Source organism: Oscillatoria salina IIICB1 (assembly GCF_020144665.1).
Lineage (GTDB): Bacteria > Cyanobacteriota > Cyanobacteriia > Cyanobacteriales > SIO1D9 > IIICB1.
This window is the reverse complement of record NZ_JAAHBQ010000036.1, coordinates 1-57,671: the sequence shown is the minus strand read 5'-3', so window position 1 is coordinate 57,671 and position 57,671 is coordinate 1. Positions and strand designations below refer to the sequence as shown.

Genomic DNA, 57,671 nt, shown 5'->3' with positions numbered 1-57,671 from the left:
CAGCATTATTAGAAATAGATAAAGGTCAACAAGTTCCTGCGGTTAGAGAGAAATTACCCTTAACAGAAAATTTAATTAATTTTAACTCAACTGCGGGAGAAAAGTTACTTTTTGAAAGCGAAGCAAGAGCAGATTATTTACCTTTAAGTATTCATTTTGTTACCCAAACTAATCAAGCTTTTTGTGGTGTTGCGAGTATGGTGATGGTTTTGAATGCACTTGATATTCCCGCTCCAGAAGCCCCGGAATACAAGCCTTATGACATTTTTACCCAAAAAAACTTTTTCAACAAGCAGACGGATAAAATAATTAGTGCTAAGAAGGTTTCTCGTCAGGGGCTGACCCTTGCAGAATTGGCAGGTTTGTTAGCAACTTATCCGGTAAAAACAGAAGTACATCATGGTGGAGATTTGACACTAGATGAATTTCGTTCGCTAATTGTTAATAATTTGGGACAAACTGATAACTTTGTAATTGTGAATTATTTACGCAAAGCTATCGGTCAAGAAACAGGTGGACATATTTCCCCGATCGCGGCGTATGATAAAGATACCGATCGTCTCTTGATTTTAGATGTGTCTCGCTACAAGTACCCCCCAGTTTGGGTAGAAACTGAAGAACTTTGGTTAGCAACACGGACGCTAGACTCAGTATCAAATAAGACACGGGGTTTAGTTTTGGTTAGCGATCGCTAGTCTGGTAGAATCTGTCCGTAGTTATCTTAGCTCAAGTTCTGTTTTACCGAGTTGTCAAACTACTAATATGAAAGGCTTGTGTTCATATCATTCCAGTGATATAAACTCTTATATCTGACCAATTTAGTCTGCAAAAAAGTGCTTTTTCCTCTCAATTAGTTTTGGCGATCGCTAGTCTGGTAAAGTATTTTTTCGGAAATTTTAGCTAAATTTTAGCTCTAGAGTGCAAAGATTACTAATTTATGTCTAAATTCTCAGCAAATTCTCAGCTTTTACTTAGATTAGCTTAAGCTACTGCTACCAATATGTAGCTATGAAATGCTTTGGTTTGAAGCCATAATACCAGTTTAACCTTTTGCTCCCTCTTTATCGTTCCCTCTACTCTGGAGGGGACGAAACCACCTTCTCAGTTGAAGGATAATGAACATGAAATGGTTATTAGTTAAGACTACAATAGCATTAATCGTGTCTTTCGCGTTCGGAGCGATCGCACCAGCAAATGCTTATCAACCTCCCGATAATATTGGTACTCCAATAAGTACCGATAACGGTGGAACTCGCACTACTTGTACTTCTAAACCAATTTTCGATCGCCGAGACGAGATTTAACTATTTTAGTTTACTCTAGCAGACTTTAATTGCTTCTAACATAAGATAATCTCAGGAGTTGAAATCCTAATTCCTAACGACCAATCACCCATCTTCATTCTAATTGAACATATTTTTCTAAATCGCTAATTTCTGGGTCGGGAAACTCAGTTATAATTCTCCAAACAATAGTATAACCTCCATCGGCGCGTTGACGCACTGGTCGAAAAGCAATAATAATATCGCTACTGGGTGTTTCTAAAATTTCTCTAGCGTTACGACGATTTTCACGAGGAATTGGTTCACCTGTAATTACTGGTTCTGGTAGTTGATATTGAATTAAACGCAATAAATAGGTATGATTTAGTTTGGCAGGTAATTCAGAGAAAACGGGTAATTCTAAAGGTGGAACTTCACCTAAACCGAGTTTGTGAAAGAAAAAGCGTCTCTGGTCTGCTTGAATTGTTGCTAGTTGTTGGGGTGGACGATAGATAAAGAAACATTCTCTTTCTTCTGGGGTGAGAATTGCTCTTTTTGCTAACAACGTCGCGACATTATCCAAGGGAATATCACCCAAGCTTACCATAAAACCGTAGTTCAAGCTAGGCATGGGGATAGCAAAATTTTCCTTGTCAACTTCGAGAGTTAAACGAGGTAAAAAATCTTCTGTTAAGGGTTTGAGGGGTGGAAAAACGGAAATATCTGTAAATGAAGGTAAAACGCGATCGCCGACTCGATCGATTTTGCTGCGGTATACTGTTTCTGGAAGTATTGGTGAAATTCCTGTATTCGGTTCCGTCAGGAATTCGTCATAGAGTAAGATTTCTAGAGGTGAAACTTCGTAAGTTGATTGTAACCTTTCTCGGTTAGCTAAAGGATCGTTGAAACGGGCTGAGGGAGGGAAGAGTTGGGTTGCGGTTAAGGTTTCTTGTCTGACAGCTTCTAGTCGAACGATCGCTTCTGCCGGGGGCGTAATCAAAGGTATAATTATTTCTGGTGCATCAGCGATCGCTTCTTTTGCTGGTAAACCAATTACAGGTGGTTCTGGTTCGGGAAATTCTGGGACAACTGGAGTTACAATATTTCCCGGTAGTGTGGGTATCAAACGGTCTAAAAAGGGAATTAAGGGCTGTAAAGTTAAAGTGGAATTGTAGAGAGTGCAATAAACTTGTTGTTGAGTCTCGTTTAAAGAAGATACTTGCACATTAGTATTAGGATTATTATCGCAGAGAAACTGAGGCAGGCGATATTGCTGACGCAAAAAGCGTTCCACATCGATAATATGGAAAGTTAAAGCGATTCTTGCTGATTTTACCTGATTCGGGTCGGGTTGCGCTAGCGATCGCTCGACTCTTTCGATTAAGTTTAACTGTTCTTGCAATAATTGCTGCGCTGGAGTCCAAAAATCTGCTTGGGCAGTTAAGGATGGCGATCGTGTTTCCAATGCTAAACTTACACTGGGAAGTAGTCCCCAGATGCACAGAGAAACCGATACGATTAATCGAGGGTAGCGCATACCATAGCTTCGCTAGACATAAGTTGAGTTTACCACTGTTTGGTGTTTATTTGTTTTATTTTCTCGCAAAGTCGCAGAGTCGCAAAGGATGAGACGCAAAGTTATTTTCTCATTTTTCCTTTGACTATCTTGGGAGTTGTTTTTTCGCGCAAAGTCGCAAAGTCGCAAAGGATGAGACGCAAAGTTATTTTCTCATTTTTCCTTTGACTATCTTGGGAGTTTATTTAGTTTATTTTCGCGCAAAAATGCCAAGACGCAAAGGATGAGACGCAAAGTTATTTTCTCATTTTTCCTTTGACTATCTTGGGAGTTTATTTAGTTTATTTTCTCGCAAAAATGCCAAGACGCAAAGAATGAGACACAAAGTTATTTTCTCGTTTTTCCTTCGACTATCTTGGGAGTTGTTTTTTCGCGCAAAGTCGCAAAGTCGCAAAGGATGAGACGCAAAGTTATTTTCTCATTTTTCCTTTGACTATCTTGGGAGTTTATTTAGTTTATTTTCTCGCAAAAATGCCAAGACGCAAAGAATGAGACGCAAAGTTATTTTCTCATTTTTCCTTTGACTATCTTGGGAGTTTATTTAGTTTATTTTCTCGCAAAAATGCCAAGACGCAAAGGATGAGACGCAAAGAAATTTTCTCATTTTTCCTTTGGCTAGATCTAGTATACTTTTGATACTTTCTTGAGTCAATAGCTTTTATCCATCATTTACTACCAAAGCATTTTGCTAATATGGAACTGAACAAATAAAATTGTAACTATGACTCAACAAAAAATCTCAGATTATTTTAATTTTCTCGCACCTAACGATATTCGTTTAAAAGGTTCGCGGATTGGAATTGAAACTATTCTTTATGAATATTTGGAACGCGGAAAATCTCCTGAAGAAATCGCCCAAATTTATCCTTCATTAAGCTTGGAACAAGTTTATGCGACAATTCTTTATTACTTGCAAAATCAACAAACTATTAGCGATTACTTAAAAACTTGGCTAGAACACGGTCAAAAAATGAGAGAACAACAGCGACTTAATCCTCCACCTGTTTCCGAGAAGTTTAAACAATTAAAACGTAAATTAAAAGCGCAAATAAAAAATAATGACGCTTAATTATCTTATTGATGAAAATGTCAATCCTCTCTATGCTAATCAAATTAGAAACCGGGAACCTAATATATTAATTAAAGTGGTAGGAGAAAAGGACACACCCCCTAAAAGTACCCTTGACCCAGAAATACTCTGCTGGTGTGAAGAAAATAACTTTGCACTTGTCACAAATAATCGTACCTCTATGCCTGTTCATCTAGCCGATCGTATCACAGCTAGTCGTAATATTCCAGGGATTTTTATTCTCAATTCTAATCTAAGTATTGACGAAAATTTGGCAGAATTAATCTTAGTAGCCCTGGCTTCTGAAGATAATGAATATCAGGATTGCATTATTTATTTGCCCTTAAATTAGTATAAATGATTAGCTCATTTCCAAACAACTAAATATTACTTGCTTGGGCTAATTTTCCATTCATCGTTTTCTTTGACTAATTTTGTGGTTTCGGTTTCGGTAGTTCCGTTGGCAAATTCAATTGTATAAGTGACTTCTGCTACTTCTCCAACTACATCCTCGTTGAGAATTTTAATCGATTTTATGCCTCCTTTTTCTTGAATTTCTCTTACACCTTGGGTTAAACCAGTTTTGAGTTTATCAATACCCATTGTTTTCACAACTGTCGAGGAAAACATATTTGCAGCGTTTTCTACTTTTCCGGCTTCTAAAGAACGGTAAAATTGCTTAACGGTTCCTGCGGGACCAGTGTTGAAACAGCCATAGACAAGCACAGAAGTACCTGCTATAATTGCGGTTAAAACAAATTTTCTTCTTTTCATCACAAACCTACCTTTCTAGTTGGAAAAAATAAACTTGTTTGAGATACTGACTAGATAACAAACGACTGGGTAACAGATATTCTCCCTGACGCATCGGAAGTTGCAATTTGTCAAATTTGCCGTCTGTGAGATCGATCCCTGCGGTTAAATATGCTCTCCAAATTAATTCGGTGCAATATAATTTATCTGGGGTAGTTAAATCGAATTCTGCATCGAAAGCTAAATTTTCTTGTGCATAACTTGTCGCAATTTCGGCGGCTAGTTGGGAAATGGTTGCTTCTGATACTTGTAAACGATAAATTGCAACAACCGAAGCGTTATCTTTGGCTAAGAATGCTTCTAAGGAATCAATTTTTACTGTCCCGTCGTCAAAGGTTTCTCCAGTAGATGCGTGAATAACAAAAGGACGATCGCCGATAATTTTAACTAAGCCAACATGAGAAAATGGAGAACCAGCGTCGGCTGAAGTTACTGCTTGGGAAAGTAAGCTATTTCCCCCGCGAAAAATTATGTCTCCTGTCTGGAATAATTGGTAATCTACAGTTTTGATGTAGTCGGGAGACTTGTGTTTGTTAGCGGGGAAAGCAACAGATAGCAAAATTCCACTACTGAGGAGGGATAAACAAGCAGCAGCGAGATAGGCTAAATTAAATCTTAGCTTTTGCTGTCTGCTCACTTGCCTCCGTTGGCACCGAAAAGTTATATTTCTATTATGCTCGATCGAAAAATATTGGCAATAGCTCTCTTTTTAGTTAAAAATGGTTGGTAGGTAGTTGGAGTCACTAATTTACTCCTAATATTCCTTCTATCCCAATTCCTAATCACCAATCCCCAGTCCCCAATCCCTCTATTTTATGCCCGATCTACTTACCGATAAGAAAAATTTACTTTCTGATTTGATTGCACGTTATCAAGACCGTGTAGACTTTTTAGCAATTCGCTTGGAAGAATCCGAGGGAACGAATATCTTGTTACGAGGAGATAAAATCGAAACCCTCAGTGAAGGGATTTCTCTGGGCGGACAGGTAAGGGCTTGTTATAAAGGAGGTTGGGGTTTTGCTACTTTTAACCAACTTAATAATTTAACTCAACGAGTGGAAGAAGCGATCGCGGCTGCGAGAATAGTTGGTGATGAGGAAACTTTACTTGCGCCTGTGCCTGCGGTGCAAGGGGTTTTTCGTGTACCATTGACGGGTACAGATCCGCGCAATGTACCTTTGGCTGAGAAAAAAGCATTATGCGATCGCTACAATCAAATTTTACGCGGCTACAGCGAGATTGTGACCACAACTTCGGTGCGTTACGGTGATGTTAACCAAAGAATCATCCTCGCTACCTCTGATGGTATCTTAATCGAACAAGCTTGGGCAGATTTGGAAATGCGCTTCGCAGCCACCGCACGTAACGGCGAAATTGTGCAAACTGGAAGAGAAACCACAGGTTCGCGCAAAGCTTACGAGGATCTTACCCAACTGGAAGAACAGGTGCAAAGTGCTGCTCAACGTGCCGTGGATGCCCTCGCTTTGCCCCCTGTAAAGGGTAATACTTACACAGTCGTCATCGATCCCATTCTCACAGGTTTGTTCGTTCACGAGGCATTTGGACACCTCTCAGAAGCAGATATGGCATACGAAAATCCCGACTTATTAGAAGTAATGAGTATGGGACGCAGATTTGGTCCAGAAATGTTACAAATCTTTGACGGCGCAGCACCTCCAGGACATCGCGGCAGTTACTTGTATGATGATGAAGGTACGCCCGCGACAACCACGCAATTAATCAAAGATGGGATGTTAGTCGGACGCTTGCATTCTCGCGAAACTGCGGGAAAATTAGGAGAAACCCCCACAGGTAACGCTCGTTGCTTAGATTACCATTATCCCCCCATCGTCCGCATGACGAATACCTGGATCGAGCGAGGTAACACCCCAGTCGCAGATTTATTTCAGGATATCAAAGAAGGAGTTTACGCCCGTAACTGGTTAGGGGGAATGACAAACGGCGAAATGTTCACCTTTAGCGCCGGAGAAGCTTGGATGATTCGCAATGGTAAAATAGCCGAACCAGTCAGAGATGTCACCCTTTCCGGTAACGTCTTCAAAACCTTGGCAAATATTGAAGGAATCGGCGATGATTTTTATTGGGACGAGTCCGGCGGTTGCGGTAAAGGCGGACAAAGTGGTTTACCTGTAGGATGTGGTGGACCTTCTTTACGCATTCGTAATGTTGTTGTTGGTGGCGAAAGTTCGTAAGTAGTGCGGGCAAAATGCCCGCTAGATAATTAAATTAATCTTGCCTGTAATATAATTAATTAACCAAATTTGAGATTTTTATTAAAAAAGATTTAACTTTTCAAACAAATCTCTACGATCGCGACTTCTATCTCTGGACAGAAACTACCGCAAATTTGTTACGAGAAAATAAATTTCATCAGGTAGATTTAGATAATCTGATTGAAGAAATTGCCAGCATGGTAAAAAGAGAAAAAAGAGAATTAAAAAGTCGCTTAATTGTTTTATTAATGCACTTACTGAAGTGGAAATATCAATCAGAAAAAAGAAGCCCAAGCTGGAGTAGTACAATTAGCGAACAGCGAATCTGTCTAGAATTATTACTTGAAGATAGTCCTAGTCTCAAGCCATTTTTAGCGGAAGTATTGTCTAATTGTTATCGAAAAGCTCGTCACCTTACTGCGAAGAAAACTAATTTACATTTAGATACTTTTCCGGAAGGATGTCCTTTTTCTGAGTCGAAAATACTTGAATTAGATTATTTACCAGAATGACTATAGGAATTAGTTCGACTACTATAAATATCATTAATAATTTTTGAGGTTATTACCTGCCGAGATTTTATCCTTGAGCATAATCATTGTCAGTAAATGTATGTATAATATATATACACTCTCATTAGTCACAGATATTAATATGGGTACAGAACAACAACTACGGTCTGAGACGGTCAATTTAAGAATTCACCCCAAAATACGTTCAATAATTGACGCTGCTGCACAAGTTTGCGGTAAAACTCGCACTTCGTTTGTGATTGATGCTGCTTACCACGCGGCTACAGAAACTTTATTAGAGCAAAAAACTTTTTACCTTACTGATGAACAGTGGGAAGCATTCAACGAAATTCTTGACCGTCCCACAAAATTCAATGAGAAATTAGCTCAGTTACTAAAGGAAAAAGCGCCTTGGGAATAAGGTATAAGCAACCAGAACCAATCAACGAAAAACACAACGTAGAAAACTTTAATTGTGAAAATCAAGTTTTGAATGATTGGCTGAAAAACCAAGCGCTGAAAGGGGAAAAAATCGGGGTTCTCGAACTTATGTTGTTTGTACTGAAGACAATAAAGTTATCGCTTATTATTGTTTAGCGTCGGGGAGTTTGGAGCGTTTTCAAGCACCTGGTAAAGTAAGAAGAAATATGCCAAATCCAATCCCCGTAATAATTTTAGGTCGTCTAGCTGTAGATATTAATCATCGAAATAAAGGTTTAGGAAAAGGTCTAGTAAAAGATGCGATTAAGCGCAGTATAGAAGCAGCCAAAATTATTGGAATTAAAGCTCTTTTGGTTCAGGCGATTGATGAAAATGCTCAAAGTTTTTATCTGGAAAAATGTGGATTTATGACCTCGCCAGTTAATCCATTCACTTTGATGATAACTATTAAAGATGCCGAACGAGAATTACTCTGAATTATCTAAGAAAATGTAGTGCAATCGCCAGCTTGACAACCTGAAATTGTGTAGAGACGTTGCAGGTAACGTCTCTACAGGAACTCTAACTATCCAACTAATTCAGTTGCTCTCTTGACCATATTCTCAGCAGTAATTCCATTAATTTCCATGACTTCTGTTGCCGAAGCAGCAGTGTCTCCACGCTTCCACGCAAAGGTATCTCGCTTGCTATTACTGCGTAACATAATTGGTTCTAACATCGCACTGGAACCGCCAGTAACCCCAATTAAAGCATCGCCGCCAAACATTGTTTCAAAGCCAGCATCATCTAAGAAACCGCCGTCTTTTTCTGAGCAAGTTTCCCAAGCAGTATCGCTAGGACGATATAAGCGACGAGGACTAATTACGGAAACAATTTTTGAGCCAATTCCTTGAGCTTTTAATTGTGCTGCTGCTTCGTAAACCGGAATTAAAGTCATGTCGCCAATAACGGCAAAAACAACAGTTTTCTCACCAGCATTTTCCTCTAAAACAAATGCGCCATCAACTAACGCTTGACGGGTTTGCTCAAAGGTAGAACGAATGGTTAAAGGTGACTTGGAAGCAGTAATTGTAATCCCCTTATTTTTCTTAGTTAACGCCCATTCATAACAAGCTTGAATGCTATTAGCATCGCAAGGAAATAACGGGAAAACATTACCATTTCGCATCATCGCAGCGAAATAGTTTTCAATTTCCGGACGTTGGTGCGTCCAACCGTTACGCCCTTGTTCTAAAGCCCCGGCAGTAAATAAAGTAATTGTTGCGGGAGTTGTCCGGCGTAATTCTGCCATTGCTTGGGTTACTGTTTGCCAAATTGGTAATCCGTTGATGGCAAAAGATTCGTAGGAACACCACAAAGTTCGTGCGCCAAATAAAGCTAAACCTGCTGCTAACCCGGCACAAGCATCTTCACTTAATGGTTCGTAAACTTGTCCTTGAGGTTGTTGGTAATAAATTTCGTCGGGGGTAGGGTGAACGATTTTTAAGGCGATATTGACGTTATTAATTCCCGATGCGGCATTACCGTCAGCGTTGGTAAGAATAAAGTTGGGGTCTTGTTTTCCCACATGAGCAATTACTGTACCCATTGCGGTTGTTGCAACTTGTTTTTCGCCACCAACAGGGTATTCTGTTAATGGTAATTCGCCTAAATCAGAGAGAGGTAATTCTTTCTCGGTGACGACGGTTTTGGCAGCAGGTCCACCATTAGAACGAACGAAATTAGTGCGAATTAATTCCCAAGCTTCAGCAGGTAAGGCACGGTCTTTTAAAGCTTTAACAATGTAGTCTTTTTCGACAGTATCGCCAGCATAAAGATTGTGTGCTTGTGCGCCTCGTTTGTGTACGCCTGCACCTTTGAGTTGTTTGATAATTAAAACGGTGAGTTTGCCGTCCATTGCAGATTTAGCTGCTTTGTCGGTGGCTTCTAAGACGGCTTGGACGAATTCCAGGCGCTTGTCGAAAGAAAACAGGGTACTATCGACGTAATCGCTGGCTTGGTTGGAGTCGTCGTAAACTTTGGCATCGACGAGAATAATTTCGCGGAAGCCGTTTCCTGCCCAATATTCAATCATTTCGTCGTTGGTTTTGGTGGAAACCATGCTGTGATGTTCTTGGGAGTAGCCGTTCCAAACTAAGATGGGCAGGAAGTTGGTAACTTGGGGGTAAGCGGTGTTGAAGTGACCAAAGCTACTCATGACGTAGGGTTCGCCGATACCGCCGTCGCCGATAGTTACGGGGAAAAGTTGGTCAGGATGCAGTTTTGCGCCCGCCATGGCGAAGTGTTGTCCTTGTCCGAGGGGTCCGGCGGGGTTGAGGAGTCCGGGAATTTGTCCGGAGAGGTGTCCGAGGAGTCCGTGCATTTCGCGGAAACGATCGCGCATATCTTGGACGGTTTTGATTCCCATGTCTTCTAGGGAACGATCCAAGAACATATTACTGTAAAATCCTGGGGCGTGATGTCCGACTTCGGTGATAATATTTTTGTAACCTAACATGACTAAAGAGGCGATCGCGTCAGCAATACTCGCAAAGCCTCCTGGGTGTCCTGATGCTTTGGATGCGGTCACTTGTAAAGTTAAGTAACGCAGGGCATCTGCGGCTAACAAGGTTTGGTATACTGCGGCTTTGTCCTTGGGAGCAGAAATCGCTTTTTGGTCGGAGGCGATCGCCGCTTCTTTTCCATATTGGTCAAAATAAGGTAAGTCTTCGCCAAAATATTGAATGCCTTGACAAAATGCTGGAATTGCGCTAGCAACTGTCATTTAATTAAATACCTCTGATGTTCGTTAGGAGTTAAATAAATCTTACAATTTTACAGGTTGATGCAGGTATGTTGTAGGCAAATTTAGCTGTTTTTGGGAAGATCGATTTCTAATTAGTTAGATTAAAAATAGAAATAAGGTTAATTTTGGCAACAATTTTAGCTATTGAGACTTTTGTAGTCTAATGTAGTCTATTTTTGCTAAAATAACTTAGCTCAGTTTGTCTGGAAACCGAGGTAGATCGAAATAAAAGTTTGAGCTTGGTACGATCCTGAACGCATTTATCTGGCTCACCGTTACCAACAAGCTTTCCTGAAAACTCGCTTTTTTGTGCGAGATCTTCCCTCTGAGTTTGAAACCCAATTGGTTTGGATGATGAGCGATACTCGCTGCGTTGCATCTGCTTCGCGATCGCGTCACTATTATTGGTGATTGCTAGCAGGATGCTCCTGAAAAAATTTATCTACTTTAATTCAAGTAAAGCTGAATAATCTCCAGCCTAAAAATGTCTTTATCGATGAAAGAAATCGGTCAAATAATTAATAATAATTTTGAGCAAATATTTGCTCAATGGAAAAAGAATGTGCGTCAAAATGAGCAAATAAATAGCTCGAGAAAATTGTCAGCTACAGCTCTAGAAGATTCATTTCCCGAAGTATTAAATGCCATAATTTCAGCTTTAGATCGTGACATTTTAGTTTCAGAAAATGAACTTGACGAACTCAATAATGCTAGCTTTAAACACGGAAAAGTTCGCGCCGAACAAGGATTTAATGCAGCAGAAATAACGAGAGAATATCGAATTTTACGCCAGACAATTTTTCGAGTTTTATCAGAAGAATTATTGAAATTAACATCCGAACAATTAATTTATACTTTTCGCGTCATTGATGCTGTAATTGACGAAGCAAGCGCTCAATGTTTCGATCATTTTGTTACCGAGCGTACTGAAAAACTGGAACAGTTGCAATCAGAAATGACTAAAACAAATGAAGAATTAAAGCGTATGGTGCAACTGGATAAAAATAATTTTTCTCAGTTTACTCACGAACTAAAAACACCACTTAACTCGATTATGGGCTACTCGCAATTGCTGTTGCGTCAGCAAAAGAGTCAGGAAAATTCGGAAGCAAATCAAACTATCGATATGCTTAATCGAGTATTGCGTTCCAGCAAACAATTATTACAGTTAATTAATGATGGGCTGGAAATTTTGCGTCACGACGCTGGTAACATTCAACTGCAACTAATTGAAGTTGATGTAAGAACAATTGTCGATCGCGCAGTAGAAACAATTTTACCTTTAGTTACAGAAAAAGATTTGCAATTGATTGTCGATGGCGATCGCGCTCCGGTGACAGTCACTACCGATCCCTCTCGCTTAGAGCAAATTCTCACGAACTTGCTCAGTAATGCCATTCGCTACACTTATTCAGGCACAATAACGGTTTTTTGTCAAGCTTCACAAGACAAGACTTGGACTTTAACCGTAGCCGACACGGGTATTGGGATTGCACCAGAAGAGCAAGCAACGATTTTTGAACCATTTGCTCGCACTACTGCGGGTGCGAATCAAGACGGAAGTACAGGTTTAGGTTTAGCGATCGTCGCTCAATTAGTAAAATTATTACAGGGAGAAATTAATCTAGTATCGGAAGTAGGAAATGGTTCTACTTTTACGCTTGTTTTCCCTTTAGAAATAACACCTAGTCAGTCATAATCTCAAGTCAAATTTTCTGAAAAAAATCGCCAAATCTTTACTACGAACCTGAGAAAAAGATTAAACTAATACCAATTTGCTTTATCTACGCTACATTAAATTGTGTAGAGACGTTGCATTTTAGTCTCTACAGGTTTGCGTCTGTAGCATTAGTTTATGTAAATGGTATAAATAAATGGGTACAGTGGAGAAAAATAATGGCATCAGCATCGCCAGAAATTCAACAACGAGCAACACAATTGCGACAACAACTACAAAAGGCAAGTTATGCCTATTATGTGCTTGACGAGCCGATAATGGAAGATGCTGTCTACGATCGCCTCTATCGGGAACTAGAAGAGTTAGAAACTCAGTATCCGGAATTAATTGTACCAGATAGTCCAACTCAGCGCGTTGGTGACATCCCTGCCGATAAGTTTATTTCTGTTCGTCACAATATCCCTCTCTACAGTTTAGAAAATGCTTTTAATCTCGCCGAATTCACAAAATGGCAGGAACGTTGGCAGCGTCATTTAGCTTCAATACCAGATAATTTTGAGTATGTTTGTGAGCTAAAAATTGACGGTTCAGCGCTCGCTTTAACTTATGAAAATGGCTTATTAGTACGTGGTGTAACTCGCGGAAATGGCGTAACTGGCGAAGATATTACCCAAAATATCCGCACGATTCAAACAATACCTTTACGCTTAAATTTAGACAATCCACCAGCGCGAGTTGAAGTGCGGGGCGAGGCTTTTTTACCTATCGATATTTTTGAAAAAATTAATCAAGCAAGAGCCACAGCCGGAGAAGCTTTATTTGCTAATCCTCGCAATGCCGCAGCCGGAACTTTGCGACAGTTAGACCCCAAAATTGTCAGCGAACGAAAGTTAGCTTTTTTTGCTTATACTTTGTACATTGCTGATGCGGAAAAATCACAACCAGACAATCTGCAAGTACCCGGAATTTCCTCAGACGAATTCTTCAATCCGACTACACAATGGGAGTCTCTAGAATTACTGCAAGAAATGGGCTTTAAAGTTAACCCCCATCGTCAAGTTTTTCAGTCATTAGAAGCAGTAGCAGATTATTACAATTCTTGGGATAACGCGAGACAGAATTTACCTTATCTTACTGATGGCGTAGTCGTGAAGCTTAACTCTCACGAATTAAAAGAAAAATTAGGCTTTACGCAAAAATTTCCTCGTTGGGCGATCGCCTTGAAATATCCCGCCGAAGAAGCTCCAACTCAAGTAGAAAATATTACTGTGAATGTGGGGCGAACTGGCGCAGTTACGCCACTGGCGCTTCTCCAACCAGTAGAATTAGCAGGGACAACTGTCCAAAGAGCTACACTTCATAATAAAGATTTTATCGAACAATTAGATGTGCGAATTGGCGATACAGTAATTATTCGCAAAGCTGGAGAAATTATCCCGGAAATTGTCCGAGTTTTACCAGAATTGCGTCCCGAAAATAGTCAAACTTTCCAAATGCCGCACAATTGTCCGGAATGCAATCAACCTTTAGTTAAACCGGAAAATGAAGCCGCAACTCGCTGTATAAATGCTTCTTGTCCAGCTATTTTAAGAGGTAGTTTAGTACATTGGGCTAGTCGCGATGCTTTAGATATTCGCGGTTTGGGCGAAAAAATTGTCCGGCAATTAGTTGAGGCTAATTTAGTTAATTCTGTTGCCGATCTTTACGATTTAACAGTCGAGCAAATCGCTTCCTTAGAGAGAATGGGAACCAAATCTGCTCAGAAATTAGTTAACGCGATCGCGGAATCTAAAAAACAACCTTATTCTCGCGTGCTTTATGGTTTAGGTATTCGTTATGTGGGTAAAGTTAATGCTGAATTACTGGCAAATTATTTTACCACAATTGCGCAATTAGCACAAGCCCAAACAGCAAATTTAGCAGCTATAAATGGTATTGGTTCGGAAATTGCTCAAGCCGTTTCTGAGTGGTTCCAAATTCCGGCTAATCAAACCTTAATTGAACGTTTGCAAGCTGCTGACTTACAATTGGCAAAATCAAGCGATCGAGAAACTTCTCGCCAGACACAATCCCTAGCAGGAAAAACCTTTGTTGTCACGGGAACTTTACCAAACTTAAAACGTGCTGAAGCCGAAGATTTGATTAAACAAGCAGGGGGAAAAATTAGTAGTTCAGTAAGCAGCAAAACCGATTACTTAGTCGTAGGAGAAAATCCCGGTTCTAAGCTGGAAAAAGCGCAGAAATTAAAGATTACCCAACTCAGTGAAGCAGAGTTACGCAAAATGATTGAATAATCACGAGCAAAACCGATCTACCTGTTATACCCCAAATAAAAAATCTCAATCTAATTTGCTTGGAGTCACCTGAAAACCTAGACAAAAAGAACCATTGATGTTAAAAAGAATAATCGAGTAACCAAAACTAATGTTTGACAAATGAGATGAAAAAATTAATTAAAGGTCTGCGGGAATTCCAAACTAGCTATTTCTCTACCCACCAAGAACTATTTGAGCAACTTTCTCATGGACAAAAACCAAGAGTATTATTTGTTACTTGTTCTGACTCTAGAGTTGACCCAAATTTAATTACTAACGCCCAAGTTGGCGAAATATTTGTTATCCGCAATGCTGGTAATATGATTCCGCCTTACGGAGCAACAAATGGCGGCGAAGGTGCAGCAGTTGAATATGCAGTCCAAGCTTTAGGTATCCAAGATATTATTGTTTGCGGTCACTCTCACTGCGGTGCAATGAAAGGACTGCTAAAAATGGATCAATTAAAGGAAGAAATGCCTTTAGTTTATGACTGGTTAAAGCAAGCGGAAGCTACTAGAAGGCTAGTTAAAGAAAATTATTCTACTCTCGAAGGTGAAGCTTTATTAGAAATAACTATTGCGGAAAATGTCTTGACGCAAATTGAAAATCTGCGTACTTATCCGATGATTCACTCAAAAATTCGCCAAGGAAATCTTTCTCTCCATGCTTGGGTTTATAGCATTGAAGCTGGGAGAGTTTTTGCTTACGATGCAGTGCGTCACGAATATGTTTCTCCCGTAGGTCCCCCACAACCACGAGATCCCGAAGAATTACTACCACCTACTCCGGGACATCCTGCTAGTTGGTTATCTCCCGAACAAGCAGAGCGAATTTATCGCGGTTCTGTCAGATAAGATCGTTTTTAGGGATCTGGGTAGTCATTTTTGTGCAAAAAAGCTCAAATTTATCCAAAAATTTAACTAGGTATTTCCTAAGACGAAATCGGGAAGGAATAAACGCGATCGCCTAAGCCAATAAAAGCGCGATCGCCAGAAAAATTAAGCCTAACACTATTACCAAGCTTCCCAAACCTGGCTTAGACAAATCCTTAGAAAAGCTACAGTTAAGACAAGTCCACTGAGTTGCAGACTCCTGAACTATCGTGTGTCTTCCGCAGCGAGGACATTCAACAACAGAGTGATTTTGGTGAGACATAGAAAACTCCTTTGACATTTTTGATTTAAGTTCGATGAACTGCCGCACCCTGAAATTTCATGCTATGAATGTAGCTTATTTAACAGATATTTTGCTTACTTTTCTAACAAACTGAAAAAAGCATTTGTCCCCCCTTTGTAAGTGGAATTAGGGGGGGTTTAGACAAAACTGTAGCTCGAAACAGCGAAATTGCAATTAATTAATACCTAACTCTTTGGGAGTTTTTCTCTGTTTGCTCTTCAGCAGCATCGTCCCGAAAGTACCGAAAGCTAATAAACTTAAGACAGAAGTTGGTTCGGGAACTGTTTCGGAATTCTCAACAGAACGTACTGAAAAATTATCGAAAGCTAATCCTACGTTACTTCCTGGCTTTGTCCCGACAAAATTAAAGCGAATAGCACTAATGTCAGCATTATCACGATCAAAAGACCATAACCAAGGTTTTCCATCCAAATTGACATTTTTACCTCCTATTGGACTAAGAACAAAATCAATTACTGATAAATCTTGACCAAGAGCTTCAATTCTCCATTTTTCTGTTCCATATATTGAACCATCAATGTCCCAAATTTCTCCCGATGCTCCTGATGTGGGAGAATCGTAAGAGATTAAAAGATTTAAGTTTTTTTTATTTTTTGTACGATGAAGTTCACCCCCTCTTAAAAAGAACTTTCCTAATCGTGATTCAAATGAAGGTGCAGCTACATCTGGTTGACCATTGTTAACACCCCCTAAAAAGCCGGATTTTTTATCTTTATTACTATAACCAACGGCTTCCAAAATTGGCGATTTACCGAGGTCAGCAATGCCATCAAGATTAGCATCAATACCAAAAGTAACGCCTAAAGATGAAAACTGATCGGTAATTTTCAGGTCATCTAAAGCCGTACTACCATCAGGTAATATGCCATCAATTGCCTCAAAATCGATGAATTGTGCTGAAGCGGATGATGCAACCATTAGTATTAAAGACAAGCTTGTGGAGAAAGTTGCTAGTTGTTTCATTGTTTGACCCTGGATTGATTGATTGTTCATGGTAGTTGTCCGATTGAGTTGATTTGTAGAGTTGAAAATGAAGTTAGGTATGGCAACAGTTAGAAGGGAAATTGGAATTAATTAATTCCTAACTTTTCAGAAGTTTTTCCCTGTTTACGCTTCAGCAGCATCGTCCCGAAAGTACCAAAAGCTAATAAACTTAAGACAGAAGTTGGTTCGGGAACTGTTTCGGAATTCTCAACAGAACGTACTGAAAAATTATCGAAAGCTAATCCTGTATGTTTAGCATCTCTTGAACCTATAGCATTAAAACGAATGGCGTTAATATCAGCAACATCTCGCTCAAAAAACCAAAACCAAGGTTTTCCATCCAAATTAACGTCTTTACCTCCTATTGGACTATCAACAAAATCAATAACTGATAAATCTTGTCCAAGTGCTTCAATTCTCCATTGTTCGTGCTTAAAATCATCTGAACCATCAATATCCCAAATTTCACCAGAGGCTCCTGATGTGGGAGAATCGTATGTGATGAGAAGACTTAACTGTTTTTTATTTTTCGTTTTCCCAACTTCTCCTGCTCTCAAAAAGAACTTGCCTAATCGTGATTCCAAAGAAGGTGCAACCGTATCCTTTTTACCAATACTGCCGTTGGAAAAGGCGTATATTTTATCTTTATTACTATAACCAACGGCTTCCAAAATTGGCGATTTACCGAGGTCAGCAATGCCATCAAGATTAGCATCAATACCAAAAGTAACGCCTAAAGATGAAAACTGATCGGTAATTTTCAGGTCATCTAAAGCCTCACTACCATCAGGTAATATGCCATCAATTGCCTCAAAATCGATGAATTGTGCTGAAGCGGATGATGCAACCATTAGTATTAAAGACAAGCTTGTGGAGAAAGTTGCTAGTTGTTTCATTGTTTGACCCTGGATTGATTGATTGTTCATGGTAGTTGTCCGATTGAGTTGATTTGTAGAGTTGAAAATGAAGTTAGGTATGGCAACAGTTAGAAGGGAAATTGCAATTAATTAATACCTAACTCTTTGGGAGTTTTTCTCTGTTTGCGCTTCAGCAGCATCGTCCCGAAAATTCCAAAAGTTAATAAACTTAAGACAGAAGTTGGTTCGGGAACTTTTTCGGAATTCTCAACAGAATATACTGAAAAATTATCGAAAGCTAATCCAGCAACGTTCTTTTTCGTACCAACAAAATTAAAGCGAATAGCATTAATGTCAGCAACATCTCGATCGAAAGACCATAACCAAGGTTTAGCATCAAGAGTAAGTGTTGTTCCTAACGGACTAAGAATTGAGTCAATAACTGATAAATCTTGACCAAGTGCTTCAATTCTCCATTGTTCTGTTCCACGTATTCCACCATCAATGTCCCAAATTTCTCCTGATGCTCCTGATGTGGGAGAATTGTAAGTGATTAAAAGGTTTTGCTCTTTGATAGTCTTCTTGGGTGTATCGGTTCTCAAAAAGAAACTTCCTAATCGTGATTCAAATGAAGGTGCAGCTACATCTAATTTACTGAGATGACCGTTTGCAAAGCCAGATTTAGGATCTTTCTTACTATAACCAACGGCTTCCAAAACTGGCGATTTACCGGGGTCATTAATACCATCAAGGTTAGCATCAATACCAAAAGTAATACCTAAAGATGAAAACTGATCGGTAATTTTCATGTCGTCTAAAGCCTCACTACCATCAGGTAATATCCCATCAATTCCCTCAAAATTGATAAATTTTTCTAGGTCTGATGACGACAACTGGTTATCACTTTTTATATCATCTAAATTGAGACTACCGTCAGATAATTGCTCGTTAATTGTCTCGAAATCGATGGATTGTGCTGAAGCAGATGATGCAACCATTAGGATTAAAGACAAGCTTGTGGAGAAAGTTGCTAGTTGTTTCATTGTTTGACCCTGGATTGATTGATTTTTCATGGTAGTTGTCAGGCTAACTTTTTGGTGAGATTTAAATCGAAGAAAATAAGGATGTTTGGTGTTAGAAAAATATCTCGAAGTGGCTATGAACCGAATAATTGGCGAGATTCTTGCTGGACTTGACCCGCGATCGCCGCTTCTTGTAAACACATAAAAGCGTCTAAGTCTTCTCTTCCATACTTGGTTCTCTGTAGCAACTGTCTCAGTTGTTGTTCTGTTTCCAGAGTTAGATAGCCAGTGGCTAAAGCTTGTTTGACCAATTCGCGAATCAAAATCATGGTAAATACCTACTCTCAGTGGTGAGGCGATGAGTAAATTTACGCAACCCTCTACTTAGCACTCGTTTTTGAGGGGTGACTTTTGTGCAAAAGCTCGATCTTTTTACATAACTTTACAGTTGGCGATCGCGAAATGTAGGGGTAGCCCCCCGTGGCTACCCTCTCCCCTGCCTAGGCTTTATAAACTTTCGTAAACTTTTAGTAAATTGGCACAAAATCCAGCCTGGAAAACCGAGAACTTAATAGAGGTCAGCAACGCAATTGAGATTGAACTGAGGTGAAGGGTGTATATTCCCAATGATATGAGCGAACTAGACCAATACTTAAAAGAGCTAGCTTTAGAAGTCCAGAGGTACTCTCCAGGAAGCAGAAAGCGCCGCAAAGCCTTGGATAAACTAATTAGGGTTATGCAACGCCCTCGCGTACTTCCCTGTCTTTATCCAGGTCGTTTTAAAGGTTTTTATGAGGAAATTCTCAGCGAAGCTAAACAACAACTTTTTCTCTATATTTGTCAAAACATTAACAATTATAATCCTGAAAAAGGGGAAGTATTACAGTGGATAAAACCTTACTTTAAAAGATTTTTTATTCAAGCAAGCCGCGAATTCATGCCAATTGCACATCAGCGGATAGAACCAGCACAAATTAAAAGGTTAAGTATAGATGAATTAGAAATAAATGATTCTCTAGAAGTAAACGAACAACAAAATTATTTTTTTTCCGAAGAAGTCAAACATTTTGTTGAAGAAGATTCAGAGGGTATTTTTCGAGAAACGCATATCCGTTCTCATCCAGGAGCTAATTTTCAATCTATTTTTCTCAGGCGAACAGACGGTTATTCCTGGGAAGAAATAAGCTCTAGTTTGTCAATTAGTGTGTCCACTCTAAGTCGGTTTTATCAGCGTTGCTTAAAAAAATTCGCTCCTTTATTTCAAGAACACTTTCAATAGATACAGTTCCCACCAGAACCAGAAAAATGATGAAATACCAAACAGATTATTCATTAAACAAAGAAAATTATCCGCTCGTCGTACCAATTACAATCAAAGACCACGAGCAAGCCCAAAAGTTTCGTAGCTTTCACTCACAACCGCAAAAAAGAAAAGAAGTTTATCTCAATACTTTAGCGGTATTAGCAGTAAATTTCCATCTCAAATGTTTAGGGATTGAGACAAATTTAGCTGCTAGCGATAGTTGGCATCCAGCAATGCAAACCCTAGGAAATATTGCTGATTTAGAGGTAAAAGATATTGGTAAATTAGAGTGTCGTTTTGTCCTACCTGAAGCGGAATTTTGCGAAATACCACTCGAAGTATGCTCAGATCGAATTGGCTATATAGCAGTGCAGATGAATCAAGCTTTAACTGAAGCTACTATCGTTGGCTTTGTTGCCAAAGTGACTACAGCTAAGCTACTACTTAGTCAGTTTAAACCGCTAGATGAATTAATTGACAAATTGCCACCCGTAGTACATTTAAGCGACTGGATAGAAGATATATTTACTGCTAGTTGGCAAACAATTGAAGAACTTTGTCAGCCACAATTAAACCAACTAGCCTTTAATTTTCGTAGTCCAGGAGTGTTGAATAAAAAATTAGTCAACAATAGTCCTGATGGCATTAAGCGAGGTAAAGTTTTAGAGTTAGAAAATGCTGGCGAACGAATTGCTTTATTAGTGGGATTAGAATCAAAAGCAATACCAGAAATGGCAATTTGGGTACAGATATCTCCTACTGGTGAAAATACTTATTTACCAGATAACTTGCAGCTATGTATACTGGATAGCAAAGGAGAAGAAGTCATGAAAAGTCAAGCTAGAAGTAGTAAGAGCATTAAGTTTAAGTTTACTGCTGAAACAGGAGAAATTTTTAGCGTCCAAGTAAACTTAGGTGATGCGATCTTGACCGAAGAGTTTATAGTTTAGACTTAATTTGAACCTAATTTGAACTTAATCTGAACCTAAAAAGAGACTTGCGGAATGAAAAAAAATGAGTTTAGGATTTAGATGGTTGGTAATTATTTTAAATTCGTCCGTAATTCTCAGTTTTCCTAGTAAAGAGTTAAGGTGGCGATGATGGGTAAGTTAGTCGTATTAACATTAGAAGGTAATCTCGAAGAGCAAGGCTTTCGAGTGCATCTAGAAATTGGGGTTGAAGGAATGCGCCCCGATCTAGAAATGACAAAGGAGTTACCTGCAAATCCGGAATTAGCCACCCACTTAGAAGAACATTGGTTAGAAAAATATCGCCCTTTGGGAGCGCCTTATCGCATTAAACCAACGGAAATTATTAATGAAGGGGCGATAAATTTGAGAGAGTGTCAAGAGTCAGCAAAACAATTGGAAGCCGAGTTTAAGGATTGGTTAGAAGCTGAGAGTTTTCGAGAAATAGATCGAGAATTACGTTCTGAGTTAAGTCGGGAAGAGGAAATTCGGGTATTAATTCGGACTGAGGATCGTCAATTACAAAAGCTTCCTTGGCATCTCTGGGATTTTGTGAAGAGTTATGGAAAAGCAGAGGTTGGTTTAAGTCCGCCGGAATACAGACGCACCGATCGTTTTCAGCAAATAACAGGTAAATTACGAATTAGAATTTTAGCAATTCTCGGTCACCAGGAAGGAATTGATACTCAAAAAGACCGACAATTATTGAAGAAGTTGCCGAATGCAGAAGTAACATTTTTAGTGGAACCAAGTTATTTGGAAATAAACGATCGCCTTTGGGAACAAGATTGGGATATTATCTTTTTTGCTGGGCATAGCTTGACTGAGGGAGATGAAGGTCGAATTTATATCAATCCCGATGAATTTATTACCACAGATGAATTGTGGATAGGCTTAAAAAAAGCTGTAGAAAGAGGGTTGCAGTTAGCGATTTTCAACTCTTGCGACGGATTAGGGCTAGCACAACGGATTGGCGATCGCCAGATCCCCCTGACGATTGTCATGCGGGAACTCGTCCCCGATCGCGTCGCTCAAGAGTTTCTGAAGTATTTCCTCACCGCCTTTGCGAGTGGAGAATCATTTTATCTGGCGGTGCGATCGGCACGCGATCGGCTTCGAGCCTTGGAGCGCGAGTTTCCCTGCGCCAGTTGGTTGCCCGTTATTTGCCAAAATCCCGCTACTTTGCCCCCTACTTGGGAAGAGTTGAGTAGTATCAGTGAGGAAAATTCGCTACTTAGCCTGCCGCATAGAAAACATACAGTAACTAAGAAAAATGATCGTCGAAAAAACAGATCCAGATGGCGTAAACTTCGAGTAGCAATTATTGCTAGCTTAATCATTACAAGCTTGATTATGTGGGGAAGATGGCAAGGAAAGTTACAAACTTTGGAACTTATTGCTTACGACCATCTCATGCAACAGCGACCTATTAAAGAACCAGACGATCGAATTTTAGTTGTCCGCGTGACTAAAGAAGATCTCAAACTTCTACAACAACCTCCAGAATCTACAGGACAAGGCGCAAGAAGTTTATCCGATAAAAATTTAGAACGCCTTTTAGTAAAATTACAACAGTATCAGCCCAGAGTTATTGGTTTAAATATTCACCGGGAAGGAAGTATAGATCCTTTATATAAAAATCTCAAATCTATCTTCCAAAAAGGTTCCTTCATTGCATTATGTAGTGGTGAAACTGAAAAAGATGGAGCCAAATATGCTCCTACTGATGTTCCTTCAGAAAGGATTGGTTTTGGCGATGTTGTACATAATCCACGCGATCAAGTCGTTCGTCGTCATCTATTGTTAATGACATTACCAGATCCAAAACCCTGTAAAGCGCAACAAGAAGTTGAAGCTTTTAGCCTCAAGGTAGCACTTAGCTACCTGAAAGCCGAAAATATTCAAAGAAATGATCGAAAAGAAGATAAGTTTATTAAAATAGGCAATTATATTTTCGCTCCTTTAAAACTTCATAGAGGTGGATATCATCGCTCAAATACAAATTCAGGTAAAACACTCGAACCGGATGTAGACAAAGGTATTCAAGTAATGCTTAACTATCGTCCTTATCACAATTATCTTCAGGATATTGCTAAAGTCAAATCCGTTACAGATGTTTTCAATAACCAACTCTCTCTTGAGGATGTAAAAAACAAAATTGTTTTAATTGGTAGAGATGGAAGCAGCAATAATACTTTTAAGACACCTTATAAAAATGAATTACCTTTACCTAACTTATTTCTTCAAGCTCAAATGGTAAGTCATCTTATTAGCATAGTTGAAGGCGAATTACCTTTAATTTGGACTTGGAATTTGCCAGGAGATTTCCTTTGGATTTGGAGTTGGTCTTTGATCGTAAGTTTTATTGTTTTAAAAGTTAATTTACTCGAACAGAAAAATACCAAATCAATAGTACATTTAGTTTTCTTTGGTAGTATAAGTTTAGTTATGCTATATAGCTCGTGCTGGTTTTTCTTGAGTTATTATGGAGGTTGGATACCATTAGTTCCTACAGTTATAGCTATGCTACTAACTGGTATATCTGTCAAAGGATACATGACATTAAAATAGAAAAAATAATTAATTTATCTTCACTAAATTAGACTATGAAATTTATTAAACGTCATTTACAAATTACTTTGATTGCTAGTTTATTAGGCTCTAATTATTTACCAGAACAAATAAGCTTAGTTCACACTCAATACAGGATTAAAGCGAGAACTAATAACTTTGTTGCTCAAGCCCAAGAAAACGATAGCATTGGCTTAGATTTCGTACCTCGCGATCTCACTGCTAAAGACGATGCACCCGGAGATAGAACAACAAAACCAGACTACGGCGAGGAGAAATGTTCACCTGTAGAAAAACCTCTCACCGCTTTAGTACCTGGCTTTAAAAATGATTCTTTGCGTGCATTAACATCTCAAGAAAATCCTATCTTTTGGTTTTATGTTCCTTATAATGCTTCAGGTCTTTCGGTAGAATTTCAATTAGTAGACTATCAAGATGAAGAAGTTTATCGCGAACAGTTTTCCTTAACTGGGACTCCAGGTATTATTAGAATTTCGCTACCACCAACAGTAGGTCTTTTACAGCTTAATCAAGATTATTTTTGGTCTTTAACTGTTATTTGCAATTCGCAACAAGAAAATATTTATGTAACTGGTAAGTATCAAAGAGTTATTCCTAACTTTGATGATATATCTTCACTTACAGGAACACCAGAAGAGCGATTAATAATTTATGCGAAAGATGGTTTATGGCATGAAAGTTTAACTACAATATTGACAGAAATCATGCCTCTCGATCCTCAAAAAGGTAAAGCAATATTAACTGAATTTTTGAAAGATCCAGATATTGACTTAGAAGAATTAGCAGAAGAAAAATTAACTGAATGTTGTAGCTAAGATAGTCATTAATAGTCATTGTTTTTGACAAATACAAATTAGTAACCTACCATAATAAATGATGCCCAGTTGCGAGGATGACGTATTTCAAAATTATCACTTTCGATCATGGTTATTTGTGTTTGCCTTAGTGCTTGTGCTATATTTAACTCTTTTTTTACTAAATTGCTGTAAAACTCATCTACAAAATCAGTAGTTTCTTCTTGTTTTACATTCCAGAGAGTTGCTATGGTTGCGTTTGCACCAAACCTGATTGCCGTTCCTGCAATACCTAAAACTGCTCGCTTGTCACCGGATGCCGTTTCACAAGCACTAAAAAAAAGTAGGTTTATCAACTTACTTTGGTCTCTAGTTTGAAGTAAATTACTGAATTCATTGATATTGATAGAGTATTCGTTGAATTCTTGAGAATCATCATCAGTAATAATATATGTCTCTTTGGGATCGGAACTAAATTGACCATGTGTAATTATATGAACTAGATCGTAAACTGAAGATCGAAATTTTTCTCGAAGAGCTTTTTTCGTAAATTTACCATTATCTAAAATGTCATAGTTGGATAGATTTTCTTTAATTTTATTTATTTGTTGTGGAACTTCTTCTTCCAAAGAATCATAATTTTGTCTTTGTTTTATAGCTCCGACAATCAAAGCTTTTAATTGATTATTCGTAAACTGTTTATGTTTGAGAAACTGAATACTAGAAGTTAAAACAGAAGCGTAATTTTCTACTAAATATTGATGTCCATCGTAAAGACTTGCCATTGGTATACGGCTCAAAGAAGAATCAAGTATAAAAACTAAAGTTTCTATTCCTGCTCTTTTTAATTCTTGCTCAACTCCTTGTAAAGAAATATCGTATAACTCTTTAACTTTTCTTTTAATTTCATTTATAGCCAAAGTATTTTTTAGGACATTATCAATCTCGCTAATTAATTTTTGAACTGCTGAACTATCTTTATTAGAAGAACTATAAACTAGCTTGTTATCATTAGGTAGTTGAAGTATAGTTACTAAATGGTCTGGCAAAATTACTGAATATACTATTGCCGTTTTTGGAGCTTTGTTTAAAAATAGTTTCGTTCGCTCCATTAACTGTGCTACTGGCTCATCTTCTCTATCTTTACGTTCTAATTGTACGGTTTCAATATCTGTTAAATTACATTTTAAGAAATTCTCTAATTCTGCTAATTGGAGTGACTCTATATAATAAATAGACTTTTGAAGGTTTTCCTGGTCGGGATTTAGGTCGTCTTTTGGTAATAATAAAGCAATTAATTCTCGGTAAAAAGTATTTAGAGAATTTTGGAGAGTAAATCTTTCTTCTGATTGAAGAATGAGAAAATTTTGACGAGACAGTTCTAGGTTTTTAACAGCAACTTCGTAAGCAGCAACAGCACTCTCAATCTCTCCTTGATTTCGCAACAACCTTCCCAACTGCCACTCCCACTGGTATGCTAGCTCTGGTGCTTGAATTTCTTCAGTTAGTCTAATAGCGTCTTGGGTTTTCTCTAAAGCTTGTTCCCATTGTTTTTGTTCTTCATATAGCTTACCAAGAGTACCAAGAGCGTATGCTGTGGTTCGCACGTCGGCTAAAGTTCTCGCTTCTTCGATAGCTTGCAATAAAAGTTGTTCGATTAATTCTGGTTGTGAATAGTTTTCGAGATTAATCAGACTTTTAGCTAGGTTGATACGAGTAAAAATTGCTGATTTACTAATAGATAAATTATTTATTTCTGCGAAAATATCTGGTATTTGCTCAATTTGTCTGTGAATAGAAGTTGTTGCTTCTTGCCGAACTAATTCATCTTTTATCTTAGCTAACTGTGGCTGGAAATCAATCAAAAGACTTAGTTGATTAATTTGGGCTTGGAGAAGCGTAAGCAGTAAATTAGTAGTATTTTCTGCCTTTTCGTAATATTCGATAGCTTGTTTAATTAATTCCCATTGTTTGTTTGGATTATTACTTTGCGTTACTGCACGCTGAAATGCGTCTTTAGCGCGTTGATACATCGCCGTATAAGTATTACCTAAGTCGAGTGAAACTTCGGCTTTAAGTTGTGGCGAATTGCTTATTTCTATAGTTGCTAAACTATTTCGTAATAAACACTCAGATATTTTTAAGTAATCTGTCGATTCTTCTTCCTTTAACTGGCAAATATTTGTTGGTAAAATACTTTCAATTTCGTTAACATTACCGACTACACGCACAATATTACCTAAATTTCGTAACCAAGCCCCTCGAACCAAATTAGCTTCTATCTCTTCTGGTTTAATTGTAGTGAGTTGTTTGAAAGCTTCGCGATACAAACCTAATTCTTGTAAAGCAACAGTTTGATGAATTTTCGTCCGAATTTTACCTTCTTTATCCTCAATATTTTCGTAGTTGTCTATAGCTTTTTGCCAACTTGTAATAGCTTCGCTGGCTTTTCCAATTGCTAGTTGAAGTTTGCCTTGGACTTCCCAGGCTCGTGCTAATAAGGCTAAATTATTTTTAGTATCTTGCTGTAAAATAGTCAAACTTTCATTAATTGCTGCTTGGGCTAACTGCCATTCTCCTTGTTGCTGGTAAACTAAGGAAAGATTAGTTAAAGCAATAGCTTGCAGTTGACGATTATTTTCTAATTCATTTGTGGCTTGTTGCAATAATTCTGCTGCTCGCTGATATTCACCCAGGTTATAGTTGATTTCTGCTTGTTTAATTAAAATAGTAGTAGAAGACGAATTTTGTGAAACTGTTTCTTGAGCGATTACTGGCAAGAAAGCAGCTAGCACAAAAAGGCTTAAAAGTAAAGATAAATAAGCTACTTTTTTAGATAACCAAGAAGCTAACTGAGATTTTATTAGCCTCAAAAAGGATAGAATTCGACGGAAAAATAAATGCCGTTTTCTTGCCATGTTCTTTCAGTAGAATCTAACTCTATAAGCGGAATACCCCAGTCTAAACGAGCGCTAAAACGATCGGACTGAATTAATTGTAATCCTAAACCGATCGCGGCTAACGTGCTAGGGTCGGGATTATTGTCTGCGCCGTTATTCCAACCTGTACCAATTTCGAGAAAAGGTATTAGTTGGATTGCTGTTTCCCACTCGGAAATTCTCACTATTGGGAAACGTATTTCTGCGGACAAAAATGCACCATTGTCGGTTAATAAAGCATCTTGACGATAACCGCGAATACTGTTAAAACCTCCTAATGCAAATTGTTCTAAAGAAAGTAATTCTTGGGCGGCAAATTGCACGTCAGCGCGAACTACCATTGTGGTAGCTAAAGGTGGATTGCCATTATTTTCTCCTAATAAATAAACTAATTGTCCTTGTCCTCGCCAAGCAAAAAATTGACTGTCGGGGGCATTATCATTAATTGTGGCATCAAAAGCATCAATGCCGACGGTAAACTGCGATCGCACTCCATAAACATAACGAGATCCCTGTTGTCGCCAATCCTGGAAAAAGCGCAGGGCGGAGACTCGAATGCGTCCTTCGTCATCTGCCCCAGGAGAGAGAGGAAAAGGAATATCTAACAGCGAGGTTTCACTTTCTTGACGCGAAGCAGTAATCCCAACAGCAAATTCTTCGGTTGGCGATCGCCAAATTGGTTGACGGAAACTTAACTGATAATAACGCGATTCGGCATCAATATCTAAATCATCGAAAGGTGGTTCAATTACATCGCTAGAAGTTGTTCCGTAGCCAAAACTTAACGTACCGTCGCGAGGATTTACGGGTAAAGTATAGCTAACATCAAAGTTATCGCTACCATCGGTATTATTGTAACTAAAAAAGAGGGTATCGCCAAAACCTAACAAGTTTTCTTCGACTAAACCGCCACCACGACGGAAACTCCCGACACTGGGGGCGCGTCCATTATTTATTGAGGCAAAAGTATTAAAAGTATCTGCTTCTTCAATCCGAATATCTAAAATACTTTTACCTGGTTCTATATCTTGAGAAAGTTCCGCCGAAATATTACTAATTCGCGAGTCCAATTGTAATAGTTGCAAAGCTTGAATTAAGCGATTTTTATTAAGAGGAGTAGCCGTACCCAGACGCAGGCGATCGCGGATATAACTTGAGTTTAATCTTTCTGTCCCTTGAATGCGAATATCTGAGATACTTCCTTCGACTATTTGGATAGTAACTTCTCCTCTTCCTCCGGAAAGCCTTTGTTGCAAAGGAATATAAGCACCAGAAGTTAGATAATCATTGTCCAGATAAAGTTGCGTAATGCGCGATCGCGCTTCGAGTAATTCCGCAAAAGAAATTTCCCGGTTAGTATATTCTGTTACTTGGTTTCTTAACTCTTCATCGCTAAAAACTGTGTTCCCTTCAAAATTAAATTGCGTAACCGTAATTTTGTCTAATATTGTTGGTAAAGATTCGGGCAATTGTTCCGATGGTGTGGGAACTTCTAAAGGAGTTTCTGGAGGTTGCTGAGGTTCAATCTCATCAGGGAAATCAGGTATTTCTGGAGTAGGTGGACGCAAGTCTGATGGGTTCGGAGTTTGAGCAAAAATTTCTGGAAAATTAGGTACTGACAACCGAGTTTTGTTATTCAATAATTCATCTAGACTTTCGGCAAATGCTACCGAATTCCAACTAATTCCTAAAATTAGGTAAACTAGAGTAGAAAATAACCGTAGTTTCTTGAGACTTGGCAACTGATTTTCTACCAAGCTTAACCTGATGGTAGTTTCTAAATTTTTTTTGCTTAAATCATCATCATTTAAACTCATCTTTGAGAACCTTGAATCATGCACCCTGGCAAAGATAAATTAGGAGTATTGTTAGTAAAAACCACGTCACCATTTGCTAATCTTACCCATCCTTTTGCCTCCACAATTTGATTTGATGACGAACTTGATGACTCAAAATTTGGATTTGTCCACGGTACATCAACACTGTTATTATTTAATGGTCGATCGGGACTAGCAGGTTGACCGCCACGTCCCACAGGAATAAAGCTACTGGTAGAAGTTTGTCCGCCAATTGTTTGACAGTTTTGTGCAATTTCTGGATTAGGTAATTCTTCAGAAAATTCGGTTAAGCCGCGACTGGGATCGATGTCGGGAGTATTCAAGTTAACTGTACCATCGATACCCAATTCAGAACTAACAGTGATATCGCTGCGATCGCTAATTCCCGGACGAAATTCTAAACCGAATATTTCGGTCGCATTAATGTTAATATTACCACCATTACCCGCAAAAGCATTAGCAGTTAAATCGCTATTTTCTGCCGGAACTGCAATCACAAATTCAGCATTTATATCAATATTACCGCCGTTTCCCGTACCCCCAGCCGTAGCTGAAACTAAGCTATTACGTCGAAGCTGAACTAGATCGTCAACGTCTAAGCTAATATTACCTCCTTCACCAGAAGAAGTAATGGCAATAATTGCACCTCGTTCATCTAAAAGTATATTTTCAGCGTCAATCGATACTATTCCCGCATCTCCGGAACCGGCACTTATTTCAATGTCTAAAGCAGAGAAAACGCCAGAAACAAATAGTTCTAAAAATCCCAAAATTTGCTGACTTCTAGCCAGAAGATTAACTACCTCTTTAGATTCGGTATCGCTACTAACAGCAATTATTCCCTCATCTACAACAAAGACATTTTCCGCCTTAACTATGATACTTCCAGCATTTCCCTCAGCAAATGATTGAGCGCGAATTCCACTGCGAATTTCTCCGTCAGCAGAAGTCCCTTGCAGTTGGATTAGATCGGCTTGAATTTCAATATCTCCTCCTGGAGAATCACTGGTAGTAGAAGCCGAAATAACTGCACCATTAGTAAGAGTTAATTGGTTAGTTTGGATAATTATATCTCCGGCTGTAGCCCCACTAAAATCGGGGAAGACAGTGTCAACAGAAATGCCGCTAGGAATAACTTGATTAGCAGAAGTACCGCTTAATTGAATCTGGTTAGCATTAATAATAATACTACCGCCATCACCGCGATTTGCTGAAGCAGCAAGAATTCCGGCTCCGTTTTTGATTGTCAATTCTGGGGTATTAATGACAATTGTGCCACCATCGGCTTCACCAAGAGTGCTACTAGCGATCGCGGCTGTGAGTAATTCTCTTTCCTCTAAAGGGAAATTTATTAATAATAAGTTGATTCCTAACTCAAAATCGGCGCTACTACCGTCTAACAAGATAAAATCAGTAGCATTTATCGTTAAATCACCACCTCTCCCACCCGGAAACAGAGTATCAGTTGTCGTCGAAACTATGGAATTCTCAAATATTGACAAAGTTTCGGTATTAATTGTTAAACTACCACCAGGATTATTGCTCCGGTTTTGGACAATAATTCCACTACCTTCACTTAACGTTACTTCCACTGCATGAATATTAATATCGCTACTGCGACCATTGCTACCGATATCTGTCCGCGAATCACTGACGATCGCACTTCTTGATAAAATTACTTTTTCTGCATTAAGATTAATTTCGTTTCCAGCTCCGATAAAAGTTTCGTTATCCAAGATAGTATTGTTAAAAAATATAGTTTCGTTACTCTCAAAAGTGGTTGCTCCCGATCTACCTGTTTCGCTACCAGTACCACCAGAAGCATTAATTAAAACTGTATCTAAATTAATTCCTTCACTACCAAATATTTTAATTGCACCACCATCTTGTAATTGCGATGATAATTGCAGTGTTGGTAAATCAATCTCAGCTAAAATAGGAAATTGACTAATATCTCTTGCAGAACCTCCGGAATTAATGATGCTAGAATTTACATTAATTGTACCATTGTTACTTCTAAGTTCAATTGCTCCCCCGGCGGTTTTACCAAAAGTATTAATAATTGCTGTGTCGGCGTTAATATTTCCTTCAGAAATAACTGAAACTTGACCTGCTTCGCCAACTAAAGAACTAGCTATAAACAAGTTTGTCAAGTTAACTTCACCATTCTTACTAATTAGTTCAATTTGACCGCCATTACCTTCATTTCCACCTGAAATTAAATTACCAGCAAAGATATCGCCAGCAGTAGTTAAAAGAATCTCGCCTCCGTTAGCTATTGTTGAAGTAGAAACAATATTCGCCCTGGTTTCAATTAGCCCATTTTCACTGGTGATTTCCACTCGCCCACCGTTACCATTATTACTAATAGAAAAGATGTTTGCTGTGGTAATATTACCGGGTGCAGTCAGGAAAATATTACCGCCGTCACCATTAGTTGAACCCGAAAACAACAAACCTGCGCTTGTAGCGATATCGCCGTTTCTACTAATAATTTCTATTTCTCCACCATTACCATTTTTGCTGCTATTTGTCAAGCCCAAAAGAGCTATATTCCCCGTATTTAAAATAGTTATAATTTCTTCCAAGTTACCGCTACCAGAAATGAGATTACCTAAATTAATATCTCCCATTGCATCAAGAGTAATTTTGCCACCGTTTCGATTAGCTGCAAGAGAAATTAAATTAACTCCCGTGGTATCAATTGCACCATTATCGCTAATAATTTCTATTTCTCCTCCATTACCAATTTCCAGATCGTTATTGAAATTCAAACCATCTGATAAGAAATCTAGCTCAAAATTAGCACCTAACTCGGCTAAATTACCGCTAGTAGAAAAAATATTTCCTGTGGATATATTTCCCCTCGCTCTTAATTCAATCTTCCCACCATCACCACCATTTGTAGCCGAAATTAAACTTCCTGCTGTCAAGTCAAGTTCTCCATTTTGGCTAACTATTTGAATTGCACCACCATTAGCAGCAATACTGCTAGAAATTACGTCACTTGTAGCAATATTTTCGTTACTGCTAAAAGAAATATTGCCCCCATTACCATCAACCGATGCAGAAACCACGTTTCCAATTGTGGTATTAATTGCACCATTACTACTGGAAATAATAATTTCTCCACCGTTACCACTTATACTGGGAGAAGAAAAAAAATCGGGTAAAAAACTACTCTCAAACTCGCTAGTTAACTCAACTAAATTTCCGCTAGAACTTACAATATTTGCTGTAGTAATATTACTATTTGCTGTTAAACTAATTTTCCCGGCATCACCGTTATTCGCAGCCGAAAACAAATTACCATTAACAGTATCAATTACACCATTATTACTAATAAGATTGATTACGCCGCCATTGATTTCACCAGCAGTAATTATGTTAGCCGCAGTCAAACTATTATTAGCATCAAGAAAAATCTTACCTCCGTTACCGCTACTAGAAGCAGAAACTACTTCTCCGGCTGTAGTATTGATTGCACCATTACTACTGGTAATTGCAATTTCTCCACCGTTACCAATTGCGCCGTTAGTTGGTAAATTGTCAAACAAAAAAATATTGTCTAAATTAGTTGGCAAACTTGCAAAATCGCCATTAAAACTAAACAAATTTCCGGTAAAAATATCTCCACTTGCGGTTAACTCAATTTTGCCGCCATTACCACTATTTGCAGCCGAAACTAAAGTACCATTAGTTGTATTAATGCTACCATTTCTACTCAAAAACGAGATTTGTCCGCCATTACCACTCACACTTGCGGTAATTGTATCTATCGCTGAAATATTCTCATTAGCAAGAATAGTAAAATTACCTGCATCGCCACTAATTCCCGAAGTTGTAACTACTCCATTTAAAGTTACGCCACCGCGAGAGTCAATAGTAACATTGCCACCAGTAACTAAGGCAAAATCTCCTAATTCGGGAACTAAATTACCGATGGTAGCATTAACTTGAATATCTCCAGTTAGAGTAGGATTAGCTCGATCTTGATTAGTAAGTAAAACTCGTCCTGCGAGAGTGTTAAAATTGTTATCAGTAAAGGCGATCGTACCCAGATTAATATCGGCACTAGTAGGAGTATTTGTTAAATTAGGTGAGCTAGGAATCAGAAAAGAATTGAAAAATGTCCCGCCCAAATTACTAATTTCTGGTACGCCAATTGCCGCCGGATTCATTCCGGCACGAATATCTAAAGTTGGTTCAATTTGACCATTAATTGCTATAATATTACCATCAGATAAAGTCACTGTTTCGACGATACCTTGAAGAGGATCTGCCCCGGTAATTTGAATAAAACCAAGTATTTCAACTTTTCCTGCCGCTAAAATATGCAAAGATGCGCCAATATATGAATCAAAACTAACATCTCCGAAGGAACGAATTACAGGGTCAAAAGGACTAGATAAATTTCCTAAACTACCGTCTATTTTCTCGATGCGAAAACCGCCACCACTCCAATAATGAGCATCTCCTCTAACTGGATTAGCACTCCGCAAAATCATTTCTCCACCGGAAAATAAGCCGCTTTCGGGGTGATTTAAAGCGAAAATCTCGATACCTGTGTTACCTTGAATAATGAGATTTTCTCCGGCTGAAGCGATGAAAGGATGATTGACTGTATCGCGTATTTGGACATTTTCTCCAGCGAGTAAAGACAAATTTCCTGCGGTTGCTAACTGAGCTTCTGTTAAAATTAAATTGTTTTCTGCTCGTAAGGTTGCTGTTTGCGCGATCGCGTTTTTGACGCTTACGTCTCCTCCAGCTACATCCGGCTGTAAACTGAGAAGAGAAATGCTTTCTAAGCCTAATTCTGGAGTTAAATTTACCCGTGCATAACTAGGTACAGAGGCGATGGTAAGATTACCTTGAGGAGCAGCTAAAAATCCGCTACTGAAGACGTTACCGCCCAGTAAAGCTAAATTTTTTCCTACTTCTAATCGTCCTGAATTAATAATAGTTCCAGGTTGTCTCGTACCATATTGTAAACCTGGGGTAAGGTTAACTCTTAACAATGGTGGCGCTTGGGGGTTAGTCGCACTGTATTCAAGATTATTATCCCAAACAAAACTATTTGCGGTACTAGCTACAAATGAGCCTCGAATATCTAAACTCGCATTTGGACCAAAAATAATTCCGTTAGGATTAATTAAGAAGAGATTTGCCTTTCCAACTACGCCTAAAGTTCCCAAAATTTCGCTGTGATTACTTCCAGTGACGCGAGTAAGAATGTTTTCAATTTGAGCAGGGTTAGCGAAATAAACTCGTTGTCCCTGATTAACATTAAATTCTGAGAAACTGTGAAAGAGAGTTTCATAGCGAATTGCTCCTCCTTCAATTAAATCGGTTAACCGATTATTGATGTTTGCATTTCTTTGTACCCGCGAACTTTCCTCTCCTAAACTGTTATCAGGGACAAGTTGTGCGGAAGCAGAATTAGTCCAGAGTGCGATCGCCGCACCGACGCAAATTGCTTGTATCGTGCCTACAATAGCTGTCATATTAACTATGCCAAAACGATAGCACTTGTTTAATTCCGCTTTTTTCATCTGACGACAACTTTTTATTTTTTTTTAATTTACCTCGAAAAATTATTTATGTCGAGGAATATTTATGAAGATTTAAAACCTTGAACAATTAAGATATAATTTGCCGATAAAGAGAGATTTTAGAAGCATTTTCAGTAAGAGTTGGAAACTATAGTCAATTTAGCCAAAAAAGATTGAATATTCGAGTATTTTCCGAAACGTAGAAGAGTAGAGGTTTTCCTGTCCAAAGCCAAATTTGGTTTTTCGTATTACAATCGGTGAGTGAGGAATGTAGCAGTGATGAAAATTAATGATGCTCCTACATCGGCAGCGATCGCAGAATTTATTTGTTACTTAAATCGTCCTCATTGCAAATGAATGATTAAGTAACTATGCTTTAATGGTGACTACATACCACATATTATCTGGTAAGGTTCGTCTTTCAAGAAACCTTTCCTCTAAATCATTTTGTTGTAAAATTTGTATATTTTGAAAACCTTTCTCTCTTAACCACAATTCCATTTCATCGCTATACATACCAAAACGATAGGGTTCCCCGATTTCAGCAAGTCGCTCGATATTAGAATTTATTCCGGGAACTCGATCGTTTTTAAATGTCATTAGCGGCGAACAACAGTCAAAAACAAACACCGAATTAGGGGTCATCTGCTTTTTGATATAATCCAAAACTTTATCAATGCTTTCTTGGGTTAAATAGTAGCTAACTCCTTGCCAAATATAGATTGTGGGAATTTCACTTTCAAAGCCATAGTCAACAAGGCTGTTGAGATTATCTTTATTCAGATCGAGAGAAATGAGCGACAAACCATGAGGAATAATTTTTAATTTGGCAATTAAGCATTTCTTTTTATCATTAATAGTCTCCGGTAAATCAATCTCAAAAGTTTTAACTGAGTTATTTTGAATAGAAGCCAGACGAAAAAATCTAGTATCATAACCAGAACCTAGCAGAAGAAGCTGCTTACATCCAGCTTTAATTGAGGCTTCAATTACTTCATCACCGTACTTTTCTCTAACAAGGATGTACCAATAAGCAATTCTTTGAAAGACTTCTAGTTCGTCAATATTGGGAGGTTTTTTTTGAAGAGAGTCGATTAAAGATGGCGCGAAAAACCAATTGAGATAATTATCCTTAAAAAGTAATTCGCTTTGAAATTGATGGATAAGCTTTAACATTGAAGTTCCTTTATTCGTTGAATTTTCCCAGGCAATACTCATTTCATCATCCTCAATTTCACAAAATATAAAATTACGAATTTTCGCTTGCTGTACGGTTCGATCTTCTAACCCTGGATAAAATCACAGGGTTTTTGTGTTTAATGTTAGCGGAACTTATCTAGCGATCGCCAGAGAACTCAGGGGTAAATATCGACTAATTATTCTAGAGAAGACGGGACTTTAAACCTGCTTATTGGTGGTAAGTTTAAAGACCGATTTCGACATTTTCGAGAACGCCCAATGCGTCGGGGATGAGAACTGCTGTAGAATAGTAGACACTAATGAGGTACGAAATAATAGCTTTTTCGTTAATGCCCATAAACCGGACAGATAAACTAGGTTGATATTCGTCAGGGATGCCAGTTTTGTGTAGCCCAACTACACCTTGATGTTTTTCTCCGACACGAAGCGCGAGGATAGAGCTAGTGCGCTCCTTAGTAATCGGAATTTTGTTGCAGGGAAAGATCGGACAGTGGCGCCAAGCTTGTACTTTCTGTCCATTGACTTCAGTAGCTTGAGGATAGATACCCCGACGGTTGCATTCCCGACCAAAAGCAGCGATCGCGCGAGGGTGGGCTAGGAAGAAATGAGTTTTCCTCCGTCGAGAGAACAGTTCGTCGAGGTCATCTGGAGTCGGCGGACCTGTGCGGGTAAAAAGACGTTGCTTGAGGTCAGCATTATGTAGTAGCCCAAAGTCACGATTGTTAATCATTTCGTATTCTTGCCGTTCCCGCAAAGCCTCAATCGTCAGTCGTAGTTGTTGCTCAGTCTGATTCATGGGTTCGCTGTAGAGGTCAGCAACTCGCACGTTTACTTGCAAAATAGTTTGAGCTACACTCAACTCATACTCGCGCGGTGCGATGTCATAATCAACAAATGTCCTTGGTAGCTCGGTTTCTTCAGTATGACCTGTGGAAATCGCGATCTCCGCTTGATTGTTTTTGTCCTGAGGTTGTCTCAACTTAGCTCTAAAGCGATCTACCTGAGTTTGCAAAGCCTCAGATTGGTTAAGTACCTCTTGAAACGCCTGTTGCGAAAGTACCAACACCGTACAGCGCGTAATTGCTCTGAGAGTAACATCCCAAGTATCTTGGGATTCGGCGATCGCCTGGTCTCCAAAATAGTCTCCGTCAGCTAGTATAGCTCGTAAAGCTTCTTCATCATACTTTCCCGCCTTAATCTTATTGACTTTACCATGAGCAATCAGCAACACGCGATCGACGGGTTGACCCTCCTCGACGATCGCCTCACCAGATGCAAACTCTTGCTGGACAAATCGCTCTGCTAAGGCATTCAACACCTTCCTATCTTCAAATCCTTGCAGCAAGGGCAGTTCGCTAAGTTCTTGGGGAATTACCCGCACTTCAGCCCCAGTATTAATAAAGCTAACTCGTTTATCTTTGAGGGTATAAGTCAAGCGACGGTTAACTTGATAAGTACCGCCAACTACATCTACCCAAGGCAACATCTTTAACAACCACCGCGGAGTAATGTCCTGCATCTGCGGCTGGGTTTTTGTCGTTGTTGCTAAATTACGTGCCACCGCCTTTCCCAAGCTCATTTGCGGTTGCTCGTTCTCAAATTCTAAATTCGATCCTCTCGAAGCATCTGTCATAATCTAACTCTTGTAGTTAATAACTAACTAATTTTGATTGCTTGATTTGATTAAGGTTTTACTCAGCACCCAGTTGGTAACTCTCAGAAAACGCTCAGATATTAGCCAAAAAGCTAGTAAGTCTTGACTGGGAAACGAACCCCCAACTCGAGCTTCAATTTAGTTGGGGTACGTTCAAACCAAGTAACTAGCCAAACAGGTATTTAATCATTCTTCCTAGCGACCAATTTCCACATCTTCAAGGATACCCAGTGCATCAGGGACGAGAACGGCTACTGAATAATAGGCACTAACTAAGTAAGAAATAATCGCTTTCTCGTTAATACCCATGAATCGGACAGACAAACTGGGTTGGTATTCATCAGGAATACCAGTTTTATGTAGCCCAATTACACCCTGGTTAGCTACTCCCGCACGCATTAAGACGATCGAGCTAGTGCGGTTTTTCGTTACGGGAATCTTATTACAGGGGTAGATCGGAATACCGCGCCAAGACGGAATTGCACTGTTACCCATCACAATAGGCTGGGGATAAAGTCCCCGGCGGTTGCACTCCCGACCAAAAGCAGCGATCGCGCGGGGAGGAGCGAGGAAAAAGCTTGGTTCTTTCCAAACAATTGAGATCAGTTCGTCAAGGTCATCGGGAGTCGGCGGACCGGTGCGAGTAAAGATACGTTGTTTGAGGTCGGCGTTGTGCAAAAGCCCGAAATCGCGGTTATTCATCATTTCATGTTCCTGACGTTCGCGCAAGGCTTCGATAGTTAACCGTAATTGCTCCTCAGTTTGATTCATCGGTTCGCTGTACAAGTCAGTGATGCGGGTATTTACTCGCAAAATCGTTTGCGCGACGCTCAACTCATACTCCCGTGGAGCCATTTCATAATCAGCAAAGGTTCCAGGAAGCTCTGTTTCTCCTTCATGTCCGGAAGCTACCTCAATTGAAGCTTCTCCTTCTTCATTTTTAGGTTGATTGACAAGAGTGCGGAAACGATCGACCTGAGTTTGTAAGCTCTCGGATTGGTTCACCAATTCTTCAAAAGCTTGTTGCGGCAGAGACAGCACTATACAACTGGTAATGGCGACTAGGGTAACATCCCAAGTATCTTCGGATAGAGCGATCGCTTGGTCGCCAAAATGATCTCCATCAGCCAGCACGCCCAACACAGTTTGCTCGTCATACTTTCCCGCTCCAATCTGATTGACTTTACCATGAGCAATCAGTAACACGCGATCGGCTGCTTGACCCGCCTGGACAATTACATCACCCGGTGCAAACTCTTGCTGGACAAATCGCTCCGCTAAGGCATTTAACACCTCAACATCGTCAAAACCTCGTAACAAGGGCAGTTCGCCAAGTTCTTGAGGAATTACCCGCACTTCAGCGCCCGTAGTGGTAAAGCTGACTCGTCCATCGCCGACAGTATAAGTCATCCGACGGTTAACTCGATAAGTACCGCCAACCACATCTACCCAAGGCAGCAGCTTTAACAACCACCGCGAGGTAATGCCTTGCATCTGTGGCTGAGTTTTCGTCGTGGTGGCTAAATTACGCGCCCCCTCTTTACTCAGACTCATTTGTTGTTGATTCTCAAGAATTTCCGCAGGGGTATTTGCTGCATCTGTCATAATTAGTCTCCATTGCCTAACTGTTGTCAAAAACTAATTTGAGTTAACCTTTAGCCCCCCACAACGATCCAATCCGGGTTGCAGAAGTCCCCAACCCTGTAGGACCGTGGAGTAAACGCTTAGCTGGCGAACTATTACGCAACTCAAATTCTTTATAGCGGTCTACCTCTAGATGCCACTTGAGTATGCCGCACATCCACTGCTCTAGTTTCTCAACATATCCATACAGTTGCTTGCGGCTACTCTTGTCCAGGTCGAAATCGTCGCACAGCACTGGCAGTTCAGTGGCAACAAGATGTTGAAACTGAAGCATCCGAGAAGTCATCAGGTCGTTGACCACCGCGACGGCTGGGGGTATATCGCAGTCGAGGAAATTCTGAACTACCAGCACGCCGTTATGGAGTTCGCCCTCGAATTCTATTTCTCTTTGATAAGAAACAATATCATTGGTCAAACCGGCAAAGTCGGTGGCTGAATTATTGATTCCCTCCATCGTTCGAGTCTGGAAAATCTCTGGCGGGATCTCCTCACCTTGGGCGAATCGAGACAGACTCATCGTCAGATCCGAACCAAACGTTTTACGCCGCATCTCCACATAGTCAATCGGGTCTGGAATCCGATTTTGGATCTGGTTGGCGAGTTCCCATAACCAGCTTCCTGTCATCTCCTCGATCGCTTGCCGTAAGTTTCGCTGGGCGATCGCTGACATTGAACCTGTTGTGCGCGACCAGAGGTTAGCCAAGCCCCTTTCTACTGGGTTGATTGGTACTGGTGTGGAACTGCCATCGAGAGGCATAAATGCCGAAAGTCGGGCTTGAAAAACTTTTGCACCAACCATGTTACGACTATGACCGTAAAGCGCGGGAAAGAAATCGTCGCTATAGGTTCCCCAGACTAGCCAGCAAGCAGTCAAATTTAATTCCGGACCAGACGCATCAGGATGGATATATGCAGCGCAAAGGGGTACATCGGCAACATCGAATTTGTGGTCGTCCCAGATGAAGATGCCTACACCAGGCAGTACATCTAAGATCCCCATCTGGCGCGCCCATGCTTTGGCATGCCGCCGCGCTGCATCTACATGGGGATTCAATCTGGTGGAGAAGGGCATATAAAACTCTGGCAGTGTCACCGGTCCCACAGGCTGGTAGGGAACGTATGTGAACTTTTTCAACCTTTTCAAACCCAAGCTATTAACTAATGAGCTAAGACGCGCCGCCGATGTGCCTAGTCCTGTGGGTTTGCCGAGAACGAATGTAGGCGATCGAGAATTGTCTGCTCTCTGGTTCATGTAGCGGCTCGATCTCATGTGCCACTCGTGACCCCCTGACTGCCAGTCTTGAAGTCCTTTAGCGTATAACACAACTTTCACACGTTGGTCGGGAGTCAAACCAAATTCCTCGAATAAGGAAGGAAGTTCAGTGATAGCCGTATTCTCGAACTGTTGCATCCGAGAAGTTAGTAATTCGTTGGTGAGGTTGGCTGCTTCCTGGGTATTGACATTCAGGAATCGTTCTAAAACTAAGATGCAGTTAGCATTTTCGCCTTCATCTTCTACTTCTCGTTGGTAGGAGAAGATATCATTGCGTAGATGTACTGAATCGGCAAAGGTGTCTCTAAGGACGCGCATTGGTCGAGTCGGGGCAATTTCTGAAGGAATTTCAGCGCCTACAGCGTGTTCGACTAGGTTCGCTGACCAAGGCGCTCCTCCTACTTTACGACGCATCTCGATGTATTCGATCGGATTGGCTACTCGGTCTTGGCTGATATTCGCAAGTTCCCACAAAGACTCTTCCAGGAGGTTTTTGGTACTCTCGGAAAACCGCATCCGCCAGTCCTCTGAGGCATTAGGTGCTGTGCGTGACCAAAGATTGGCTAAACCACGTTCTACTGGATTAGTTGATTCTGGAGGAGATTCTTGGGGATTTACAGGCATAAACGCCCGTAGTCGGTACAAATACTCCTTGGCACCTGCCATATCTTGGCTGCGTTTGTAAATTTCTAGGAAGTGATCGTCGAAGAAAAATACCCAAACATACCAGTCAGTTACTAGATTGAGCATTGGTTCTGAGGCGTCTGGATGGGTATAAGCACACAGCAAGGCGTAGTCGTGAGAGTCAAACTTGCGTTCATCCCAAATTGGCGACTGTTCGGCTTCCTGTTCCGATCCCAAAATCCCCATCTCGTAAGCCCAAGCTTTGGAATGAACTCTTGCTGCTTCTAAGTTTGGGTTCAGTCGTGCGGGCCAAGGCACATAAAAACTTGGCAACTCAAAAGGTTGCTTACTGGAAGTCATTGTTTATTTCAACCTATCTCTTCAAGTCCATTTTTCCTTCAATTGAATTTAGGACTGATGTAATATTCGCGGTTAATCATTCAAGTAGGTAGGTATAAATAAACGTCAAATAACTTTTTTCGCTCGCCATCAGAGCAATGCTTCCGAGAGATAGAGGTAAACGTTTAATTTCAACTACCTACTTATGGCAATAAAATTTAGTTCAATACGAGCAGGATGTTACTAATATTTAAATTCTCCCCAAATCTACACTTGTTTCGATTCCACAAAAATACTATCAATTCTTCTCTATATTTTGTCAAGGTATTTTAGAATTATTTTAGATTTTCTACCTCGACTATTTTCTTTTGTCTTATACAAATAACTTATATCTGAAATAGGCTAATTTATGTAAAAATTTAAATTAATTAGAGTAATAATACCCATCGAGGTTAAAGGTTTAGCAAAAGCTTAAGCGATTACAAAGTTAAATTAAAGAAAATAAAAAAATCTCAAGTCGATCGAGCATCAAACTAATTTCATTCCAAGTGAAAAATATTTTTTAGTTACACTGAATAAGTTATTAATAACAAGTTACTCGGCAATTAATTAAGCAAATATCTTTATCTATTTTTGTCTTTATTGACAAAATTATTGTTTGGCTGTTTGAGTAATTTTTGAACCGAAATAACCTAGATCCACGGATATTAAATTAAAAGGTATTAACACAATTTTTGTCAATTTTTACAAGTAATTTTGTTTGCCAACCAGCATTTTCTAACCCTAAAGCCATTCCTCCACAACTAGCAAATAATTCAATAACATTGAAGTTAGTTTTGCGTTCATCTTTGAGGATTTTATATTCGCCAGAAAGTTGTTTTTGCAAAGTTTGCAATTCTTCTAAATCAAAAAGCCGTTGCTGATTTTCTCTCGCTTAATTTGTCAGCAATTTTTCTGTTCCTCACTGAGAAAATAATATCAAAAAAGGTGGGTAAATTCCCACCTAAAAAACCTTATTGCAACCCTTCAATTAATTGCTGTTTAGCAGTAGCTAAAGCTTCTTTTAATTTACTGGGATCGCGTCCGCCAGCTTGGGCGAGATTCGGTCGTCCGCCGCCTCCTCCGCCGCAAATTTTGGCAATGCCGCCGATAAATTTTCCAGCCTGAAGTTGCTTTTCTTTGTTGATTTTCGGGCTAAAAGCAGCGACTAAACTAACTTTATCTTCGCTAGGGATTGAACCTAAAATTACGGCGGCTTCGCCTAATTTTTGCTGTAAACGTTCGGCGGCAGTTTTTAAAGCATTGGGTTCGGCGTTTTCCATTTCGGCGACTAAAATTTGGAAGTTGCCGACGGTTTCTGTTTGCGATAATAATTGGTCAGATTTCGCGATCGCCAATTCTTCTTTGACTGCTGCGAGTTGCTTCTGGGTGTCTTTTAACTCGCTTTGGATAGCGTTGACGCGATCGCAAACTTCTTCTGGTTTAACTTTAAATTGTTCGCTGAGGTAGCGGACAACATTTTCCCTTACTTTGAGATAGTCTAACACTGCCGGTCCAGCTACGGCTTCGATGCGACGAACACCGGAAGAAATTCCCGTTTCGGAGATAATCTTAAATACGCCTATTTCGGCTGTATTCTTGACATGAGTACCACCGCAAAGTTCCATCGAAACCCCAGGAAAATCAATCACTCGTACTTCGTCAGCGTATTTTTCCCCAAACATCGCGATCGCGCCCTTGGCTTTTGCTTCTTCTAAGGGCATAATATTCACATCCGCATCGTGGGCTTCTGCAATCCAAGTATTTACTTGTTCTTCGACTTGCTGAACTTCCTCTGGTGTTAAGGCGCGAGGACAGTTAAAATCAAAGCGTAAGCGGTCAAAAGCCACTAAAGAACCAGCTTGAGAAATTCCGGGATCGATAATTAATTTCAGCGCCGCTTGTAGTAAATGAGTTGCGGTATGATTAGCTTGGGCGCGACGACGACAAGCGCGATCGATTTGGGCTGTAACGGGATCGCCTAAATGTATCGTACCCCGTTCGATGTGACCGTGATGAACAAAAATATTAGCTTGTTTTTGGACATCTTCGATCCTAACTAAAATATTCTCACCAGAAAGATAACCGCGATCGCCAATTTGTCCCCCTGATTCTGCATAGAAAGGGGTTTCATCTAAGATTATTTGAACTTCTTCACCAGCCGTCGCCGTTTCTACTTGTTCGCTATTAACTACTAATCCCATAATTTGGGCTTGGGTAGTTAAATCAGTGTAACCTAAAAACGCAGTTGCTTTACTTTCTGCTGCTAATTCCGTCAAAATATCTTGGGCGGTTAAATCAATAGTTTCGCGGTCTTTATTTCCTAAACCTTGATGTTCTTTCATCTTTTGTTCAAAGCCATCAAGGTCAACTTCAAAACCTTGTTCGGCAGCGATTTCTTCGGTTAATTCCAGAGGAAAACCATAGGTAGCATATAAATCAAAAGCATCTTCTCCCGGAATTATTTTTTCCGATTGATTGGCAGTTTTCGCGATTACCTCTGCAAGTAACTTTTCACCGCGTTCCAGAGTTTTCAAGAAAGCTGTTTCCTCGCGTTTTAGTTCCGTTTGGATATAAGCTTCTCGTTCGCGAACATTCGGATAAGCTGTTTCTGAAAGCACGATCGCAACTTCTGCTAATTTAGTGGTAAACTTTCCTTCAATCCCAATTAAGCGCCCGTGACGAACTACGCGACGAATTAAACGCCGCAAAATGTAGCCACGACCAGTATTTGAGGCGCTAATTCCGTCGGCAATCATGTGGACTACCGCCCGAATATGATCCCCAATTACTTTTAAGGATACTTTGGTTTTCTCGTCCGCTTTTTGGTAGTTAATTTCAGCAAGTTCGGCTGCGGATTTGAGTAGAGGGAAAATTAAATCTGTTTCATAATTATTGGGGACGGCTTGCAAAATTTGCGCCATCCTTTCTAAACCCATTCCGGTGTCAATATTCTTATTTTTTAGCGGAGTTAAATTACCTTCGGCATCGCGATTATATTGCATGAACACCAGGTTATAAAATTCGATAAATCTGGTGTCATCTTCGAGATCGATGTTTTTGTCTCCTTTTTCGGGATGAAAATCATAATAAATTTCCGAACAAGGACCGCAAGGACCTGTAGAACCTGCATTCCAAAAGTTATCTTCTTCTCCCATGCGTTGAATGCGATGTTCGGGAATGCCGATTTGATCTCGCCAAATTGCAAATGCTTCGTCATCTTCTTCATAGACACTGGGAATTAAACGTTCCGGGGGTAGCCCAAAAACTTTAGTTGAGAGTTCCCAAGCCCAAGCGATCGCCTGTTCTTTAAAATAATCTCCAAAGCTAAAATTACCCAACATCTCGAAAAATGTATGATGTCGCGCTGTCCGTCCCACATTTTCGATATCATTAGTGCGGATACACTTTTGGGAAGTTGTCGCGCGATCGCATTCTGCTTTTTTTTGTCCGAGGAAAATGGGCTTAAATGGTAACATTCCGGCGATCGTTAATAGGACTGTGGGATCGTCAGGTACTAACGAAGCGCTAGGTAAGATTTTATGCTGTCGTTCTGAGTAAAATTCGAGAAATTTTTGCCGAATTTCACTACCGCTAAGATATTGGGGAGAGTAACTCATAATTTTCTAATCTAAAAAATCTAGTTCTACTATTTAGTATTGTTACATTTTGTTTTGTCTGACAGCTAGTTTCAAGAGTAGGAACCACAGATAAACACGGATAAACGCAGATGTTTTACTTTTTCATCTGCGTTGAAAGAATTTTCGTTCTGATTTGCTACTCGGTTCTCTTTCGCTGTAAACTTTTTCTTAGCACATAAATATAAATTTGTCAAGAGATTTATTTTTGGGGAAGAGGAGAATCAGTGACCAGTTAACAGTTGATAGTTTAATTCCTCCTTGTCTTCCCCCTCTTCCCAATCACCAATCCCCAATCCCCATTACTCCAGGCAATAGCCGAGATATGCTGAAGAGACATAACCACCATTAGAAAGAGGAACCCAACCATAACTACCCCGATTTTCAATTACAATCTGAGTTCCTTGAGGTAGTTTACCAATAATCCTGGAATTTGTAGTCGGTTGCGAGCGAATATTCAGCCTCGCACCTTTAGTAGCTACGCGACGGCAGTAGTTTTCTTCTGGTTCAATAATCGGATCTGGTCGTCTGTAACCATAGAGAGTTTCCAGAGTTAGCAAACCAGCAACGCCATCTGCGGGGATACTATTGAGGCGTTGATAAGTGGCTACTGCATCTTCGGTTGTTGGACCATAGTAACCTGTAGACTCTAAATCTGGAGGAAAGACACCTTGGAGTTTAAGGCTATTTTGCAATTCAACTACCGAAGGTCCGCGATCGCCTCTTTGCAGTGCCATTGCACTTTTAGCAATGCTAAGAGTAGAGAGAGCTAGGAAAACCGAAATTGTCAGATACCAACCAGAACGAATAGTGCGCCAGTCAAGTCCATCAAGTAAGGTCAGTTCGCGATCGTGATAGATTTTGCTTTCATAAGCTTGTGCAATTTGAAGATAGGCAAATGCTTCCACTGTTAGCTCCTAAATATATTGTTTCCAATTTATATTGATTATCTTGAGTTATATTTATTTAACCTCAATTTTTATGATTATTTGCAACTAATTTCAGTACCATTGGCTGAGATGCCATTTTTCGGGTGTTTTGAAGTTAAGTTGAGGGCGATCGCGGCTTCGATCGCTTTTATAACCTCGGAGGCGACAGTTGCTTGTTTGGACTGGGGCGGTTGTTCTACCGTAGAGTTTTTCGAGAGTTCTCGCCCCAGCAATGCCGTCTACAGCAAGCCCGGCGGCTTGTTGATAGTTTCTGACTGCGGTTTCGGTTGTCGCACCGTAGTAGCCTGTAGAAGGGACATTAGCGGGAAAAAAGCCTTGTACTTTGAGAGTATTTTGCAGTTGCACCACCGAAACTGACTGAGATCCTCTTTGCAAAGCCATTACCTTACTAGTCACACTCAAAATTGAGACAGCTAGAATTGCCGCTAACAATTTAATCCAACCAGAACCAATTTTCTGCCAGTTCAGCCCGGTCAACCAAGTTTTGGCAGAATCTTCGTAAGCTTCAGCCAGATGTAGATAAGCTAGTGTTTCCATAAGTTTGCTCTCCCGCGATCGCTACAACTATTTAAGCGTAATTTCACTTAGCGATCGCGACTAATTTTTAACTCAGTTTCGGCTGTGTTCGACCGCTTCTACAAACATTGTTTCAGATAATCTGCGGAAACATAACCACCATCTCGCAGAGGAACCCAGCCATTGCTACCAAGGTTAGCAATTTCGACGATAGAACCATTAGGTATTTTGCCAATTATCGCACTAGCAGTTGTAGGTTGCGATCGCCGATTTAACCTACGTCCGCTAATCGTTTCTACACGACGACAGTAGGGTGATGATGTAATTAGACTAGAGTCATTAGGTAAAGATGAGAAAACAGGCGGTTGTTCGATAGAAGCAACCGGGTAAGGAAATCTTGGTACTGTGGAAACATCGGAATTAACTACAACTTCTCGAATCGGTGCTGACGCAGACTCACTCTCATTACCGTAGAGTAAAGCTAAAGTATAGCGATCGGCGATCCCCGTAGGAGTTAAATTAATACCACTTTGATAGTTTCTTACAGCCTCCTCCGTGAGATAGTCATAACTACCATTCGGAAAGCGAGGATAATAACCTTGCTCTCGCAAAGCTTCTTGCAACTTAATCACTTCCGAACCCTGACTGCCCGGTCTTAATTCTATATATTGAGGAGTAGTTGGAAGCGAAGGCTGTGTCGGAAAGCCATAACCATAATCATAAAGTGCGCTTAAGGTTTGCGGTCCAGCGATTCCATCTACTGGGATAAGTCCAATAGCTTGTTGAAAATCTCTAACTGCCTTTTCCGTAATCTCTCCGTAGTATCCGGTAGATCTAACACTGGTCGGGAATAAACCGATTTGTTTGAGAGCATTTTGCAGTCTAGTAACCTCTGAACCGCGATCGCCTCTTTGTAACGCTGAAGCAGCGTTAGTAAGACTGATTAAAGAAATAGCTAGCAATAACGAGACAATCTGAATCGACCGAGAGTTAATTTTCTGCCAATCCCAACCTTTAAACAAGACAATTTCGAGAGTTTCCAGGTTTGGGTCTTCGTAGGCTTCAGCTAAATGTAAGTAGGCGAGTGATTCCATAATTTTACTTTTAATTTTTCCGAAATTCTACAGTTGTATAAATTAACAAGGTCAACTACAATATAGCCTCAATTTTCGGAAATGGGGATTGGCGACTTGGTTCTGTTATCAGTGACCAGTTATCAGTACCAGTTCAATTAGCTAGCAGTTTATCCCCCTTGTCTTTCAATTCCCCCAATTCCCAGTCACCAATCTCCTGTTTACTAAAGACCGTAAACTTCTCTACATACCTACAAACTTTTTCGCTCTAAACTTACAGGTCCCGCACCATAATAATAAACTTGTAATAAGGCTCCAATTAAAGCTAAATTCTTGAAAAAAGCAATTGTCTCTTCTGGATTAACCCAAAAGTTATGAAAAATCAAGGTAGTAGGAATCAAAAACACAATTAATAAAATTCCTCCCCAACGAGCTTTATAACCCACGACTAACAAAACAGCACCAAGAACTTGGAAAACTATACTAGCGAATAACATTAATTCCGGTAAAAAATACCTTTTTCAGATAAAACTCCAACCATACTTGCAAAGCCAAGTAAATTTTTTATTCCAGCGTAAAAGAAAATCAAAGCAATAAAAACTCGTGCAATTAAAGGAAGATATTTCATCTTAAATTACCATTTTTTTGTTTCAGCATCAAATTCCGAATCTAAAGATATTTCCTCATTTTCTAAAGGCAAAATTTGACAATAGCGGCGAGGAAGACGAAAATAATCAAAAATCCAATTCAAGAGAACTTCTATTTTATTCCGCTTACCAGGAAGATAATATAAGTGTACGAGCGACCACAATAACCAACCCCAAAGACCAGTTAGGTTGCATTTATTCGTTTTAGCAACTCCAGCATTACGAGCAATAATTGCTGCTCTACCTTTATGATTGTAAATAAAAGGTTTAGCTGGCATTTCTTGTAATTGTAACTGAATATTTTCGGCGGCGGCTGTTCCTTGTTGGAGTGCAACTTGGGCTACACCGATAAGCGGTCGATCGTTTTGCTCGAAATAAGCCACATCACCCACAGCATAAACTTCTGGATATTCTGGTAATTGGAGAGTAGAAAGAACAACAATTTTCTCTTTTGCGGCTATTTTGAGATCGGCGCTAGTTTTAGGTTTAGCTGCTTCTATTCCTGCTGTCCAAATTATCGTTCCTGCTTCAATTTCTGTGTCGTCTTCTAAATGAACTATGTTAGGTCTAACTGCGCTAACTTTGGTATTTAAATGTACTTTAACGCCAATTTTGCGTAAATAAATTTCGGCGCGTTTAGCAAGTCGTTTAGGAAATTTTGGAAGCAGACAATTTCCAGACTGAATTAAGATTATCCGCACTTGTTCTGGATTGATTTGGGGATAAGAAAAAACCAGCGTATCGCGAATTAGTTCGCTTATTCCTCCGGCTAATTCTACGCCCGTAGTTCCGCCACCGACGATAATAAAAGTAAGTAAATGTTGTTTTGTCGTCGGATCTTGCTCTTGCTGTGCTTGTTCAAAACAGGTAATAATACGAGTTCGTAACTGAATAGCTTGTGGTAAGGTTCTAATTCCGAAAGTGTAATCGGCTGCACCTGGTACCCCTAAATATTTTGCTTGACTTCCGGTGGCAATAATTAGATAATCGTAGGCGATCGCGCTATCTTCAGTTTGCACGACTCGCTCGGTGAAATCAATTCGCTTGACTTCGGCAACTATGAAACGTACGTTTGTAAGTTTTCGCAAAGCTTGACGAATTGGATATGCTATTTGCTCTGGTGATAGTTGTGCTGTTGCTACCTGATATAGTAAAGGAATGAAGCTATGGTAGTTGTGGCGATCGATTAAGGAGATCTCTAATGCCGAATTTCCGAGCAATTGAGTTGCTTTTAAACCCGCAAAACCAGCCCCAATAATTACTACTCTAGGAGTTCGAGATCCCTTCATTGCTCTGTAATAAATCTTTCTGCATACAGCTTTACAAGTCTCAATTTTCTTTACGTCTACCCCAAGGAAGACTTGGGAGATGGATGGGGAGGAGGGGGTTATCAGTTATCACGTAGCCGCATTTATCACGTAGCCGCATTTATAAGTTATCAGTAGAGATTGGAGACAAGGAAGAGGGGGGAGACAAGGGAGGACAAGGAGGACAAGCAAGATAAACTGATAACTGGTAACTGTTCACTGGTAACTGATAACTGGTAACTGTTCACTGATAACTGAACCCAGTCCCCAGTCCCCAATCCCCGATCGCCATTAAACCAGAGCCATTTTTAATGCTAGAATTTTAGCGATCGCCTCCTCGACAATCCGATCTGGAGTTGATGCACCGGATGTGACACCGATCGTAATTTCACCGTCGGGTAGCCAATTTTCTTGCACTTCAATGTCTTTACCTAAAGGTTTGTGTTCGATTTTGTTTCCCGGACCGATGCGATCGCCGCTATCAATATGATACGAAGGAATACCTCTTTCAATCGCAATTTCTTGTAAATGAGTTGTATTGGAAGAATTGAAACCACCAATTACTACCATCAAATCAAGGTCTTCTTCAACTAAATTTAACATCGCATCTTGACGTTCTTGGGTAGCGTCACAAATGGTATTAAAGCTTAAATAATGTTCGTTGAGTGCTGTGGGACCATACTTTTTCAGCATGGTACGTTCAAATAACTTACCAATCTGTTCTGTTTCGCTCTTGAGCATGGTTGTTTGGTTAGCAATGCCAATTCGCTCCAAATCCTTATCTGGGTCGAATCCGGGCGAATAAGCTTGAGCAAATTTTGCTAGAAATTCTTCGCGAGATCCGCCGTTAAGAATGTAATTAGCAACATAATTTCCTTGTTCTAAATTCAGTACCACCAGGTATTTATCAGCAAATGAACTCGTAGCGACTGTTTCTTCATGTTTGTATTTGCCGTGAATAATTGAAGTGTAATTGCGTTTTTTATGCTTTTCTACAGAATTCCAAACTTTAGAAACCCAAGGACAAGTTGTATCAACAATTGTACAGCCTTTATCGTTCAGCAGTTGCATTTCGCTGACGCTAGCACCAAAGGCAGGTAAAATTACTACATCAGCCGAATCTACTACAGAAAAGTTTTTTTCGCCGTTTTCTACAGGTATAAACTGAACGTTCATGTCCCGCAAACGTTGATTTACCGAAGGATTATGAATCACTTCGTTAGTAATCCAAATTCGTTCGTTAGGGAAATGCTTGCGAGTTTCGTAAGCCATTGCGACTGCACGCTCTACACCCCAACAAAAGCCAAAGGCTTCTGCTAGACGAATGGTGACATTTCCTTTTTGCAGTCGGTAGTTATTATTGCGAATTTCTTGAATAAGATTACTTTGATATTCTGTATTTAAAAGGTTAGTGATTTCGGCTTGATGACCGAATCCTCGGCGATGATAATTTTTAGATTCGTGTAAGGAACGTTTGAAAGCTTTTGTATCCATGTTTTTTGTTAGTTACTATTTGCTATTTGATAGTTGGTGATTGGTGATTGGGTTCAGTTATCAGTTACCAGTTATCAGTTACCAGTTATCAGTTACCAGTTATCAGTTACCAGTTACCAGTTATCAGTTATCAGTTACCAGTTATCAGTGAACAGTTACCAGTTATCGGTTACCAGTTATCGGTTACCAGTTATCAGTTACCAGTTATCAGTTTATCTTGCTTGTCCTCCTTGTCCTCCTTGTCTCCCCCTCTTCCTTGTCTCCAATCTCTACTGATAACTGGTAAATGCGGCTACGTGATAACTGAGTTGTTACTAAAAGAGCAGTACGCCAGAGTTTGTAACCTTCGTGGTTGAGATGTAAACCATCGGTACTCAACTCTGTTCTTAGATTACCTTGAGTGTCGGCAAAGAGCGAGTAGAGGTCAAGATAAATAATATTTTGCTCTCGTGCGATCGCTTCGAGACGGTGGTTGATTTTTTGGATGCGATCGTTGGGAATCTCTAACAGACGATCTTTTCCTTCCCAGGTGGCTTTTTCGGCACTGTGAGGTAAAACTGACTGGATAATTATTTTGGCTTCGGGATGGACGCGCTGCAAATAACGCACGATTAGGCGCTGATTGGCGACGACTGTATGATCTGGTATTCCCTTGAGTAAGTCGTTGATCCCAATCATCACAAAAATGAATTCTGGTTCAGTTTTGTCGATTAATTCCAAGCGTCTGAGCAATCCTAGAGAGGTTTCCCCCGAAATTCCTTGATTGAGCCAAGTTTTGTTTTCGGGTAACAATTCTGGCGGAAACCACAAACTAATTGAGTCACCGAGAAGAATATGGAGATTTTCCGGTTGATTTTTGGCTGCTACTTCGGCTTCGGTTGCCAAGAGTGCTACCCATTGCTGATAATTAAGTTGGTGTCGCTCGCCTAATTCGGGGCTGGGAATCGCAGTCGGCATTTCTAATTTAACCGAGGGAAGCGAGGAACTTGCCCAAGATCGCTTTGACCAAATTTGCTGACGCACTACGACAAACGCGATCGCCAGGATTAACAATCCGTTAGTAGCTAAAGACCAAACTGCCCAACGAGGATAACGTTTCAAGGTAATACGCACAAAGCAAGCTCCAACACCTTTTTAACAAAAAATACCCGCCTTCAACTCAGGATGCAAGCATTCTTTGTTACTAAGCGGGTTGATTTTCCGGCAAATTTTGCCAGTTATTTGTTGTTTGAGGGCGATCGCAATTCAACTATGAGACTTCTGAACTATGAGGCATTTCACTAACGCCACTAATGCCAGCACCCATACCACCAGTCAAAACGTCAGATTCTTTGACAAAGCCAGCGTAGGCTTCCATTCCGTGTTCGCCGATATCTAAGCCGTGAATTTCTTCTTCGGCACTAACACGAATACCCAGAGTTGCTTTTAAAGCTAACCAGACGATGGTGCTAAATAAGACAGTGAACCCACCAATGACGAGAATACCAATGATTTGGGCTAATAACTGAGTAATACCGCCGCCAAATAAAAGACCGCCTTCGGTGGCAAATAAACCAACAGCCAAGGTTCCCCAAACGCCGTTAACTAAGTGAACTGAGGTTGCACCGACGGGATCGTCAATGTGGATGCTGTCAAAGAAGGAGACAGAGAAAACTACGAGTACCCCACCAATCCCACCAATGATAATTGCTGAGAAGTAGCCGACGGAAGCACATCCGGCGGTAATGGCGACTAATCCTGCCAAAATACCGTTGATAATCATCGATAAGTCTGGCTTGCCGTCTTTTACCCAAGAAGTAATGGTTGAGGTTACGCCACCTGCTGCGGCTGCTAAGTTTGTGGTTAAGGCAATATAAGGTACGTTCGCGGTTGCAGCTAATTCGGAACCTGGGTTGAAGCCAAACCAGCCAATCCAGAGGATGAGACAGCCTAGGGTGGCAATACTCATGTTATGACCGGGAATGGCGTTGATTCTACCGTCGCTATATTTGCCGAGACGGGGTCCGAGAAAAGCTGCTCCCATTAAGGCTGCCCAACCACCTACTGAGTGAACGATTGTCGATCCGGCAAAGTCAATAAAACCAACTCCAAAGATTCCTGAAAGCCATTCTCCGTCCCACAGCCAACGTCCGGTAATGGGGTAGGAAATGGCAACTAACAAAAAGCTGAAGATTAAAAAGGCATCGAATTTGATTCTTTCGGCGACTGCACCGGAGACAATGGTTGCTGCGGTGGCGGCGAAAGCGACTTGGAAGAGGAAGGAAATCGCGATCGGTACTGCTTCGGGATATTCTGCGTCTCCGTAAGCGGCAGCATCGCCGCTAAAGAAGAAGCCATTTAAACCCATAAAGGTGTTTCCTTCGCCGTACATTAAGGCAAAACCGATCGCCCAGTACGCGATTGTGGCGATCGCAAACACAATTAGGTTTTTTGCCAAAATGTTCACGGCGTTTTTCTGCCGACAAAATCCTGTTTCCAGCATTCCGAATCCGGCATTCATGAAGATTACCAGTACCGATGCTACTAACAGAAAGATTGAGTCGAGAACTACTTTGAGTTCTGCTACATCTTCTGGTGGATCGAAGCCTTGGGCTACTGCTGCTGCATTCCAAATCACGACAATCAATGCTGTGAGGGGAATACAAGCTAGCCAGTAAAAAGAAAATCTCCCGGCGATCGCTCTTATTGGCTCGAAGATCGGCGCATCCCACAAATAACGGGTTTTTGTCTGAGACTCTACTCGTCTATTTGGGAAGTGCGACTTTTCTTGTTTGAGTTTTGTTTTAGACATCATCACTTAACTTTACAGAAAAATCGAAAATTACAGCACGGTTTTCGTTAATAACCTTTTACTTAGCTCTTCGCTAACTAGGAGCAATTATGACAGTCTTTGGTTGATTTTCGCTCAACTCAATTTTGTTTCGGTAATTTGGTTTCTTTACTCGCTCCCAAATCAATTGCCGAGTTTTATCTGCCATCTTACACTCTTGTGTATAAAAAAATTACAGATAACTGGCAAAACCGTCAAGGGACTGTCTTTTTTTTGCCATAGTTACTGTCGTGTAATTGAAATCTTCAAATTCTGTATTTTCTTGGTGAATTTTTCTGTATCAAACAATACATTTTTTCGATGATTGCAAAATTTAAATTACGCCTACTAAGCTAAGTTTGCCTGTCTTACAACCGTTATCGAGTTATGTCGAGCGACGTTTATCGTTAGTTTTCCGCCAAGTTAATCAACTAGATAACTGATTGCAAACAGGTATTAATTTAATTCTGGCTAATTTGTGAATTTTTATTAATTTTTCTTGCCAAGATCGGTAAGTTAAATTTATCCTTTCAGAATAAAAATCTCGCCATCGTTCTGAAGAAAAAAATAGCTGTATCTCAGTCAAAACAACAAGCATAAAAGTTCTTTGTCGCTCTAATTTTGTTCCTATTTTGATGAGGACATTTGGCTGAGGTATTTTTGATAGCCAAGCTCTTCGAGTTTAGTTTGTTTATCCAACACAGATTGAGATAAACTTTGACGATATTGCTGAACTTTTTCCAGTAATTCTGGATTACTAGAAGCGAGAATTTGCACGGCAAGCAAACCAGCATTTTGAGCATTACCGATCGCTACGGTAGCGACGGGTATTCCTCTCGGCATTTGGACGATCGAATAAAGGGAGTCAATACCTTGAAGGTGACGAGTAGCCACAGGTACGCCAATTACGGGTAATGGTGTTAAAGATGCTACCATGCCGGGAAGGTGTGCCGCGCCACCAGCACCAGCGATAATTACTCTAAGCCCTCGTGTGTGGGCAGTTTGGGCGTATTCTACCATACGTTCGGGAGTACGGTGCGCGGACACAATGGCTACTTCGCATTCCACAGCAAAATCTTCGCAGACAGCGATCGCCGCTTGCATAGTGGGCAAATCTGAGTCGCTGCCCATGATAATACCAATTAAAGGTTGTTTGTCGCTCATAAGATTTGCGATCGGATAAAGAATAATTTAGCTGTAGAATAGAGGTTTTTGTCGCCAAATGAAAGATAATATCGAGATTATCAACGCTAAGCTGCCCATTTCGCCAGACTTACAATTAATTTCGCTGCGGGATGGTAAAATTGCCTCGATCGCGCCAATGTCAGATTCTCCCCCAATTAACAGATCTCGCCCAATTTTAGACGTTGCTGGTGACTGGATTTCCCTTGGTGGTGTAGATTTACAGATTAACGGCGGTTTAGGATTAGCCTTTCCTGAGTTAGAAAAGCAGCATTTACCCTTACTAGACAAAATTTGCCAATTTTTATGGCAACAAGGAGTAGACGCTTTCTTACCCACCATAGTTACCACATCTGTCGCCAAGATCCAGCGATCGCTCTCCATCATTAGCGAGTTTACCAGCAAGACATCCCCAGAATACGCCCAAATCCTCGGAGTACACCTCGAAGGACCTTTTCTCAACTCAGAAAAACGCGGCGCACATCCAGCCGAGTATTTATTACCATTAAATCAAGAAAATGTCAAGCGAATTCTCGGAGATTACGCTGAAATTGTCAAAGTAATCACCCTCGCGCCAGAATTAGAACCCACAGGAAAAGTAATTTCCTACTTAAAATCTTTAGGGATTACCGTAAGTTTAGGTCATTCTCTCGCCAGCGAAACTCAAGCCCAGCAAGCCTTTCAGCAAGGCGCAACGATGGTAACTCACGCCTTCAACGCCATGCCCAGTTTACACCATCGCCAACCAGGATTGCTCGGTGCGGCTTTAGTAAATCCCCAAGTTAAATGTGGTTTCATCGCCGACGGACAGCACATTTGCCCCACCATGCTGCAAATTTTACTACAAGCAGCAAACTACGAACAAAGGCTTTTTCTAGTCAGCGATGCCCTCGCACCGATAGGATTACCAGAGGGAGTGTATCCGTGGGATAACCGCGAAATCACAGTCAAAAACGGCACAGCGAGACTAGAAGATGGTACCTTAGCAGGAACAACCTTACCCTTGTTAGTCGGAGTAACCAACTTAGTCGAGTGGGGAATTTGTGGAATCAGAGAAGCGATCGCGATCGCAACCGAATCACCTCGAAACGCGATCGGTTTAACCGGAATCAGCCCCCGAAAACCAGCCACACTGCTACGCTGGCATTTTAACCAAACAAGCTCCAAACTAACTTGGGAACGTTTGTAGGGATTAGTGACTGGGGATTGGGGACTGGGGATTGGGGACTGGGAAACAAGGACGATAAACTGTTAACTGGTCACTGATAACTGTTCACTGATAACTGGTAACTGATCTAAATGCGAGACAATCAACAAAACAAGCGATAATAAGCAATCGAGTTACTAATAAGCCAAATTAGAAATTACAGATCGAAATTTATGAACGCAACCGACGATAAAACCTTAGTTAAAGAATACTTCAACGCCACCGGATTCGATCGCTGGCGTAGAATCTATGGTAACGGCGAAGTTAACAAAGTTCAACAAGACATTCGCATCGGACACCAACAAACTATTGACACTGTGGTAATCTGGCTCAAAGAAGACGAAAACCTAGCGGAAATTTCCATCTGTGACGCAGGTTGTGGTGTAGGTAGTCTCAGCATTCCCCTCGCTGAAGCTGGTGCAAAAGTTTTCGCTAGCGACATTTCCGAGAAAATGGTTGGTGAAGCCAAAGAAAAAGCCGCCGAAAAGTTAGAAAATACCAGTAATCTTACCTTTGCAGTACAAGATTTAGAATCTCTTAGCGGTAACTACCATACAGTTATTTGTTTGGATGTTTTAATTCACTATCCCGAAGACAAAGCCGCCGAAATGATTTCTCATTTAGCAAGTATGGCAGAATCTCGTTTAATACTTAGTTTCGCACCGAAAACTTTTGCTTTAACTATACTCAAAAAAATCGGCGAATTTTTTCCCGGACCTTCTAAAACGACTCGCGCTTATCAACATCGTGAAGCAAATATTCTCAAAATTCTGCAAGATAACGGCTTTTCTATTCAACGTCAAGGAATGACTAGCACTCGCTTTTACTTCTCGCGTATTTTAGAAGCAACTCGTAGTTAAAATCAAATTCGTAGTGAGGACTTTAGTGCTCAACAAACTAGCGAGTTCGTAGTGAGGACTTTAGTGCTCAACAAACTAGCAAATTCGTAGTGAGGACTTTAGTGCTCAACAAACTNTAGAAAGTTCGTAGTGAGGACTTTAGTGCTCAACAAACTAGAAAGTTCGTAGTGAGGACTTTAGTCATCAACAAACTAGCAAATTCGTAGTGAGGACTTTAGTCATCAACAAACTAGAAAGTTCGTAGTGAGGACTTTAGTCATCAACAAACTAGCAAATTCGTAGTGAGGACTTTAGTGCTCAACAAACTAGAAAGTTCGTAGTGAGGACTTTAGTGCTCAACAAACTAGAAAGTTCGTAGTGAGGACTTTAGTCATCAACAAACTAGCGAGGAATGAGGAATAAAGACTAAAACCAGCTTATCAATTCTCACAGATTTTTCAACCCACATTCTGCACAACAAAATGTAGTACATTGTGTCTCGAGC

Annotated in this window: 45 protein-coding genes (1 of these 45 running past the window's edge); 17 read left to right on the top strand and 28 right to left on the bottom strand. The window is 40.2% G+C overall.

What is annotated here, in order from left to right; all coding sequences use genetic code 11:
- On the top strand, positions 1 to 695 hold the 3' portion of the coding sequence (locus tag G3T18_RS12410; RefSeq protein ID WP_224410873.1) for a phytochelatin synthase family protein. 163 nt of this gene lie to the left of the window's left edge; 695 of the gene's 858 nt are visible here — the last part of the coding sequence; its start codon lies beyond the left edge, outside the window; the stop codon is at positions 693 to 695.
- A 465-nt stretch (positions 696 to 1,160) separates the two neighbouring features.
- Positions 1,161 to 1,304 (top strand): hypothetical protein, encoded by a 144-nt coding sequence (locus tag G3T18_RS12405; protein WP_224410872.1) that lies wholly within the window; start codon positions 1,161 to 1,163, stop codon positions 1,302 to 1,304.
- A 94-nt stretch (positions 1,305 to 1,398) separates the two neighbouring features.
- Here the strand turns inward: G3T18_RS12405 and G3T18_RS12400 are convergent, their stop codons facing one another.
- Positions 1,399 to 2,799 carry a hypothetical protein gene (locus tag G3T18_RS12400; RefSeq protein ID WP_224410871.1) on the bottom strand — a complete coding sequence of 467 codons (1,401 nt, stop codon included), beginning with the start codon at positions 2,797 to 2,799 and terminating at the stop codon, positions 1,399 to 1,401.
- A 760-nt stretch (positions 2,800 to 3,559) separates the two neighbouring features.
- Between G3T18_RS12400 and G3T18_RS12395 the strand changes: the two genes are divergently transcribed.
- Both G3T18_RS12395 and G3T18_RS12390 read left to right on the top strand, forming a co-directional pair.
- The gene (locus tag G3T18_RS12395; protein WP_224410870.1) at positions 3,560 to 3,907 is read left to right on the top strand and encodes a DUF433 domain-containing protein; all 348 of its coding nucleotides are present in this window, start codon (positions 3,560 to 3,562) and stop codon (positions 3,905 to 3,907) included.
- On the top strand, positions 3,897 to 4,259 hold the full coding sequence (locus tag G3T18_RS12390) for a DUF5615 family PIN-like protein (protein WP_224410869.1): 363 nt from the start codon (positions 3,897 to 3,899) through the stop codon (positions 4,257 to 4,259). Before G3T18_RS12395 ends, G3T18_RS12390 begins: the two co-directional genes overlap by 11 nt.
- Before the next feature lie 35 nt (positions 4,260 to 4,294).
- On the opposite strand, the gene G3T18_RS12385 is transcribed toward G3T18_RS12390, so the two are convergent.
- Together G3T18_RS12385 and G3T18_RS12380 are read right to left on the bottom strand one after the other, a co-directional pair.
- Entirely contained in the window at positions 4,295 to 4,681 is a 387-nt protein-coding gene (locus G3T18_RS12385) for a DUF4878 domain-containing protein (protein ID WP_224410868.1), read from the bottom strand.
- Between the two features lie 7 nt (positions 4,682 to 4,688).
- Positions 4,689 to 5,357, bottom strand: a complete 669-nt coding sequence (locus G3T18_RS12380) for a YiiX/YebB-like N1pC/P60 family cysteine hydrolase (protein ID WP_224410867.1) — start codon at positions 5,355 to 5,357, stop codon at positions 4,689 to 4,691.
- 178 nt (positions 5,358 to 5,535) lie between these two features.
- Between G3T18_RS12380 and G3T18_RS12375 the strand changes: the two genes are divergently transcribed.
- From G3T18_RS12375 to G3T18_RS12360, 4 genes are all read left to right on the top strand, one after another.
- Positions 5,536 to 6,933, top strand: coding sequence for a TldD/PmbA family protein (locus tag G3T18_RS12375; protein WP_224410866.1), 1,398 nt, complete (start codon positions 5,536 to 5,538; stop codon positions 6,931 to 6,933).
- 74 nt (positions 6,934 to 7,007) lie between these two features.
- Complete coding sequence (locus G3T18_RS12370) at positions 7,008 to 7,466, top strand: DUF29 domain-containing protein (protein ID WP_318013959.1); 459 nt, start codon at positions 7,008 to 7,010, stop codon at positions 7,464 to 7,466.
- Between the two features lie 100 nt (positions 7,467 to 7,566).
- Positions 7,567 to 7,887, top strand: coding sequence for a type II toxin-antitoxin system TacA family antitoxin (locus G3T18_RS12365; RefSeq protein ID WP_224410865.1), 321 nt, complete (start codon positions 7,567 to 7,569; stop codon positions 7,885 to 7,887).
- Positions 7,888 to 7,963: 76 nt separating this feature from the next.
- Positions 7,964 to 8,383, top strand: a complete 420-nt coding sequence (locus G3T18_RS12360) for a GNAT family N-acetyltransferase (protein ID WP_224410864.1) — start codon at positions 7,964 to 7,966, stop codon at positions 8,381 to 8,383.
- Positions 8,384 to 8,472: 89 nt separating this feature from the next.
- On the opposite strand, the gene G3T18_RS12355 is transcribed toward G3T18_RS12360, so the two are convergent.
- The gene (locus tag G3T18_RS12355) at positions 8,473 to 10,671 is read right to left on the bottom strand and encodes a phosphoketolase family protein (protein ID WP_224410863.1); all 2,199 of its coding nucleotides are present in this window, start codon (positions 10,669 to 10,671) and stop codon (positions 8,473 to 8,475) included.
- 505 nt (positions 10,672 to 11,176) lie between these two features.
- Between G3T18_RS12355 and G3T18_RS12350 the strand changes: the two genes are divergently transcribed.
- From G3T18_RS12350 to G3T18_RS12340, 3 genes are all read left to right on the top strand, one after another.
- Complete coding sequence (locus tag G3T18_RS12350) at positions 11,177 to 12,391, top strand: sensor histidine kinase (RefSeq protein ID WP_224410862.1); 1,215 nt, start codon at positions 11,177 to 11,179, stop codon at positions 12,389 to 12,391.
- 197 nt (positions 12,392 to 12,588) lie between these two features.
- The gene (gene ligA / locus G3T18_RS12345) at positions 12,589 to 14,664 is read left to right on the top strand and encodes an NAD-dependent DNA ligase LigA (protein ID WP_224410861.1); all 2,076 of its coding nucleotides are present in this window, start codon (positions 12,589 to 12,591) and stop codon (positions 14,662 to 14,664) included.
- A 146-nt stretch (positions 14,665 to 14,810) separates the two neighbouring features.
- Positions 14,811 to 15,539 (top strand): carbonic anhydrase, encoded by a 729-nt coding sequence (locus G3T18_RS12340; protein WP_224410860.1) that lies wholly within the window; start codon positions 14,811 to 14,813, stop codon positions 15,537 to 15,539.
- Positions 15,540 to 15,651: 112 nt separating this feature from the next.
- Here the strand turns inward: G3T18_RS12340 and G3T18_RS12335 are convergent, their stop codons facing one another.
- From G3T18_RS12335 to G3T18_RS12315, 5 genes are all read right to left on the bottom strand, one after another.
- Complete coding sequence (locus G3T18_RS12335) at positions 15,652 to 15,840, bottom strand: hypothetical protein (RefSeq protein ID WP_224410859.1); 189 nt, start codon at positions 15,838 to 15,840, stop codon at positions 15,652 to 15,654.
- Positions 15,841 to 16,035: 195 nt separating this feature from the next.
- The gene (locus G3T18_RS12330) at positions 16,036 to 16,845 is read right to left on the bottom strand and encodes a hypothetical protein (protein ID WP_224410858.1); all 810 of its coding nucleotides are present in this window, start codon (positions 16,843 to 16,845) and stop codon (positions 16,036 to 16,038) included.
- A gap of 107 nt (positions 16,846 to 16,952) precedes the next feature.
- On the bottom strand, positions 16,953 to 17,717 hold the full coding sequence (locus tag G3T18_RS12325; protein WP_224410857.1) for a PEP-CTERM sorting domain-containing protein: 765 nt from the start codon (positions 17,715 to 17,717) through the stop codon (positions 16,953 to 16,955).
- A gap of 152 nt (positions 17,718 to 17,869) precedes the next feature.
- Entirely contained in the window at positions 17,870 to 18,721 is an 852-nt protein-coding gene (locus G3T18_RS12320; protein ID WP_224410856.1) for a PEP-CTERM sorting domain-containing protein, read from the bottom strand.
- A 158-nt stretch (positions 18,722 to 18,879) separates the two neighbouring features.
- Positions 18,880 to 19,074: a hypothetical protein gene (locus G3T18_RS12315; protein WP_224410855.1), complete on the bottom strand. Its 195-nt coding sequence runs from the start codon at positions 19,072 to 19,074 to the stop codon at positions 18,880 to 18,882.
- Between the two features lie 284 nt (positions 19,075 to 19,358).
- On the opposite strand from G3T18_RS12315, the gene G3T18_RS12310 reads away from it, so the two are divergent.
- From G3T18_RS12310 to G3T18_RS12295, 4 genes are all read left to right on the top strand, one after another.
- Positions 19,359 to 20,024 carry a sigma-70 family RNA polymerase sigma factor gene (locus tag G3T18_RS12310; protein WP_224410854.1) on the top strand — a complete coding sequence of 222 codons (666 nt, stop codon included), beginning with the start codon at positions 19,359 to 19,361 and terminating at the stop codon, positions 20,022 to 20,024.
- Positions 20,025 to 20,050: 26 nt separating this feature from the next.
- Positions 20,051 to 20,998 carry a DUF1822 family protein gene (locus tag G3T18_RS12305; protein WP_224410853.1) on the top strand — a complete coding sequence of 316 codons (948 nt, stop codon included), beginning with the start codon at positions 20,051 to 20,053 and terminating at the stop codon, positions 20,996 to 20,998.
- A 147-nt stretch (positions 20,999 to 21,145) separates the two neighbouring features.
- Entirely contained in the window at positions 21,146 to 23,587 is a 2,442-nt protein-coding gene (locus G3T18_RS12300) for a CHASE2 domain-containing protein (RefSeq protein ID WP_224410852.1), read from the top strand.
- A 35-nt stretch (positions 23,588 to 23,622) separates the two neighbouring features.
- Positions 23,623 to 24,423, top strand: coding sequence for a DUF928 domain-containing protein (locus tag G3T18_RS12295; RefSeq protein ID WP_224410851.1), 801 nt, complete (start codon positions 23,623 to 23,625; stop codon positions 24,421 to 24,423).
- A 38-nt stretch (positions 24,424 to 24,461) separates the two neighbouring features.
- Here the strand turns inward: G3T18_RS12295 and G3T18_RS12290 are convergent, their stop codons facing one another.
- The 19 genes from G3T18_RS12290 to purE all read right to left on the bottom strand — a co-directional run bounded on the left by G3T18_RS12290 (position 24,462) and on the right by purE (position 55,102).
- Positions 24,462 to 27,320 carry a CHAT domain-containing protein gene (locus G3T18_RS12290; RefSeq protein ID WP_224410850.1) on the bottom strand — a complete coding sequence of 953 codons (2,859 nt, stop codon included), beginning with the start codon at positions 27,318 to 27,320 and terminating at the stop codon, positions 24,462 to 24,464.
- Complete coding sequence (locus G3T18_RS12285; protein WP_224410849.1) at positions 27,272 to 29,158, bottom strand: ShlB/FhaC/HecB family hemolysin secretion/activation protein; 1,887 nt, start codon at positions 29,156 to 29,158, stop codon at positions 27,272 to 27,274. Before G3T18_RS12285 ends, G3T18_RS12290 begins: the two co-directional genes overlap by 49 nt.
- Positions 29,155 to 34,683, bottom strand: a complete 5,529-nt coding sequence (locus tag G3T18_RS12280; protein WP_224410848.1) for a two-partner secretion domain-containing protein — start codon at positions 34,681 to 34,683, stop codon at positions 29,155 to 29,157. The genes G3T18_RS12285 and G3T18_RS12280 overlap by 4 nt, the downstream gene beginning before the upstream one ends.
- A gap of 417 nt (positions 34,684 to 35,100) precedes the next feature.
- Complete coding sequence (locus G3T18_RS12275) at positions 35,101 to 35,949, bottom strand: class I SAM-dependent methyltransferase (protein WP_224410847.1); 849 nt, start codon at positions 35,947 to 35,949, stop codon at positions 35,101 to 35,103.
- Between the two features lie 205 nt (positions 35,950 to 36,154).
- Positions 36,155 to 37,564: a family 2B encapsulin nanocompartment shell protein gene (locus G3T18_RS12270; RefSeq protein WP_224410846.1), complete on the bottom strand. Its 1,410-nt coding sequence runs from the start codon at positions 37,562 to 37,564 to the stop codon at positions 36,155 to 36,157.
- 216 nt (positions 37,565 to 37,780) lie between these two features.
- Positions 37,781 to 39,190 (bottom strand): family 2B encapsulin nanocompartment shell protein, encoded by a 1,410-nt coding sequence (locus G3T18_RS12265; RefSeq protein WP_224410845.1) that lies wholly within the window; start codon positions 39,188 to 39,190, stop codon positions 37,781 to 37,783.
- Positions 39,191 to 39,233: 43 nt separating this feature from the next.
- On the bottom strand, positions 39,234 to 41,486 hold the full coding sequence (locus G3T18_RS12260; RefSeq protein ID WP_224410844.1) for a family 2 encapsulin nanocompartment cargo protein terpene cyclase: 2,253 nt from the start codon (positions 41,484 to 41,486) through the stop codon (positions 39,234 to 39,236).
- A 691-nt stretch (positions 41,487 to 42,177) separates the two neighbouring features.
- Positions 42,178 to 42,351: a DNA cytosine methyltransferase gene (locus tag G3T18_RS12255; protein WP_224410843.1), complete on the bottom strand. Its 174-nt coding sequence runs from the start codon at positions 42,349 to 42,351 to the stop codon at positions 42,178 to 42,180.
- 127 nt (positions 42,352 to 42,478) lie between these two features.
- Positions 42,479 to 45,124 (bottom strand): alanine--tRNA ligase, encoded by a 2,646-nt coding sequence (gene alaS, locus G3T18_RS12250; protein ID WP_224410842.1) that lies wholly within the window; start codon positions 45,122 to 45,124, stop codon positions 42,479 to 42,481.
- 320 nt (positions 45,125 to 45,444) lie between these two features.
- Positions 45,445 to 46,050, bottom strand: coding sequence for a peptidoglycan-binding protein (locus G3T18_RS12245; RefSeq protein ID WP_224410841.1), 606 nt, complete (start codon positions 46,048 to 46,050; stop codon positions 45,445 to 45,447).
- A 93-nt stretch (positions 46,051 to 46,143) separates the two neighbouring features.
- Positions 46,144 to 46,629: a peptidoglycan-binding domain-containing protein gene (locus tag G3T18_RS12240; protein WP_224410840.1), complete on the bottom strand. Its 486-nt coding sequence runs from the start codon at positions 46,627 to 46,629 to the stop codon at positions 46,144 to 46,146.
- A gap of 98 nt (positions 46,630 to 46,727) precedes the next feature.
- Positions 46,728 to 47,702: a peptidoglycan-binding protein gene (locus G3T18_RS12235; protein ID WP_224410839.1), complete on the bottom strand. Its 975-nt coding sequence runs from the start codon at positions 47,700 to 47,702 to the stop codon at positions 46,728 to 46,730.
- A 230-nt stretch (positions 47,703 to 47,932) separates the two neighbouring features.
- Positions 47,933 to 48,178, bottom strand: a complete 246-nt coding sequence (locus tag G3T18_RS12230) for a DoxX family protein (protein ID WP_224410838.1) — start codon at positions 48,176 to 48,178, stop codon at positions 47,933 to 47,935.
- Positions 48,178 to 48,309 (bottom strand): hypothetical protein, encoded by a 132-nt coding sequence (locus tag G3T18_RS25555; RefSeq protein WP_263480388.1) that lies wholly within the window; start codon positions 48,307 to 48,309, stop codon positions 48,178 to 48,180. The genes G3T18_RS12230 and G3T18_RS25555 overlap by 1 nt, the downstream gene beginning before the upstream one ends.
- 6 nt (positions 48,310 to 48,315) lie before the next feature.
- Positions 48,316 to 49,617: an NAD(P)/FAD-dependent oxidoreductase gene (locus tag G3T18_RS12225; protein WP_224410837.1), complete on the bottom strand. Its 1,302-nt coding sequence runs from the start codon at positions 49,615 to 49,617 to the stop codon at positions 48,316 to 48,318.
- Between the two features lie 309 nt (positions 49,618 to 49,926).
- Positions 49,927 to 51,129, bottom strand: a complete 1,203-nt coding sequence (locus G3T18_RS12220; RefSeq protein WP_224410836.1) for a 4-hydroxy-3-methylbut-2-enyl diphosphate reductase — start codon at positions 51,127 to 51,129, stop codon at positions 49,927 to 49,929.
- Between the two features lie 207 nt (positions 51,130 to 51,336).
- The gene (locus G3T18_RS12215; protein ID WP_224410835.1) at positions 51,337 to 52,242 is read right to left on the bottom strand and encodes an SGNH/GDSL hydrolase family protein; all 906 of its coding nucleotides are present in this window, start codon (positions 52,240 to 52,242) and stop codon (positions 51,337 to 51,339) included.
- Positions 52,243 to 52,378: 136 nt separating this feature from the next.
- A complete protein-coding gene (locus G3T18_RS12210; protein WP_224410834.1) occupies positions 52,379 to 53,923 on the bottom strand; it encodes an ammonium transporter in 1,545 nt (514 codons plus the stop codon).
- Positions 53,924 to 54,565: 642 nt separating this feature from the next.
- Entirely contained in the window at positions 54,566 to 55,102 is a 537-nt protein-coding gene (purE, locus tag G3T18_RS12205; protein ID WP_224410833.1) for a 5-(carboxyamino)imidazole ribonucleotide mutase, read from the bottom strand.
- Positions 55,103 to 55,160: 58 nt separating this feature from the next.
- Here purE and nagA point away from each other — a divergent pair, with 58 nt between their 5' ends.
- Together nagA and bchM are read left to right on the top strand one after the other, a co-directional pair.
- Positions 55,161 to 56,309, top strand: a complete 1,149-nt coding sequence (nagA, locus tag G3T18_RS12200) for an N-acetylglucosamine-6-phosphate deacetylase (RefSeq protein WP_224410832.1) — start codon at positions 55,161 to 55,163, stop codon at positions 56,307 to 56,309.
- Between the two features lie 191 nt (positions 56,310 to 56,500).
- Positions 56,501 to 57,187, top strand: coding sequence for a magnesium protoporphyrin IX methyltransferase (bchM, locus tag G3T18_RS12195; RefSeq protein WP_224410831.1), 687 nt, complete (start codon positions 56,501 to 56,503; stop codon positions 57,185 to 57,187).
- The last annotated feature ends 484 nt before the right edge of the window (positions 57,188 to 57,671 follow it).

Excerpts from the sequence above, each read along its gene's own strand:
- G3T18_RS12270 (WP_224410846.1), bottom strand. The coding sequence starts at position 37,564 with ATGACAGATGCTTCGAGAGGATCGAATTTAGAATTTGAGAACGAGCAA.
- G3T18_RS12235 (WP_224410839.1), bottom strand. The coding sequence starts at position 47,702 with ATGGAATCACTCGCCTACTTACATTTAGCTGAAGCCTACGAAGACCCA.
- G3T18_RS12225 (WP_224410837.1), bottom strand. The coding sequence starts at position 49,617 with ATGAAGGGATCTCGAACTCCTAGAGTAGTAATTATTGGGGCTGGTTTT.
- G3T18_RS12285 (WP_224410849.1), bottom strand. The coding sequence starts at position 29,158 with ATGAGTTTAAATGATGATGATTTAAGCAAAAAAAATTTAGAAACTACC.
- bchM (WP_224410831.1), top strand. The coding sequence starts at position 56,501 with ATGAACGCAACCGACGATAAAACCTTAGTTAAAGAATACTTCAACGCC.
- G3T18_RS12325 (WP_224410857.1), bottom strand. The coding sequence starts at position 17,717 with ATGGTTGCATCATCCGCTTCAGCACAATTCATCGATTTTGAGGCAATT.
- ligA (WP_224410861.1), top strand. The coding sequence starts at position 12,589 with ATGGCATCAGCATCGCCAGAAATTCAACAACGAGCAACACAATTGCGA.
- G3T18_RS12220 (WP_224410836.1), bottom strand. The coding sequence starts at position 51,129 with ATGGATACAAAAGCTTTCAAACGTTCCTTACACGAATCTAAAAATTAT.
- G3T18_RS12330 (WP_224410858.1), bottom strand. The coding sequence starts at position 16,845 with ATGAAACAACTAGCAACTTTCTCCACAAGCTTGTCTTTAATACTAATG.
- G3T18_RS12335 (WP_224410859.1), bottom strand. The coding sequence starts at position 15,840 with ATGTCTCACCAAAATCACTCTGTTGTTGAATGTCCTCGCTGCGGAAGA.
- G3T18_RS12320 (WP_224410856.1), bottom strand. The coding sequence starts at position 18,721 with ATGGTTGCATCATCTGCTTCAGCACAATCCATCGATTTCGAGACAATT.
- G3T18_RS12230 (WP_224410838.1), bottom strand. The coding sequence starts at position 48,178 with ATGTTATTCGCTAGTATAGTTTTCCAAGTTCTTGGTGCTGTTTTGTTA.
- purE (WP_224410833.1), bottom strand. The coding sequence starts at position 55,102 with ATGAGCGACAAACAACCTTTAATTGGTATTATCATGGGCAGCGACTCA.
- G3T18_RS12240 (WP_224410840.1), bottom strand. The coding sequence starts at position 46,629 with ATGGAAACACTAGCTTATCTACATCTGGCTGAAGCTTACGAAGATTCT.
- G3T18_RS12385 (WP_224410868.1), bottom strand. The coding sequence starts at position 4,681 with ATGAAAAGAAGAAAATTTGTTTTAACCGCAATTATAGCAGGTACTTCT.
- G3T18_RS12260 (WP_224410844.1), bottom strand. The coding sequence starts at position 41,486 with ATGACTTCCAGTAAGCAACCTTTTGAGTTGCCAAGTTTTTATGTGCCT.
- G3T18_RS12295 (WP_224410851.1), top strand. The coding sequence starts at position 23,623 with ATGAAATTTATTAAACGTCATTTACAAATTACTTTGATTGCTAGTTTA.
- G3T18_RS12395 (WP_224410870.1), top strand. The coding sequence starts at position 3,560 with ATGACTCAACAAAAAATCTCAGATTATTTTAATTTTCTCGCACCTAAC.
- G3T18_RS12365 (WP_224410865.1), top strand. The coding sequence starts at position 7,567 with ATGTATAATATATATACACTCTCATTAGTCACAGATATTAATATGGGT.
- G3T18_RS12340 (WP_224410860.1), top strand. The coding sequence starts at position 14,811 with ATGAAAAAATTAATTAAAGGTCTGCGGGAATTCCAAACTAGCTATTTC.
- nagA (WP_224410832.1), top strand. The coding sequence starts at position 55,161 with ATGAAAGATAATATCGAGATTATCAACGCTAAGCTGCCCATTTCGCCA.
- G3T18_RS12355 (WP_224410863.1), bottom strand. The coding sequence starts at position 10,671 with ATGACAGTTGCTAGCGCAATTCCAGCATTTTGTCAAGGCATTCAATAT.
- G3T18_RS12265 (WP_224410845.1), bottom strand. The coding sequence starts at position 39,190 with ATGACAGATGCAGCAAATACCCCTGCGGAAATTCTTGAGAATCAACAA.
- G3T18_RS12305 (WP_224410853.1), top strand. The coding sequence starts at position 20,051 with ATGATGAAATACCAAACAGATTATTCATTAAACAAAGAAAATTATCCG.
- alaS (WP_224410842.1), bottom strand. The coding sequence starts at position 45,124 with ATGAGTTACTCTCCCCAATATCTTAGCGGTAGTGAAATTCGGCAAAAA.
- G3T18_RS12315 (WP_224410855.1), bottom strand. The coding sequence starts at position 19,074 with ATGATTTTGATTCGCGAATTGGTCAAACAAGCTTTAGCCACTGGCTAT.
- G3T18_RS12280 (WP_224410848.1), bottom strand. The coding sequence starts at position 34,683 with ATGACAGCTATTGTAGGCACGATACAAGCAATTTGCGTCGGTGCGGCG.
- G3T18_RS12390 (WP_224410869.1), top strand. The coding sequence starts at position 3,897 with ATGACGCTTAATTATCTTATTGATGAAAATGTCAATCCTCTCTATGCT.
- G3T18_RS12375 (WP_224410866.1), top strand. The coding sequence starts at position 5,536 with ATGCCCGATCTACTTACCGATAAGAAAAATTTACTTTCTGATTTGATT.
- G3T18_RS25555 (WP_263480388.1), bottom strand. The coding sequence starts at position 48,309 with ATGAAATATCTTCCTTTAATTGCACGAGTTTTTATTGCTTTGATTTTC.
- G3T18_RS12400 (WP_224410871.1), bottom strand. The coding sequence starts at position 2,799 with ATGCGCTACCCTCGATTAATCGTATCGGTTTCTCTGTGCATCTGGGGA.
- G3T18_RS12210 (WP_224410834.1), bottom strand. The coding sequence starts at position 53,923 with ATGATGTCTAAAACAAAACTCAAACAAGAAAAGTCGCACTTCCCAAAT.
- G3T18_RS12300 (WP_224410852.1), top strand. The coding sequence starts at position 21,146 with ATGATGGGTAAGTTAGTCGTATTAACATTAGAAGGTAATCTCGAAGAG.
- G3T18_RS12275 (WP_224410847.1), bottom strand. The coding sequence starts at position 35,949 with ATGAGTATTGCCTGGGAAAATTCAACGAATAAAGGAACTTCAATGTTA.
- G3T18_RS12290 (WP_224410850.1), bottom strand. The coding sequence starts at position 27,320 with ATGGCAAGAAAACGGCATTTATTTTTCCGTCGAATTCTATCCTTTTTG.
- G3T18_RS12350 (WP_224410862.1), top strand. The coding sequence starts at position 11,177 with ATGTCTTTATCGATGAAAGAAATCGGTCAAATAATTAATAATAATTTT.